General features: G+C 51.9%; 41 protein-coding genes, 1 tRNA gene, 1 rRNA gene and 1 riboswitch. Of the genes, 15 read left to right on the top strand and 28 right to left on the bottom strand.

Annotation, left to right across the window (positions count from 1 at the left end; translation table 11 throughout):
* The coding region (locus AAAH10_RS15545; RefSeq protein ID WP_343565228.1) for an aminomethyl transferase family protein at window positions 1–824 on the top strand (824 nt) is incomplete at its 5' end.
* Between the two features lie 36 nt (window positions 825–860).
* Here the strand turns inward: AAAH10_RS15545 and dsdA are convergent.
* A complete protein-coding gene (gene dsdA / locus AAAH10_RS15540; RefSeq protein WP_343565227.1) occupies window positions 861–2177 on the bottom strand; it encodes a D-serine ammonia-lyase in 1317 nt (438 codons plus the stop codon).
* Between the two features lie 345 nt (window positions 2178–2522).
* Between dsdA and AAAH10_RS15535 the strand changes: the two genes are divergently transcribed.
* The gene (locus AAAH10_RS15535; RefSeq protein WP_343565226.1) at window positions 2523–3842 is read left to right on the top strand and encodes a methyltransferase family protein; all 1320 of its coding nucleotides are present in this window, start codon (window positions 2523–2525) and stop codon (window positions 3840–3842) included.
* Between the two features lie 107 nt (window positions 3843–3949).
* Entirely contained in the window at window positions 3950–4915 is a 966-nt protein-coding gene (locus AAAH10_RS15530; RefSeq protein WP_343565225.1) for a serine hydrolase domain-containing protein, read from the top strand.
* 80 nt (window positions 4916–4995) lie between these two features.
* Here the strand turns inward: AAAH10_RS15530 and AAAH10_RS15525 are convergent, their stop codons facing one another.
* The 6 genes from AAAH10_RS15525 to AAAH10_RS15500 form a co-directional block, all read right to left on the bottom strand.
* Window positions 4996–6828 (bottom strand): BCCT family transporter, encoded by a 1833-nt coding sequence (locus AAAH10_RS15525; RefSeq protein WP_343565223.1) that lies wholly within the window; start codon window positions 6826–6828, stop codon window positions 4996–4998.
* A gap of 81 nt (window positions 6829–6909) precedes the next feature.
* On the bottom strand, window positions 6910–7920 hold the full coding sequence (locus tag AAAH10_RS15520; protein ID WP_343565222.1) for an Ldh family oxidoreductase: 1011 nt from the start codon (window positions 7918–7920) through the stop codon (window positions 6910–6912).
* Between the two features lie 11 nt (window positions 7921–7931).
* Entirely contained in the window at window positions 7932–8558 is a 627-nt protein-coding gene (locus tag AAAH10_RS15515) for a DUF3726 domain-containing protein (protein ID WP_343565221.1), read from the bottom strand.
* Window positions 8555–10231, bottom strand: coding sequence for a hypothetical protein (locus tag AAAH10_RS15510; RefSeq protein ID WP_343565220.1), 1677 nt, complete (start codon window positions 10229–10231; stop codon window positions 8555–8557). Before AAAH10_RS15510 ends, AAAH10_RS15515 begins: the two co-directional genes overlap by 4 nt.
* Window positions 10232–10239: 8 nt before the next feature.
* Window positions 10240–11214, bottom strand: a complete 975-nt coding sequence (locus AAAH10_RS15505) for a membrane dipeptidase (RefSeq protein WP_343565219.1) — start codon at window positions 11212–11214, stop codon at window positions 10240–10242.
* Window positions 11214–12659: an aldehyde dehydrogenase family protein gene (locus AAAH10_RS15500; RefSeq protein ID WP_343565218.1), complete on the bottom strand. Its 1446-nt coding sequence runs from the start codon at window positions 12657–12659 to the stop codon at window positions 11214–11216. Before AAAH10_RS15500 ends, AAAH10_RS15505 begins: the two co-directional genes overlap by 1 nt.
* Before the next feature lie 103 nt (window positions 12660–12762).
* On the opposite strand from AAAH10_RS15500, the gene AAAH10_RS15495 reads away from it, so the two are divergent.
* Window positions 12763–13659 (top strand): LysR family transcriptional regulator, encoded by an 897-nt coding sequence (locus tag AAAH10_RS15495; protein WP_343565217.1) that lies wholly within the window; start codon window positions 12763–12765, stop codon window positions 13657–13659.
* 226 nt (window positions 13660–13885) lie between these two features.
* Here the strand turns inward: AAAH10_RS15495 and AAAH10_RS15490 are convergent, their stop codons facing one another.
* The 4 genes from AAAH10_RS15490 to AAAH10_RS15475 form a co-directional block, all read right to left on the bottom strand.
* Window positions 13886–14314 carry a universal stress protein gene (locus AAAH10_RS15490; protein ID WP_343565216.1) on the bottom strand — a complete coding sequence of 143 codons (429 nt, stop codon included), beginning with the start codon at window positions 14312–14314 and terminating at the stop codon, window positions 13886–13888.
* 10 nt (window positions 14315–14324) lie between these two features.
* Window positions 14325–16958, bottom strand: a complete 2634-nt coding sequence (locus AAAH10_RS15485) for a TRAP transporter permease (RefSeq protein ID WP_343565215.1) — start codon at window positions 16956–16958, stop codon at window positions 14325–14327.
* Window positions 16959–17041: 83 nt separating this feature from the next.
* Entirely contained in the window at window positions 17042–18004 is a 963-nt protein-coding gene (locus AAAH10_RS15480; protein WP_343565214.1) for a TAXI family TRAP transporter solute-binding subunit, read from the bottom strand.
* Between the two features lie 39 nt (window positions 18005–18043).
* Window positions 18044–18910: a MurR/RpiR family transcriptional regulator gene (locus tag AAAH10_RS15475; RefSeq protein WP_343565212.1), complete on the bottom strand. Its 867-nt coding sequence runs from the start codon at window positions 18908–18910 to the stop codon at window positions 18044–18046.
* A gap of 106 nt (window positions 18911–19016) precedes the next feature.
* Here AAAH10_RS15475 and AAAH10_RS15470 point away from each other — a divergent pair, with 106 nt between their 5' ends.
* Window positions 19017–19859, top strand: coding sequence for a beta-keto acid cleavage family enzyme (locus AAAH10_RS15470; protein ID WP_343565210.1), 843 nt, complete (start codon window positions 19017–19019; stop codon window positions 19857–19859).
* Complete coding sequence (locus tag AAAH10_RS15465) at window positions 19856–21181, top strand: aspartate aminotransferase family protein (protein ID WP_343565208.1); 1326 nt, start codon at window positions 19856–19858, stop codon at window positions 21179–21181. Before AAAH10_RS15470 ends, AAAH10_RS15465 begins: the two co-directional genes overlap by 4 nt.
* A 557-nt stretch (window positions 21182–21738) precedes the next feature.
* Here AAAH10_RS15465 and AAAH10_RS15460 read toward each other — a convergent pair.
* Window positions 21739–22098 carry a hypothetical protein gene (locus AAAH10_RS15460; RefSeq protein WP_343565206.1) on the bottom strand — a complete coding sequence of 120 codons (360 nt, stop codon included), beginning with the start codon at window positions 22096–22098 and terminating at the stop codon, window positions 21739–21741.
* A gap of 254 nt (window positions 22099–22352) precedes the next feature.
* Here AAAH10_RS15460 and AAAH10_RS15455 point away from each other — a divergent pair, with 254 nt between their 5' ends.
* From AAAH10_RS15455 to AAAH10_RS15435, 5 genes are all read left to right on the top strand, one after another.
* Window positions 22353–22865 (top strand): hypothetical protein, encoded by a 513-nt coding sequence (locus tag AAAH10_RS15455; protein ID WP_343565204.1) that lies wholly within the window; start codon window positions 22353–22355, stop codon window positions 22863–22865.
* Window positions 22866–23389: 524 nt separating this feature from the next.
* Complete coding sequence (locus AAAH10_RS15450) at window positions 23390–24016, top strand: hypothetical protein (RefSeq protein ID WP_343565203.1); 627 nt, start codon at window positions 23390–23392, stop codon at window positions 24014–24016.
* A gap of 63 nt (window positions 24017–24079) precedes the next feature.
* Window positions 24080–24952: a substrate-binding periplasmic protein gene (locus AAAH10_RS15445; RefSeq protein WP_343565201.1), complete on the top strand. Its 873-nt coding sequence runs from the start codon at window positions 24080–24082 to the stop codon at window positions 24950–24952.
* A 60-nt stretch (window positions 24953–25012) separates the two neighbouring features.
* Window positions 25013–25831, top strand: a complete 819-nt coding sequence (locus AAAH10_RS15440; RefSeq protein WP_343565198.1) for a response regulator transcription factor — start codon at window positions 25013–25015, stop codon at window positions 25829–25831.
* 154 nt (window positions 25832–25985) lie between these two features.
* Window positions 25986–28295 (top strand): ATP-binding protein, encoded by a 2310-nt coding sequence (locus AAAH10_RS15435; protein ID WP_343565196.1) that lies wholly within the window; start codon window positions 25986–25988, stop codon window positions 28293–28295.
* 527 nt (window positions 28296–28822) lie between these two features.
* Here AAAH10_RS15435 and AAAH10_RS15430 read toward each other — a convergent pair.
* The 8 genes from AAAH10_RS15430 to AAAH10_RS15395 form a co-directional block, all read right to left on the bottom strand.
* A complete protein-coding gene (locus tag AAAH10_RS15430) occupies window positions 28823–34729 on the bottom strand; it encodes an Ig-like domain-containing protein (RefSeq protein WP_343565194.1) in 5907 nt (1968 codons plus the stop codon).
* Window positions 34730–34956: 227 nt separating this feature from the next.
* Window positions 34957–36654, bottom strand: coding sequence for an ATP-binding cassette domain-containing protein (locus AAAH10_RS15425; protein ID WP_343565192.1), 1698 nt, complete (start codon window positions 36652–36654; stop codon window positions 34957–34959).
* Between the two features lie 71 nt (window positions 36655–36725).
* Complete coding sequence (locus tag AAAH10_RS15420) at window positions 36726–38078, bottom strand: TolC family protein (protein ID WP_343565189.1); 1353 nt, start codon at window positions 38076–38078, stop codon at window positions 36726–36728.
* 149 nt (window positions 38079–38227) lie between these two features.
* The gene (locus AAAH10_RS15415) at window positions 38228–39961 is read right to left on the bottom strand and encodes a hypothetical protein (RefSeq protein WP_343565187.1); all 1734 of its coding nucleotides are present in this window, start codon (window positions 39959–39961) and stop codon (window positions 38228–38230) included.
* A 375-nt stretch (window positions 39962–40336) separates the two neighbouring features.
* A complete protein-coding gene (locus AAAH10_RS15410; protein ID WP_343565185.1) occupies window positions 40337–40876 on the bottom strand; it encodes a hypothetical protein in 540 nt (179 codons plus the stop codon).
* Window positions 40873–41460: a hypothetical protein gene (locus tag AAAH10_RS15405; RefSeq protein WP_343565183.1), complete on the bottom strand. Its 588-nt coding sequence runs from the start codon at window positions 41458–41460 to the stop codon at window positions 40873–40875. Before AAAH10_RS15405 ends, AAAH10_RS15410 begins: the two co-directional genes overlap by 4 nt.
* A gap of 13 nt (window positions 41461–41473) precedes the next feature.
* A complete protein-coding gene (locus tag AAAH10_RS15400; RefSeq protein WP_343565182.1) occupies window positions 41474–42727 on the bottom strand; it encodes an HlyD family type I secretion periplasmic adaptor subunit in 1254 nt (417 codons plus the stop codon).
* A 94-nt stretch (window positions 42728–42821) separates the two neighbouring features.
* Window positions 42822–43436, bottom strand: a complete 615-nt coding sequence (locus AAAH10_RS15395; protein WP_343565180.1) for a transglutaminase-like cysteine peptidase — start codon at window positions 43434–43436, stop codon at window positions 42822–42824.
* 1110 nt (window positions 43437–44546) lie between these two features.
* Between AAAH10_RS15395 and AAAH10_RS15390 the strand changes: the two genes are divergently transcribed.
* The 3 genes from AAAH10_RS15390 to AAAH10_RS15380 all read left to right on the top strand — a co-directional run bounded on the left by AAAH10_RS15390 (window position 44547) and on the right by AAAH10_RS15380 (window position 47525).
* Entirely contained in the window at window positions 44547–45056 is a 510-nt protein-coding gene (locus AAAH10_RS15390; protein ID WP_343565178.1) for a hypothetical protein, read from the top strand.
* Between the two features lie 566 nt (window positions 45057–45622).
* Window positions 45623–46501: a bile acid:sodium symporter family protein gene (locus AAAH10_RS15385; RefSeq protein ID WP_343565176.1), complete on the top strand. Its 879-nt coding sequence runs from the start codon at window positions 45623–45625 to the stop codon at window positions 46499–46501.
* A 532-nt stretch (window positions 46502–47033) separates the two neighbouring features.
* Window positions 47034–47525 (top strand): transglutaminase-like cysteine peptidase, encoded by a 492-nt coding sequence (locus tag AAAH10_RS15380; RefSeq protein ID WP_343565172.1) that lies wholly within the window; start codon window positions 47034–47036, stop codon window positions 47523–47525.
* Between the two features lie 93 nt (window positions 47526–47618).
* Here the strand turns inward: AAAH10_RS15380 and AAAH10_RS15375 are convergent, their stop codons facing one another.
* Genes AAAH10_RS15375 through AAAH10_RS15355 form a run of 5 tightly spaced genes read right to left on the bottom strand, consistent with a single transcriptional unit; the run spans window position 47619 to window position 52801 of the window.
* Complete coding sequence (locus tag AAAH10_RS15375; RefSeq protein ID WP_343565170.1) at window positions 47619–48407, bottom strand: ABC transporter ATP-binding protein; 789 nt, start codon at window positions 48405–48407, stop codon at window positions 47619–47621.
* Window positions 48407–49447, bottom strand: coding sequence for a FecCD family ABC transporter permease (locus tag AAAH10_RS15370; RefSeq protein ID WP_343565168.1), 1041 nt, complete (start codon window positions 49445–49447; stop codon window positions 48407–48409). The genes AAAH10_RS15375 and AAAH10_RS15370 overlap by 1 nt, the downstream gene beginning before the upstream one ends.
* Before the next feature lie 4 nt (window positions 49448–49451).
* Complete coding sequence (locus AAAH10_RS15365; RefSeq protein ID WP_343565165.1) at window positions 49452–50294, bottom strand: ABC transporter substrate-binding protein; 843 nt, start codon at window positions 50292–50294, stop codon at window positions 49452–49454.
* A gap of 14 nt (window positions 50295–50308) precedes the next feature.
* On the bottom strand, window positions 50309–50878 hold the full coding sequence (locus AAAH10_RS15360) for a DUF7676 family protein (protein ID WP_343565163.1): 570 nt from the start codon (window positions 50876–50878) through the stop codon (window positions 50309–50311).
* 18 nt (window positions 50879–50896) lie between these two features.
* On the bottom strand, window positions 50897–52801 hold the full coding sequence (locus tag AAAH10_RS15355) for a TonB-dependent receptor plug domain-containing protein (protein WP_343565161.1): 1905 nt from the start codon (window positions 52799–52801) through the stop codon (window positions 50897–50899).
* Between the two features lie 260 nt (window positions 52802–53061).
* Window positions 53062–53285: riboswitch (cobalamin riboswitch) on the bottom strand.
* Window positions 53286–53673: 388 nt separating this feature from the next.
* On the opposite strand from AAAH10_RS15355, the gene AAAH10_RS15350 reads away from it, so the two are divergent.
* Window positions 53674–54705, top strand: coding sequence for a DUF6925 family protein (locus tag AAAH10_RS15350; RefSeq protein ID WP_343565159.1), 1032 nt, complete (start codon window positions 53674–53676; stop codon window positions 54703–54705).
* Window positions 54706–54753: 48 nt separating this feature from the next.
* On the opposite strand, the gene AAAH10_RS15345 is transcribed toward AAAH10_RS15350, so the two are convergent.
* From AAAH10_RS15345 to rrf, 3 genes are all read right to left on the bottom strand, one after another.
* On the bottom strand, window positions 54754–55323 hold the full coding sequence (locus AAAH10_RS15345) for an AAA family ATPase (RefSeq protein WP_343565157.1): 570 nt from the start codon (window positions 55321–55323) through the stop codon (window positions 54754–54756).
* Window positions 55324–55619: 296 nt separating this feature from the next.
* Window positions 55620–55696: transfer RNA gene (locus AAAH10_RS15340), tRNA-Met, on the bottom strand.
* An 84-nt stretch (window positions 55697–55780) separates the two neighbouring features.
* Window positions 55781–55872: ribosomal RNA gene (gene rrf, locus AAAH10_RS15335) — 5S ribosomal RNA — on the bottom strand; the annotation flags it as partial.

Here is a 55872-nt window from a genome sequence, read left to right as displayed (position 1 = left end):
ATCTGACAGTCGCCTGTCTGTCAGACGATCACTTCATGCTCTTTGGCTCCGGCGCCATGCAGGAGGCGCACCGCCGCTGGTTCGAAAAGGACCTGCCTGCCGATGTCAGCTACACAAATGTCAGTGACGACTGGCACGGCATTGCGCTTTCTGGCCCCAGATCCCGCGAACTCCTTCAGCGGATCACCCGTGAGGATGTCTCGGCAGAAGCCTTCAGATTCAGGGACCTCCGCCAGACTTTTGTCGGGGATGTTCCGGTTATTCTCAACCGGATTTCCTTCTCCGGCGAACTGGGCTTCGAGATCTATTGCAGGCCCCAATATCTGCTTCGCCTGGCCCAGGCCATTGAGGACAATGGCGCAGACCTCGGCTATCGCTGGTATGGAGCCCGCGCCCTGATGTCCCTGCGTCTGGAGAAAAGCTGGGGTGTCTGGACAACGGATTTCCGCCCGGATTTTGATGCTGTCGAGTCCGGCATGGATGCCTTTATCAACTGGAAGAAGGATTTCGTCGGCAAGGAAGCCACCCTGCAACTGCGAGAGGAAGGCCCGAAACGCAAACTGGTCACCCTTGTCATTGATGTTGAGGGGATTGACGTCTCCAACGACGAAGCCATTCTGAACGACAGGGGTGAAGCCATCGGCTATGTTTCCTCCGGGGGCTATGCCCACCACGTGCAAAAATCCATGGCCATGGGCTATGTCGATATCGACAAGGCCCAGGCGGGCACAAAGCTGCGGGTTGAAATCCTTGGAAAAACCTGCACAGCCGAGGTGCTTGGCGCACCAATCTACGACGCCAATGGCGCAAACATGAGAGCCTGAGACAAAAAGGGGGGATCACTGCGATCCCCCTTTTTTTCATGACGACCCCAAAAGGTCCCGCCCCCTTTTCAGGAACAGCTGATACTCTTCATCCGGCACAAGCTGCCCGCCGGTTGCCCACATCACATGGGTGGCGTTCGTCAGCGTTTCTGAAGAAATCCCCTGCTCTCTCAGGTAAGCCTGCCCCTCCTGCGTTCCGGCAATTGCAGCAGGTCCGCCAATCGCCGAAGCAGCCGATGGTTCAAGCTGCAGGTTTTCACAGTCCCGGGCCAGTGCGAGCCAGCGAAAGAGATCATCGTCAGCGACCGTATAGACACCGCTCAGGATTGGCTCCATAACCCCGGCGACAAACTGGCTCATCTCGGCAACGGCCATGCCGTCTGCCTCTGTCCTGTTGGTCAGCCCCAGTTCATAGACATCCCGCACGCGATCCAGACCGGAAGCCATTTGCACCAGGGCACAAGGAGACTGAACAGGTTCAACAAAGAAACAGTGCACATGATTTCCAAAAAGGTTTCTGGCACCAAAGGTCACCCCTCCGGGTGCTCCGCCAATCCCGCATGGCAAATAAAGGAAAAGCGGGTGCTCGGCATCAACTGCAATTCCTCCCTGATTGAGCTGTTCCTTCAATTCAAGTGCGGCTGCGGAATAGCCGTAAAACAACAGTTCCGAGCGTTCATCATCAACAAAATAAATGGTCTCGTCATTGTCAGCCTGCTCCCGCGCCGAAGCAACAGCAGTTCCGTAATCAGCCTGATGCTGCACCACTTCAACACCATGGCGACGCAAGCGTTCGACCTTCCATGGCTTGGCATCCGAGGACATGTGAACAACCGCGCGGAACCCGAGCCCTCGTGCAGCCATGCCGACACTCAGACCCAGATTTCCCGTTGAGCCTACAGCAACTGTATAGTTTCCAAAAACATCCCGGATTTCTTTTGTCGCCAGCCTGATCCAGTCATCTGCAGCAGAAACCAGTCCCAGCTCCTGTGCCAGTGCGCGGCCGTGCATGAAGACTTCATAAATGCCTCCGCGTGCCTTGACTGAACCTGCGACCGGCAACGCATGATCCCCCTTGATAAAACCCCGCCCCCTGTTCCGGTGACCAAGAGCTTTCCAGAGATCAGGCACTTCAATCAAGGCTGAGCGAACTCGTCCTGCCGAGGCCTCAAGTTCCGGAAAGCATTTCACGAGCAAGGGGGCCATGGCAGACCAGTTGGCAATGGCCTGGCTCACTTTTTCACCAGACGCCAGTTCTGTCTCTGCAGAACCGGGTCTGCTGTCTTGCCGGGAGTTATTGATCCAGACAGCAGGTTCAAGAGCCTGCAGCCTGTCTTGCAATCTTTTTTCCATCGTTTGGTTCTTTGTGCCTGATCATCAAATGAAGCAGCCTTAACGCGCCTGCAGGAAAAAACCAAGCCGCTTTTCACCCGTTCGGCATCGCATCCGGAACGGGACAGAGTTTTGTGCAAGACCAATCTTGCGCAATCTCCCGCGAAGAGGTTTTAACCCTCCTGATCACAAAAAAACCTGCATACACAATCAGTAAAAACAGAAAACATCGCTAAAATTAAAAACAAAAAAACATCTACTCGAATGTAATCCTTACAGGTCACTTAATCTTTTCCTGATAAAAACGGCAAATCAAACAGTCCGGCACCCCGGAAGGGATAACTCGTCAATCAAGAGAAGCTTTAAATGTCTGTATTTCATCATTCAGAACAGCAAAACAAAGGAAAAACGCTGCTGCAACCGGTCGCGAAGGGCTCAACAGCAACAGCGCGACCCGGATCTGCTGTAAGCGAATTGACTGGCCTGATTGGCCTGATGGCCTTTTTTGCCTCCTTGTATCTTTGCAATATCTTCGAATTAAAGCCTTCTCTGGCCCTGCTGATGTTGCTTGTCGGCACTGCTTTGCCCATGATTGTATCAAGCTTTCTTGTCGACAGGGTCCACCTGAACAAACACTCTGCCCTTGATTACTCACTCTGCCATCCCTGGAGCAGGGTCATCCCGGTCACACTCACCAAGCTGATTGGGCTTGCTGCGACCTTTGCCGTAATCGCCCTGGCCTATTCAGTGTTCAGAAATTACCAGCACCCGGACTTTACAGCCTATTTCCATATCCTTGCTGTCCTTGCTCCTGCCATATGGATTGTTTCTCCGCTCTACATTGCCTTTACAACACGACACATGCAGAACCCCGAGGATGATCTCTGGCACTTTGGAAAACTGATTTTATGCGATTTCAAATCGGTCGACCCTGAAAAAATCAAAAACCACTGCCTGTCATGGCTGGTCAAAGCCTTTTTCCTCGCTTTCATGATTTCAATTTTCCCGAAAATACTGGGAGGCGTTCTCTACAGTCACTTTGATGACATTGACAGCACTCTGATTGTTTTCTTTCTGATTACCCTGAAGATCACCTTTCTTGTCGATGTCTGCTTTGGCTCAATCGGGTACATTTTCACACTGAAGATCTTTGATTCACATATTCGTTCCGCCAATCCGCATCTGTCGGCCTGGGTTGCAGCCCTGATCTGCTATCCTCCCTTTGCCATCATGGTTGCAAACGGCCCCCTGGATTACAAAAGCGGTTCCCGGGAATGGCTTGAATGGTTCGCCGGAGAACCCGTTATTCTGGCCATCTGGGGATCGCTCATTCTGGCTTTGGCACTCATCTATGCATGGGCAACGGTCGCCTTTGGCATCCGCTTTTCAAATCTGACCAACAGGGGCATTCTGACCAATGGCCCCTACCGCTTTGTCCGTCACCCGGCCTATCTGTCCAAAAATCTGCTGTGGTGGATGATTTTCATGCCATTTCTCTCCCAGTCAGGCCCTCTGGATGCCTTGCAGAACAGCCTTTTGCTTCTCGTTGTGAATGCAATTTATTTTGCGCGGGCCAGGACCGAGGAAAGACATCTCCTGACCGATCCGGATTACCGGGCCTACTCCGGATGGATCAGCGAAAACGGCCTTTTTGCCCGCCTGAAAAAATGGCGCCCTGCTGAATGACACTGAAACGGCCAACCACAATCATACTGTTTCTGACTTTGTGTCTGGCAATGACAACCGTTCTTTATCAAGGCAAACACAGCGCTGCAGAGTTGCAAGAAAATCTGTTGAACTTCGCTGACAAACACGGTTTGAGAGCAGGTGTCGTGGCCTATCGTCAGCAAAACAATAGCTCTCCTGCCCTGTTCAGCTTCGGTCATGACGGCAAGGCAAACGAAATCCCGGCAAGCTCCGAGTTGAAATTCAAACTTGCCAGCCTTTCAAAACCGGTTACAGCAGCACTGGTTCTGAAAGTTCTCGATGAAAGAAAAATGTCAACGGACACGCCTCTGGCCTCTCTTCTTCCGTCCGAACTGTTGCCTCTTGCCACCGAGGCGTCCGAAATCACTGTCCGCCAGCTTCTGCAGCACACAGCCGGTTTTGATACGCAGGAAAGTTTTGACCCCTTTTTCATGACAGAGGAAGAACTGGCCTCCAGAACCGAACACACAAAGCAGCCCGTCAAGAACTGTACCGACGTACTTCAGATCATGCGCGAAGTTCCCCTGCAATTTTCTCCGGGGACCGCCTATGCCTATTCCAATCTGGGATACTGCTATCTGGAAAAAATCATCGAAACAGCAACCGGTCTGCCTTATGAGCAGGCCGTCAGACAGTACCTTCCCGAAACGAAAGCCTTTACCCTGTCGGTTGACAACCAGACAATCGAGTACACCCTTTCCTTTCCGGAACGCGACTGGCTTGTCAGCAGACCACAGGTCATCTCTGCCGCAGGGGGTTGGATTTCAGACATATCATCCTACTGGGAATTTGCATCGACTGCCTTGAACCCGGCTGTTGCCACTCCACCTCCCTTCCCTCAATCCCGGAATTACTACGGGCTTGGGTGGCGTGTCTGGAAAAACGGCAACGAACAGCTTTTTACACATTTCGGAGCGATGCCGGATGTCTTTACCGTTGTGATCAGGGATCATTCCGGTCCGCTTGTTCTGGCCCTGTTTCTGGGGCGTCCCGGAAATCCCGACCAGGCCTTTGCCGAGTTTTATCAGCAGATGCTTCCTCTCCTCCCCTGACGATTTCACGAGAGCCGTTTTCCCGGGATTTACAGACAAAGAAAAAGGGCAGCTCACAAGAGCTGCCCTGAAGGTAAGGATCATTCTGCCGGTGCTGTGGAAGCAGCAGCCTTTGCCCTTAATCCGTCACGATAAAGCGCTTTGGCCAGAGCAACACACATCAGCCCCATGACCATCGTAAACGGCAGGGCTCCAATGATCATGGCACTCTTGAGAGCCTCCATCGGATCTGCTCCGCCGTTCGTCTTGCCGGCAATCAGCAGTGTGCCGATGACCAGTGTCAGGATAACACCCCAGACAATGCGGTGTTTGATCCCGGTGTGCTGTTCCCCTCCGGACATGATTGTGTTCATGACCAGAATACCGGAGTCCGCGGATGTCACCAGGAAGGTCAGGATCAGGACCACACACATCACAGTGATCACAGACAGGAACCCGCCAGACAGCATCTGCTCCAGGGTTACAAAGAGCTTCGCGGTATTGGATGCTCCGATAATCGCACCTTCAGCTGCGCCGGACAGCTCCAGATCAATCGCGGTCCCGCCAAGAATGGTCATCCAGGCGAAGCAAACCAGCGCAGGTGCAAAAACGCAACCGATGATGAATTCACGAACCGAACGTCCCTTGGAGATGCGGGCCAGGAACAGGCCGACAAAGGGAGAAAAGGCAATCCACCAGGCCCAATAGAAAGTCGTCCAGCCAGCCTGCCAGCCGAACTGGCGACCGGGTTCACCGGCAGCATAGGCCGCAACCAGAACATCTTCAGACAAAGCGGCTGCCTCGCCTTCAAGACCGGATTTGAACCCTGCAAAGGATCCCCATGCATTTGTTGCTCCACCACGCAGAGCCTCTGCAAAAGGTGCCGCTTCAGCAGGCAGGGAAGCCGCAAAGGCTTCAGCCGACTGGGGACCAAAGGCGCCAAAGCTGAGAGAAACATAGTGGAACAAGTAATCCGCCAGAGAAGAGGCATAGGTCGTCATTGCAAAAAGGAATGACCCGAAGATCACAAAGGTCAAAAGCAGAATGATCGACAGCACCAGATTCAGGTTGGACAGATATTTCACGCCCTTGCCAACACCGGATACCGCTGAGACAACAGACAGTCCCATGATCACCACCAGACCAACAATCAGTCCGACTGTTCCCGGCGCAGGTGTTTCACCATTCAGGTCCATCAGCCACTGCATGGAGGTAATGGCATAGAGGCCGTCAATAAACTGGGACACCCCGAAACCGATGGTTACAGAGACGCCGAGAATGGTGGCAACCACCCCCAGTACGTCAACAACATGCCCCAGAAATCCATTCATCAGGGGACCAAACAAAGGCGTCAGAGCCGTTCTGATGGTCAGGGGCATTCCACGTGTATAGGCATAATAGGCAAGCGACAGCCCTGTCACAACGTAGATCGACCAGGCATGAAAACCATAGTGAAGGAAAGTGTAACGATAACCGGCCTGGACACCCTCTTCCGTATTGGGTGTTACAGCACCGGCCAGGACCTCGGGATTGGACCCCCAAAGCCCCAGGGGCTCAGCTGTCGCGAAAACCATAAGTCCCACGCCAAGACCTGCACCAAACATCATGGAGAACCACGAAAAGGTCGAAAACTCGGGCTTTTCACCGGCAGGCCCCATGATCCGTTTCCCGGTTTGGGGAAGCAATGCGATGACCAGCAGGAAAAAGGAAAAAAAGCCAACAATGATGATATAGAAGGCATTGAAGTCTTCCAGAAGCCGCCAGTTCAGGCTCCCCAGAATACCGTTTGCATTCGCTGGCCAAACCAGTGCCCACAACACCAGCGCGACCATGATAAGCTTGCTGAGCAAAGCGATTTCAACGCTGTGCCCCTCGTAAAATCCACCTCCGGATTTACGGATCTGCAAGTCAGTAAAGGGCTGCTTTATTGACATGAGTTCATACTCCCTGTTCAACTGTTACCTTAAGTGCCGGGTTTGATTTTTTGACGTTTTTCCGGCTTTTATTGCGAAGCCTTACTTCAGAATGGCTTCGATCTTTTCAAGCGTTGCCGTGTTGACAGCAACGCCGTTCCCTTGCGCAAGAAGGCGTTTTGAACGGCGTCCATCACCGGGAAGATGTGCACCTTCCTGAGAATGAATGGCCTCCACCAGCGCAAGAATTCCATCAGAGAAGTTGCCTCCTGCCGTCGCAGCAGGATCAACAGCAATGAAAAACTGACCTGTTTTCGGCGGCCCGCCAGCCGTACCGGAAAACGGCGAGGCATGAATGCCGAGTGTTGCACCGGTCAATGCCGCCGCCATAATCTCTGTCAGCAAGGCAATGCCTACACCTTTGTACCCACCGGACGGAGCCATTGAGCCCTTCAGCCCTATATTTGGGTCTGTCGTGGGATTTCCGTCCGCATCAAGTGCCCAGCCAACCGGGATGGGTTTCCCTTCACGGGCATGCTTCATCACTTCACTTTTTGCGATTGTGCTTGCACTCTGGTCAATCAGCAGTGCCGGTTGGCCATCATCGCCGGGAACAGCAATGGAAAAGGGGTTCGTGCCCACAACAGGCTTTGCCCCGCCAGACGGTGCGATGGATGCCGGAGCATTGGTAAAGCCGAGACCGACCAGCCCGGCCTGCGCCAGACGGTAGGTGTGATAGCCCAAAACACCGCAATTGTAGCTGTTTTTGATCGCCAGAACGGCAACGCCCTGCTCTCTGGCCAGAGGAATCAGCTTTTCAAAGCCAAGATCAATCGCAGCATGGGCAAAACCCGTTGCCGCATCCACATTCAACACGCCCGGTTTTGGTTGAGACAGGACAGGCTCAGCCTTGCCGTCAACCTTGCCACACTGCACATGTTCACAATAGATCGGAATGTAGGCAAGGCCGTGGCTGGCCACACCATCAGCCTCGGTGGCTGCTGTGGCCTGTGCCAGCGGGCGGGCGTTCTCCTCTGAAGTTCCGGCGGCGACAAGTGCCTGAAATGAAAGGTCTTCAATTTCAGTCAGGGTCAGTGTTCTGGTTTCGATCATTGCATTGCCTCTTAATCATTGTCGGAAAGCCCGGCTCCTGCACCACGCAGACGGGATTCCTCCGTCGCAGGCGCATAGGTTCGCCGGGCAAAACTGTTCAGAAGATCCCAGCTTTCGGCACTGGGAGATGCCCTTGTACAAATTGCAGTTTCATCACCTGTGATATCACCGGCCGTGATGGTCACTTCCCCGGCCTTTTCAGGCAGCACCCCGGCGGCCCGGAGGCGCACCCCGTCCGTTGAAAAAACAGCATCCCCGCAGTTCACAACCAGACAGAGACGCAACCTGCGTGCAACACTGGCCACAAACGGAAGGATCAGCATTGGAACAGCAAGCTTTTGCATTGAGACCGGAAGCTCTCTCTGTGCAGAAAAATCAGACAGGGCAGCCCCGGCCAGCAAGGGACAGATTTTCCTTTGACTATTCCGATTGCTGCTCAAGTCCTGCGGGGCGTTCGGCAGCAAGTCATCAGCAAGGCCCTGCTCCAGCAGGACACACAGAGCGCCAACTCCATCCAGCCCGTGTGCACAAAGCCAGCGTGTTGCCTTGCCAGCCTCTTCTGACAGTCCCCAGCTATAACCTGCCCCGCGTGCAGCCCGTTTTGCCGTCGCCTCGACTTCATTCAGGGAATAGCTCATTGCGGCACCTCCGGATAAACCCAGAGATCTGCATTGTCTTCAGACAGTTCTTCGGGATAGGGTGCACCTGCATACATACAGATACGTACCCAGCGATCCGAGCGCGGATCAAAATGTGTCGCACCAAAAAACGACAACTTCGCCCTGAGCATGTCAATCGGAAGAACCGAGGCACTGATGGTATTGTCCCGGATCTCTCCATAGGGAGCATCCAGAATCATCCGGGCCCGACGGACCGTATGCCTGTGTTCAGGCTTCTGCAGCAGAAACTCTGCCACCAAACACTTGTCATCCCACTCCCGCAAATCTGCATAGGCTATGGCTGCATCACGCGCAGGCGCAAGGGGCTGCTCATAATCGGCAATGGGTTCTTCAAATCTCTCGCCAAGCCTTGGTTCCAGCTTTTCCTCGGAGACATACCAGGCACGCGCACAGTTTTCAGCAGCACTCCAGTCCAGTTCCAGAGCCCAGCCAAAATTGCTTTGAATGAGGGTTCTGAGCTCTGCAACCGTCATGGAACCGTCAATCACAAAGGCTTCTGAATTGCTGTCAGCCATACAGGCTGCATAGCCATCGACAAGATCGCCATAAGGTTCAAGCACCAGAGAAACGATCAGTTCCTGCCCTTCTTCCGAGAGTTCTTCAGAGGTCCAGCGGATCAGCTGATCCCAGGGAAAGGCCGTTTCCAGACTGTTTTGTTCCAGATATTCGGACACAAGTGCGATGTCGCGTTTCAGATCATGGAGCTTCCTGATCTGCACAGGATGTTCGGAATGCCAGGCCATAACAGAATGCCTGCTGCGCTCGAACAGCTCCCTGAAAAGAACGATTTGCTCCCCTGTTGCAGTTTCAACAGAACGAACAGCAGCAAGAGCTTCTTCCCGTGCCATGATCCAGTTGTTGAACAGGATCGGATGGTTCACGATAAAAGGAGCCATGCCCAATCCGGTGGAATTGCCAATCCCGAGTTTTCTGGCAATTTGAGGTTCAAGCCTGACAGCCTGTTCTCCGCCCTGAATTCTTGCCATGTATTCCACAAGGTCGCGCACAAAGCATCGCGTCAGATAAACCGACAGCATCTCCACCTGAAACGGGGCCTGCAGCTCTTCCCGATCGGCAATCAGCTCCCGGTCAGCCGCTCCGAACTTGCCGGAACCATAAACCGCTGTGGTTCGCATCAGATAGCCGACAGAAGCAATCTGTTCAGGGTCTGGTTGCTGCCCACAGGCCAGTCGGTCAACGACATGTTTCCACAGCCGAACCGAACGGTTGGCGCGTGAAAGGGACAGTTCCGTTTCCTGAACACGCCCCGCTTCCTGAAGTGGGACATTTCGAGACAATCTTTCAATATCCTGCCGCGCCGGAACGCCATCAAAGAGAGCAAAGGTCGCATCCCAGGCTTCTGCAATCACGCGGTCAGACCTTTTTTCCGGTGGCAGGTCATGGGCAAAGGCCACAAGAGAATAGACCCTTTCCGGTCCCTGCGCCGTGTAAACGGCATGCCCCACCCCCTCTTCACTGATCTCGAAGGCATTGCAGCTGAAGGTCCACTTTTCCCGAGCCATTCGACGGGTTAACACACGCATAAAGCTCAGGCGGCACTGATGCAGGGAACCAAGCCTGCCCAATCTCATAACAGTTGCAGGCTCCCGGCGTTCGATATGACGTGTCATGGCACTCATCACTTCTGCGGTCCAAAGTTTTCATCAAAGAAGCGATACCAGTTGCCTCCCATAATTCCGGCAACTTCATCCCTGCTCATCCCGACAGAGCGGAGACCGTCTTCGATATTTCCGAAATCGCGATTGTCACGGAACCATTCCGGCATTGGCGGAAAACCTGGGTTGCTTGCGGAACCTTCACCGTAATCGATTTCCTTGCTCCACCGCCCCACACGCATCCATTCGACAACGCTGTCAGGCTGGTCCTGACAGAGATCGGAGCCAATGCCCAAATGCTCAACGCCGTATTTCTCTGCGGTTCTGGCAATCATTTCGCAGAAGCTCTGCAGCGAGCAATCCGTTTTGTCCTTCAGATGGTGCGGATAGAGTGAAAAGCCGAGCATTCCGCCATTTTCTGTAACAGCCTGAATGACGGCATCCCTCTTGTTGCGCAAGGCAGGCGACCAGGCATGGGGATTGGCATGGGTTATTGCGATCGGACGATCGGAAATCTCGGCCGCCTCAATCGTGGAACGATCCGCAGAATGGCTCATGTCCACGACCAGGCCAACGCGGTTCATTTCCCTGATCACCTGTCGCCCCATCCGGGTAATGCCGGTGTCCTCTGTCTCGTAACATCCCGTCGCCAGAAGGGACTGGTTGTTGTAGGTCAGCTGCATGAAACGGGCACCAAGCGTGTGGACAATCTCGACCAGCCCGATATCGTCCTCAATCGGCGAAGGATTCTGAAACCCGAAGAAGACAGCGGTGCGTCCTGTTTCGCGAGCTCTGTCAATATCGCTGGCCCACTGCCCCTTCATGATCAGATCCGGATAAAGCTCGAACCAGCGGTTCCACTTTTCGAAGTTCAGAACAGTTTCCCGAAAGTTCTCATGATAGGAGATGGTGACATGGATCGCATCCACGCCCCCTTCTCTCAACTGCCGGAAAATCCTTTCCGACCAGTTGGCATATTGCAGGCCATCAATACGCATTACTTCGGCACTCCGGCGCTGATATAGGCTGTTTTGACTGTGGTGTAGAACTCTGCTGCAGCCTTGCCCTGCTCACGCGGGCCGTAGGAACTGTCACCACGACCACCGAAGGGGACGTGATAGTCCGTACCGGCCGTTGGCAGGTTGATGGTCACAACGCCTGTCCGTGCATTGCGCCGGAAATGATTGGCCCGTGCCAGACTTTGCGTCACGATACCGGATGTCAGGCCAAAGTTGGTGTCATTCACGACAGTCAGAGCCTCGTCATAACTGCCAACCCTGATCACCGACGTCAGAGGAGCAAACATCTCCTCGCGATTGATGCGCATGTCATTGTTTGTGTTCAGAAACACCCCCGGAGACATGTAAAAACCGTCGTGCGGCATTTCCAGACGCACACCACCGCAGGCCAGTTCTGCGCCTTCCGATTTGCCAAGCTCGACATAAGCCAGGTTTTCCTGAAGCTGCTGCTTGCTGACAACAGGGCCAATCTGCGTTCCGGCCTCAAGGGCATGGCCGACTTTCATGGCCTTGGTCCCCTTGATCAGCTTCTCGACAAAACTGTCATGTACGGCTTCATGAACAACCAGACGGGATGAGGCCGTACATTTTTGACCTGTACCACCGAAGGCTCCACCCAGTGCAAGCGTAACAGCGAGATCCAGATCCGCATCGTCCATAACAGCGAGTGCATTCTTGGAGCCCATTTCCATCTGCACCTTTGTCAGGTTCTGAATGGCAGAAGCCGCAATCCCCTTGCCAACCGGAACAGAACCGGTAAAGGAAATGGCATTGACCTTCGGGCTCTCGACAAGCCGTTGACCGATTGTGCTCCCTGCCCCCATAACCAGCGAGAAAAGACCTTTCGGAATATCCTGACGATTGATGATTTCTGTCAGGGCAACAGCAGAAGCCGGCGTCATGTTGGCAGGTTTCCAGACCACCGCGTTGCCATAGCAAAGCGCGGGAGCAATCTTCCAGGACGCCGTTGCAGTCGGGAAGTTCCACGGGCTGATAATGGCCACAGTTCCAACCGGTTCGCGGCGAACATCAATTTCAATACCATCACGGACAGAGTCCGCATTTTCGCCAATCTGACGCAGGCATTCGGCAGCATAGTAGGTGAAAAACTGTCCCGCGCGGTAAACCTCGCCCTTGCCTTCGGCAACCGGTTTGCCTTCCTCCCGGGAAAGAAGCGTACCCAGCTCTTCTGCACGGGACATCAGTTCGTTACCGATATTCATCAGAACAGCCTGCTTGCGCTCCAGACCATAATTTGCCCACTCTGCCTGGGCCACACGAGCCTGATCCAGCGTGGCTTCCAACTGGTCTGCGGATGCCTGGGCAAACATACCGATCAAATCGGTCAGATCAGAAGGGTTACGGTTCTCAATCTCGCTTTCACCTGCCAGCCACTCGCCGGCAACAAGGTTCAGTTGGGTCACAATCGGCTCCAAATCCAGTCATAGAGTTTGGATCAGGATGGACTTCCCGCTAAACATCAGTCAAACTCAATTAACTTAATCAAACTTCAGAAAAACTGAAATTATGGCCATCAAGATTGAAATGCTTCGATATTTTTGCACCGTCGCACAGACAGGCAATCTGGCGGAAGCTGCAGACCGTTTGGGCAGAACACAGTCAGCCGTTTCAATGACACTGAAACAGCTGGAAAACCATCTCGGCAAAAAGCTCTTCGAACATGAAAGAAAAAACCAGCTTTCGCCCCTGGGTGAACAGATCTTTGAACTGGCCCTGAAACAGGTAAGGCAGTTCGATCAAACCATCCAGAATATAGAGGCTGCTGCCGAAGCAGGGCATGGTTTTATCCGGATTGTTTCGGTCCCGTCTGTCGCCGCCCTTCTGTTCCCGTCTGTTCTGGAGCACATGACGCAAAGTTATCCGGGTTTGAAAGTCGAACTTCGGGACACAGATACGCAACAGGTGCTCGATGCACTGTCCGAGGGCAAGGCCGACATTGGTATTGCCTCCGGTTGTCATCCCCTGAACGGGGTCAGAACCATTCCCCTGTTTCAGGATCATTTTGGCCTTGTCTGTTCAGCCAGTCATCCCCTGATAACACAAAGCGAGCTGCCATCAATTTCTGACGTTATCCCGGAAAGCTTTGTGCGCAATGCCCTTTGCAATCTTATAAAAACTCCCGATTTCCTGAACATCATCGAAAACGCGAACGTGACGATCCACAACACCCATTCCCTTATTACGATGGTTCGAACCGGAAACTGGACGACAGTGCTCCCGCAAATGGTTGCCCGTTTCATTCCTGAAACCACGGCATTTCGTCCCATTTCAGACTTGCCTGACAAACGGGAAGTCTACCTCTATATCAGGGAAAGATCGCGCTTTAAGGACATTACCGAGGAGTGCTGCAATTTCATCCTCCAACAGAAGCTGACCAAAACCCCGCACACAAATTCAACTTAATCTTATGCTTTATTTTTTTCGTCTATCAATTTAAAAATCAACAATTTTTACAAAATTACAAAACTGAATTGCAGGCCCTCTGACAGGAGGACCTCTCCTGAAATCCTTCCTGTTCCACAAACGAAAGCCCCTGCCAACCGGGGACAGGGGCTTTCGTATTTCAGTCAGTCGCCAGTCCATTCAGCGCCTGAACAGAACCGTTTCCGGCAACCGTTCACACGCTTTTTCAATCCCGTACAACAAGGACAGACTGCTTGGCATGACGGGCAATACGTGCCGCGTTCGGACCGATCAGATAGTCTTTCAGCTGGGATTTATGAGCCCCGACAACGATCAGATCGACCCCCAGTTGAGAAGCCTCCTTGATGATCTGTTCGTAAACCGTCCCCTGATCAATTGAAAAGCTGACACCATCCAGCTCTCCAAAGCGTTCCTGGCTCCACTCAAGAAGGGCAGACCGGGCTTCATCAAGCATTTGCCTGTTGTGATCCTTCGTAAAGAAGGACCCAACAACTGCCATCCCGAAATCCGGAACAACATTCATGACATGCAGCTTTGCACCCATGGCCTTTGCAAGCTCAAGCGCTTCTTCTGCAGGCCGCTCTGCCCCCTGCGGGTCATTGAGATCAACGGCAAGAAGAATAGTTTTGGACATCTTCTGCTCCCTAGAATGCTGGTTGGGTTGCACGGCGACGCTGAATCAGCATCAGGCCAATCATCAACAGGAAAGCCGGCAGGAAAAAGACTTCCTTGGGCAGGCGGTCATTCTCGACCTGCACAAGGCTGATCTCGACCGGGCTGTCGCCATAGAAATCGTATTCATTCCCCAGGGCCTCGAAATGCGGTGTTCCCGGGAACGGTTCCTCCAGCAACAGCTGCTCGCCTTCCGGAAGGACAGTCAGCCCCTGATCAGACAGGGCGGTTTCACCATTTCCGGCAACCGCAGGAACAACGACTGTTGTCGTCCTCAGGTCCCCTGTATCGAAGTCGGGCCCGGATACAATCAGGCGAATGTCATTCCCCGTTTCCTGGGTTCCCATCAATTCAATGGCTGCCGGTCCGGTTGCAGAGGCATATTTCTCGGAAACGCTGTCCAGGAAAAAGTCCGGCCGGAACAGCATGAAGGCAATAAAGAGAAGCAGTGCGCTTTCCCACTTCCGGGACTTTGCAATGAAATATCCCTGTGTTGCCGCTGCAAACAGCAACATCGCCACCAGTGCCACGAAAAAGACGACCACAGCCTTGAGAGGCCCGACATCGATCAAAAGCAGGTCCGTATTGAAGATGAAAAGGAACGGCAAAAGCGCAGTCCTGATATCATAACCGAAACCCTGAACACCTGTCTTGATCGGATCTCCCCGTGATATCGCAGCAGCAGCATAGGCCGCCAGACCGACAGGTGGAGTATCATCCGCAAGAATGCCGAAATAGAAGACAAACATGTGAACCGCAATCAGCGGCACAACCAGTCCGGACTGGGCACCGACAGTCACAATGACAGGTGCCATCAAGGAACTGACAACAATATAGTTGGCTGTTGTCGGCAGCCCCATTCCCAGAATAAGGCTCAGCAGAGCCACCAGGACAAGCAGGACCATCAGGTTGCCACCGGAAATAATCTCGATCACCTGACCAATCACCTGATGCGCGCCGGTCAGACTGATGGTACCGACAATAATGCCAGCCGCGCCGGTTGCAACACCGATCCCGATCATGTTGCGTGCGCCCATGATCAGCCCCTGAACAAAGTCGTTCCAGCCTTTTCGCGTTTCCGCCAGCACATCATGCTTGCGGAAAAAGGCCTTCAGAGGACGGTGTGTCAGGGCGATAATAATCATGAAGATCGTGGCCCAGAAAGCTGACAGGGCCGGTGAAAGTCTCTCCAGGCTTTCAGTCCGAACCATCAGGTTCCAGACCAGGATCAGGATTGGCAGCGCGTAATAGGCTCCCCCCAGAAGCGTTGGGGTCAGGCGAGGAGCCTGTGGCACAGGCGCATTCGGATCATCGACCTCGATATCCGGATAGCGTGCAGCCACCGCAACCAGCACCAGATAAAGCGCAGCAACAATCGCCAGTGCAGCATAGATACTGTCACCCATCACCGGGTCCAGTGCAGCCCTGACTCCGATCATCAGGAATGTTGCCAGACCAAGGAAAATAAAGCCGGACAGGAACAGGATCAAAATCATCAGGACGTTGATCTTGCGCCCCTGTTTTTCAAGGCCTTTGAGGCCCATTTTCAGGCTTTCCAGATGCACAATGTAAAGCAGCGCGATGTAGGAAATAACCGCAGGCAGGAAAGCATGTTTGACAACATCAATGTAGGGAATGTTGACATACTCCACCATCAGGAAGGCCGCAGCCCCCATCACTGGTGGTGTCAGCTGTCCGTTGGTTGAGGAGGCAACCTCGACAGCACCGGCTTTTTCTGCCGGAAAACCGATCCGCTTCATAAGCGGGATCGTGAAGGTTCCCGTGGTGACAGTGTTTGCAATCGAAGACCCTGAGATCATCCCGGTCATCATGGAAGAGAGAACAGAAGCCTTAGCCGGACCGCCCCGCAAGGCTCCCAGCAAGGCAATGGCAACCTTGATAAACCAGTTGCCGCCTCCTGCCCTGTCAAGCAGGGCTCCAAAAAGCACAAAGAGAAAAATCATGGTGGTTGAAACACCAAGCGCCACACCGAAAACACCTTCGGTTTGCATCCAGTAGTGTCCCAGAGCCTTGGTCAGGGAAGCCCCGCCATAGTTTGTGATCTCCCGCACCCACTCGGAATTCCCGCCAAAGAACGCAAAGAGCACAAAAGTACTTGCGATAATGACAAGCGGCAAACCGAGCGAGCGGTAAACACTGATCAGCAGAACCACCATTCCTGTCGCGGATACAGCAATATCGGTTGGTGACCAGAGACCAGGCCGGTCAGCAATTTCATAACGGAAAACAATAAGATAAAGGCAGGCCCCTACACCGAGTACCAGCAATCCCCAGTCATAGAAGGGAATGCGATCACGCGGGCAGGATTTCAGCAGGGGAAAGGCCATCGTGGCCAGAACGATCGCAAAAGCCAGGTGCACAAAACGCGCCTGAGCCACAATATTGGCAAAGTCCGAAAACCCGGTCAGCTGTGCCAGCACACCGGGCAGTTTTGAAGCAATATAAAGCTGGAAAATCGACCATATGATACAGGTCGCAATAATAATTCGTCCTTGAAGTCCTGCCGGATTACGCGCTCCCGTGTCTGCTTCAGCAACCATCGCATCTGCAGCGGCAGCACCATCATTCTGATGTTCTCGCGTCATTGGCTCCCCCATTCCTCATTGAAAGAGAGTGTGCCCCTTTCTTTCGGGGCACACTCCTGATCAGGTTCCTGCAAAGAGGTCGCTTATTTCAGACCCAGTTCCTTGTAGGCCTTTTCTGCACCGGGGTGCAGAGGAGCACTCAGGCCGTCCTGAACCATTTCAGCGGGGTTCAGGTTTGCAAAGGCAGGGTGCAGCTTGCGGAAGTCCTCGATGTTTTCCATCACGGATTTCGCAACAACATAGACCACATCATCAGAGATCTTTGCAGAGGTCACGAAAGTCGCACCAACACCGAAAGTCTGTGTGTCACCGTCTGTGCCCTTGTACATGCCACCCGGAATAACCGCGGTACGATAGAACGGATTGTCGTTTACCAGCTTGTCGATTTCCGGACCGGAAACAGAAACCAGTTTCGCATCACAGGTTGTGGTTGCTTCCTTGATCGCAGCTGCCGGGTGTCCAATGGTGTAAATCATGGCATCGATATTGCCGTCACAAAGCTGCTTGGCCATTTCAGAGCCCTTGTACTCGGTTGCGAGTGCAAAGTCATCCATGCCGAGACCGAAAGCATCCATGACAACTTCCATGGTTGCGCGCTGACCGGAACCCGGGTTGCCGACATTGACGCGCTTGCCTTTCAGGCCTGCGAAATCGGTGATTCCGCTGTCACCGCGAACCAGCAGTGTGAAAGGCTCCGGGTGCACAGAGAAGACAGCACGAACATCCGGGAAGGGATTGTCTGCAAACTTGGATGTCCCGTTGTAGGCATGATACTGCCAGTCAGACTGGGCCACACCGAATTCCAGCTCACCCGCCTTGATCGTGTTGATGTTGTACACGGAACCACCAGTGGATTCCACGGCACAGCGAATACCGTGTTCCTTGCGGTCCTTGTTCACCAGACGACAGATCGCACCACCTGTCGGGTAGTACACACCGGTCACACCACCTGTACCGATAGAAATGAACTCCTCTGCAGAAGCCATGTCGGTTACCATAACCGATGCCACAAGCGCCGCACCGGCAAGTTTCAATTTAGAAATCATATTAATCTCCCTATATGCCTTTCAACATTATATTTGAGGTCAATCTGCCCAGAAATCTCCCAGGCGTTTATTTCGGGCTTCCACGTCCCGAATTCGGATGTTGGCTTCGTCTCCAGACTGAGCCACCAGCATCGCAATCATTGTCTCAATCAGCGCCACAGTCGCAACATATGACGAAAAGAACTGCGGGCTATCTGATTGCACAATAAAGGAAAAATTACCATAGCGATTTGTCGGACAAACATGACTGTCCGTTATGACTATAACCTGCGCCCCTGCCTCTCTTGCCAGCTCGGCCGCAATGACGGCACGGCGGGCATAAGGTGTTTTTGTTACAATTAACAATACATCTTCATCTGTCAAATCCGCAACCGAACTTCCCAGCGAGGATCCCATTCGGCCTGCCAGTGTCCAGTTTGTGCTGAAATACTGGGCCAGATAAGCCATGTATTCGACCACTCCGGTCGAGCTGAAGGCCCCGAAAAGCACAACATTGCGTGCCCCGGACAGAGCATCAACAGCAGCCTTGAGGCGCAGGGGATCAACTTTACTCACCACGTCGGAAATATTGCGGACGCAGGCAGAGGCATGACGTTCCAGCATGTTGACAGAGGCACTGGGGTCTTCCATGAGACGCTGAGCCCTGTCGGACAGGGAAAGACCCTGATCTCCAAGCGCAGTTCGGCAAAGTTCCCGTAACTCTTCATAGCTTGAAAAACCGAGACTCCGCGCCAGACGGGAGAAGGTTGCCGGAGACAGGTGACTGGCCGCAGAAACGGAACGCAGAGACCGTGTCGCAATTTCCAGCTGGTTTGCGACAACATAATCGGCTGCTTCTTTCAGCTTGGCGCTTAACTCCGCATAGGAACCGGAGATGCGATCCTCAATTCGTACGTCAGATTTCAAGAAACTCTCCCTTGACACAAATATTTCATTCGTCTTATCTGAAGTCAACAGTTGAAACATATGTTTCATAGCCATCCCGATTGTCTCGAAAAACAGGGCAACAGTCATGAGCTGCGCAACACACAACAGTTCCAGTTCCCTTGTTCCCGGGTCGGAACAGAGCCGCCCCATGCGAATTACCGTTGCCCCGAACGGAGCCAGACGTCAGCGGGAGCATCATCCCGAACTCCCTGTAACACTTGATGAAATCGTCAACTGTGCAGAGCGCTGTTACCACGCAGGCGCAGATGAGATACACCTGCATGTGCGGGATGAAAAGGGACAGCATTCCCTCTGTCCGGAACGATACAGACGCACAATAGCTGCGATCAGTGATCGGGTTCCGGCCATGGATATACAGATCACAACAGAAGCAGCAGGTCTCTACAGCGTTGAGGAACAGTTCGCGCTTCTCAGGGAATTACGCCCCGGATCAGCAAGCATTGCCGTTCGCGAAACCCTGCGCCAGCCAGAACTGGTCAAACCGCTTTATGACTTTGCGGCAAAAGCCGGGATAAACGTTCAGCATATCCTCTACAATCCGGGAGATCTGGAACAGCTGCGCCTGCTGATTGAACGGGAAGACATTCCCGGCCACATGCGCGACGTTCTTCTGGTTTTCGGCAGCTATACACCACCTGTCCCGGCTCAGGCCCGGGAAGTTGCCCCGTTTGTTGATGCACTTGGAGGAGAGTTCCCGAACTGGACCCTCTGCGCCTTTGGACAAAACGAGAATGCTGTTGCAGCAGAGGCCATCCGTTTGGGCGGCAACATTCGTATCGGATTTGAAAACAACATTCAGAGCCCTGATGGCTCCCCGGCAAAAGACAACGCTGAAAACATTGCCCTGGCCGTAACAACAGCCCGAAAACTCGCACGCCCCCTGCTTCAAGAGGTCCATCCGTCATGAGCCACATTTTTCCACGCCATACAAAAAAGCTGCCGCCTGTTGTCTCGCATGGTGAAGGTGTCTTCCTCCATGACCGTTCGGGCAAAAGGTACTTTGACGGATCGGGCGGTGCAGCTGTCTCCTGTCTCGGGCACTCTGACCAGGCCGTCACAGAGGCCATCAAGGCACAGCTGGATCATCTGGCCTTTGCACACACAGGTTTTTTTACATCCGAACCTGCAGAAGCCCTCGCCCGAAAGCTGATTACACATGCACCGGGTCAACTGGATCGTGTCTATCTGGTCTCCGGCGGTTCCGAAGCCATGGAAAGCGCGCTGAAACTCGCACGGCAATATTTTCTTGAAATCGGTCAGCCCGAACGCCGTCATGTTATTGCACGGCGACAGAGCTATCACGGCAACACCCTGGGCGCCCTGGCCACAGGTGGAAACCAGTGGCGCCGTGATCCCTTCGAACCCCTGCTGGTTGAAACCCATCATATCTCGCCCTGCTATGCCTATCGCGGACAGCAGGAAAACGAGAGCGAACATGACTATGGCCAGCGCGTTGCAAACGAGTTGGAAGAACGTATCCTTTTGCTCGGGCCGGAAAATGTTATGGCCTTCGTTGCTGAAACCGTTGTCGGTGCAACAGCAGGAGCGGTCACCGCAGTTCCGGGCTACTTCAAACGCGTCCGCGAAATCTGTGATACGCACGGTGTCCTTCTGATACTGGATGAGGTCATGTGCGGGATGGGGCGCACAGGAACACTCTTTGCCTGTGAACAGGAAGAGGTTTCTCCGGATATCTGCGCCATTGCCAAGGGACTAGGGGCCGGATACCAGCCCATCGGCGCCATGCTCTGCACGAAGGAGATCTACAACGCCATTGAGGACGGCAGTGGCAGCTTTCAGCACGGCCACACCTATCTGGGGCATCCAACCGCAGCGGCGGCAGCACTGGCTGTCCTGACACGCCTGACAGATGATGGAGTGGCAAAACGTGTTACTCCCATGGGCAAACTGCTGCAAAGCGAACTGAACCATGCCTTCGGACAACATCCCCATATTGGTGATATCCGTGGGCGCGGTTTGTTTCTGGGATTGGAAATTGTCGCGGACAAGGACACAAAAACCCCCTTCCCGCGCGAACAAAAGACAGCAGAAACCCTGAAAGCTGCTGCTTTTGAGGCTGGTCTGATCTGCTATCCCATGAACGGCACCATTGATGGCAAGGACGGAACCCACATCCTGTTGGCCCCTCCTTTCATTATGGAAGAGCAGCACATTGCCCTGATCATTGACGGTCTCTCAACAGCACTTTCCGGCATCAGGAGCAACTGAGCAAGCCTGCCCTGCGCAACTGCACGGACAGATCACCAGAACTTCGCTTCCCTCAACAGGAGAATTCCCTTTTCCGGAAAACCTGCTCTCAAACGGGCAGATGTCATGCCCCTGTCCGTCTGGCGACAGCGGCTGGAAGAACACACAGTTGAGCATTATGACGAAGCCTCCTGACTGCCGCCACCACACCATTCGGATTGCTCTTCTTGTACTCTTCATTGCCTGTTCATATTGTTCACCTGTTGCAATGGATGACAGGCTGCAGAAATACTGAAATCAGCCCCCTGAATTGAAATCAAAAACATTCAAAAAGAAATCAGGTTGAAACTGAAAATCGGGATCATGGCTCTGTTGCGTTATGGCTTGAGGCTGCTTGTTGTCATGGTTTTGGCCTCGACGCAACGATACCCTGTAGCATTCGCCTACAGAGATGACACAGGGCTGGCCCGCACAAAACACCCAGCCCTGTGTCCTTGCATTTTACAGGATCAGCCTTTGCTTGCGTGCTTTCAGGAAACCATTTTTAAACGTGTTGCCTTGGTTTACTGAACGCCCAGTCATCTTTCCAATTTTGTTGTCATTGAGTCACCAGAGGCGTTCTCCTTTTCAGGACTGTTTCGAAACAAGCCAAACAATAACAACCGTCGACCCTTCCTGACGCGTGATGCAAGAACCACGGCACAACAAAGCCGAACATGGAAATTGTAATTCATCGCCATCACCTGAAATTGCCCGGCAGTCAAAGCACTGATTTGAGTAATTGTCGGGTAACCAAAAGCTGAAATCTTCACTCTGCGGGCTTGAGAGACTGTCACTCTCCGGTCTGCCTGATAAGGAAGGCAGGATTGATTCCAGACACCTGCAATCCTGAAGGCTTCCCCGTCGAAACTTGGCCGCTTCTTTTTTGTGCGTCTCATCTCAATCTCCCATGGGATGCAAGGGAAGCGGCTTCTTTCGCTCCGACAAGGATTTGCAACGACGACACCATTCGAATTGATTTCACCCAGACTGTTTTGATCCGGTCCGCTTTCGTATTGCTCCCTGCCTTGAAAAGCCTCAGCCCCCGTCAGAATCAGGTCTGTCCTTCACAATTTACCAGGCCCCCCGAACCGGCGACCTGCCTCTTTTCCATCCGGCGCGGAACATTCTCTTGCAACAGGACGATACAGACATGCGTTTGAACTGGAGCTCTCTGGATAAAAAACCGAAAGACGGAGAACCTGTCCTCTTCTGCTTCTCTGCAAGAAACAGAAAATATCAGCTTTTCGAATTCATCCGCATCGGGCACTACAGGGAAAAAAATCAAAGCTTTCTCGACACGGAAGGTATAGAGCGAACCGGACACACCCAGGAAAGGGTCACACACTGGGCAAAGCTGCAATTGCGCAGCAGGAAACGGGGACGTGATCCGGACAGTGAAGGAAACCACAGATGCTGGCTCTCCTTCCTTGCCGGCCTCACCTTTGGAGGAATTCTGACCACATTTGTGCTGTGGCATCAGATCGACAATCGCTATGCCATGGGCTTCAACGCAGGAGAAATCAAGGGCAACAGCGATGTGATCGCCTTTATGAAAGACCATCTCAATGCCAACCCTCTCTCTGCGAAATATTATGACTACAAGAACTATCACATCGAAGCCGTAAAGCTGAAAAACATCGAGACTTTCAGGATAGAGGAATAGCGCCGTGAACCCTGGCGAAAGGCAAAAACTGGCCCTGCTGCCCGATTCCATCCCGGAAAACCGCGAAAGAATCGATTTTGAGATGCATTTGCAAGGATAACCGCACAGGGGATTTTTTTCTCACCACCCCCGTTTCAACATTATTTCCGAGCATTTTCCTCGGACAAATGAAAAACGTCACAAATACTATTATAGGAAAACTGAAAACGCTCAAATGCAACTTCATACATTTAAAATACACATAAAAATAGTGATAAATTTGTGATTAACTCTCCCTTATATAAGAGTAGTATTTTTTCTACTTTAAAATGATGAAAGAGAATTCATATAAATACTTCGCCAAAACAAAATTGTAATAAAAAATATTTAATTGCAACAAAAATGAAATCTTCGGAAATTTATAGAAATAATTTGTAGCCATTAAGTAGGTGACAAAACCGTAAACACTGTTTACTGAAATCTTACAGAAACATTTTATAATAATATTGCGGGCAACAGTTCTATTAATATTAAGGTTTCTCGTTATGAGCACAAATCTTGAATCAGACGAAGTAAACATTCCCGCAAGCAGGGTCGCACAGGCCCTGATTAATGAAGTCCCTTCCGATGTTGTTCCTGACACCGCAACACAAGAAAAAATTGAAAAATCAATTGAAACCCATCTTCCGGACAGTGACTTTTCCCAAACATCCATCCCGGCCATTCTGGAACAGCTGCTGCAGAACCAGCCATTTCTTGAAGAACTCGAAAGTGCCGGAATTTATCGTAAAAGTTTACACGACGCGATCAACAGCCTGAAAGAGGGTGAAGCCTCACCTGAACCGCTGGTTGCAGCCTTGATGCCCGCTCCTGCCCAGTCCACCCACTCAGTTGAAACACACTTCGACACAGCGAGTGAACGACAGTTACCCGCGCAAGAGAGACAGGCGACGGAAAGCGCGAGCGAGATGCTGTCACTGGATGATCTTCTTGAAGACGACAATCAGGACAGCGGCCTCCTTGCTGATTTTCTGAAGGAGACACCTCCTCCCGCTCCCGGGATGACGGGAAATACAGCATCCCTGTCCAACACCGGCGCTCCACAAAGCTGGGTTGATATTCTGAACGATCCCGAAAACCAAAGCCTGGAACTGATCATCAAAAGCCAATAAGCGAAAAAAGAAAGCCAAAGCAAAACTATAAAAAATCATGCGCTTTGATGCAGAGAGACTGCCATGACGTTCAACGATAAAAAAACACAGCAGATACGCCTTGCCTTTTTCAGCCTGTTACTGGTCCTCTTCCCCGCAATCAGCTGGGGAGATCATAACAGCTGTGGAACACTCAAGGTGGGATGGGTGGAAACACCTCCCTATCAAATGACCCGCAATGACCTCTCCATTTATGACACAAAAAATGAACGGCCACTCCCGACAGGAAGTGATATCGACCTCGCCAAACGCTACCTTGGTGCACTCGGCTGTAATCTTGTCTATGTGAAACAGCCCTGGCCCCGCCTGCTCAGGAATATGGAGCATGGAAAGATTGATCTGTTGCTGGGCGTTCCCTACATCAAGAGCTACACAGATTTTGCCGTGTTCAGCACGCCTTACAGAGAGGAAGACATTCAGCTCTTTACCCTGTCAGACAATCCCCTCTCTGACGATATGAAAAATCTTGAGAGCATTCTGGAGCAGGGTTTCAGACTGGGGGTCATGGGATACTATTTCTATGGCGACAAGTTTCAGAAACTGCGTGCTGAACCCCGCTATCAGGACCACATCCACGAATTCACCTTTGGTAAGGAGAACTACCAGATGCTGCTTGCCAATCGTCTGGATGGATACCTGATGGACAAGGCAGCCGGCATGTGCAAGATCGAGGAAATCGCCTCCGCGGGTGTTGCTGTCCAGAGCCTGGATCTCGGCATTACCTTTCCTGTGCACATGATGTTCTCAAAAGACAGCCTGTCACCAGCCCTGCTCCAGAAACTGGACCGCCTCATTAAGCGTGACACACCGCGCAGTGGCAAAAGCGGTAACGGGGACAGGCTTGAAGACCAGACCGAAAGCGCCACTCTGGTCGAACAGCCACCCTCCAGCATGTAATGCCCATTCTCATTCAAAACCGGAATAACAGTAAACTGAGCAAAAGGGATACAGAATAGTATGCTCATAAATAACAACAAACTGACGCAAGCCGAAAATACAAGAGAGACTTTTGATGGCAAAAACGTCACCCCCAGCAAGAACTTCGAAACAAAAACGCCAGTCAGTGAGACCATCCTGCTAATTGATGATGATCCTGACTTCCTCGACACCCTGTCCTTTTTGCTGACCAATTCCGGGTACAGGGTGCGTACAGCGTCTGATGGCACCTCCATGTACAGGGAACTCAAAAGGGATCAACCCAATCTGGTGATCCTTGATGTTGGTCTGGGGCTGGAAAGCGGCTTCGAGTTGACCAACAGGCTCAGAAAGGAAAGCCAGATTCCCATTATCATCCTGTCTGCCAAAAACGAGGAAGCCAGCCGCGTGATCGGCCTTGAACTGGGGGCTGATGACTACATCAACAAGCCCTACAGCACCGCTGAACTCCTCGCGCGCATCAAGTCTGTCTTGCGCCGCTCCGAACAAAATAACCAGTCCAGCAAGGATTCCGCCTATTTCAACGGGCTGATCTGTGATTGCTATGCCAAGGAGCTGTGGACCCAGGAAAGCAGGGAAAGGATCAACCTGACAAGCGGTGAGTTCATTCTGCTGGAGATCTTCCTGAACAGTCCCAATCAGGTCCTGAGCCGCGAGCGCATTCTGGATCTGTCCGGAAAGGAAAATGTCTATGACAGAAGCATTGATGTGCAGTTGCTCAGGATGAAAAGAAAAATCAAGGACAAAGGCATCAGCACGGATTTCATCAAGCCCATTCGCTCAATCGGATACATTTTTTCCGCCAAGATAAAATGGTCCAAAGGCATAGAAATACACTGAGGCCCAGGTCAAAGCACCATCAGTCCCCGTTCAGCAAGAAACAGCCTGATTCAACATCATCAAGTGTACGCTTTTGCTTACATCAACAATCACAGGCTGGCTACAAAGCACTACCGTTTCATCCGTCGGTTTCTGATCGTCGGAACCGACTCAAATGAGTCCCATCACTGACTGGAAGCCAAACGTGTTCAGTTTCTTTTCAAACAAGTCCATTGCCAGCAAACTTGTCCTGTTCAGTTTGCTCTTTGGCACCCTCGTCTCCCTCCTTTTGTCCCTGCAACAGTTTTTTAGGGAATACCACGACAGCTTTGCCACAATAGACAAGAACATCGAGCTGACCCGGGATATCTACTCCACAATGATCAGCGAGCACCTGTGGCAGCTTGATGCGCACGGTCTGGAAAAGATGCTCACGGATTTGCTGAACATCGAAAACTTCAAGCACCTTGCGATCGTCGTCAACGACCAGACCTATCTGGAGGTCGGCACCAGAGAGGACACGGGCACCTTTATCGAAAAGACGGTCCCCCTTCGATATGGCACCAACGAAATTCTGGGGAATATCGTCATTGCCATCGACAAAACCGAAGTGCGCCATCAGATCTACAGCAACTTCATCCCCATCCTGATTTCCAACATTATACAGACCAACATCATCGTCCTCTTCATGATCATGTTGTTCTACAAGACCGTTCTGAAGCATCTCATCCGGATTTCCAACTACATTGAATACATGAAGGGGGACCTGAACCAGCCTTTCCTCAAGCTGGTCCGCAAAAAGAGGTTTTACAAGGACAAGGACGAAATGGATGTGCTGGTTGACTCGATCAACTCCATGAAGGCCAGCCTCAAATCGACAATGGACAAGCAGCGAACCAGTGAACAGCGGCTGCAGTCTTTGATTGACGTCATTCCCGATATTGTCCTGTTCAGTGATGCCAACGGTCGCATCCTGTCCTGCAACTACAGGGTCGAACAGCTGCTCAACAAAAAGCGCTCCCAGATTATCGGCATGCATCTGAGCACCCTCATGCCGGCAAAACGCGCGGAGTTCTATCTCGCGGCCCAGAAAAAAGTCCTGTCCAAGGGCAAGAAACACAAGTTTGAGATCGAAGAGTTTTTTATCACCAGCGGTCATCAGGAACTGCTGGAAGTGATCAACGCCCCCATGTTTTCTCCTGACAACAAGGTCATCGGGATCGTCAGTGTCGGACGTGACATTACAGAGCGCAAGCAGCAGGAAGAGCAGATCAGGCACTCTTCGAAGATGGAGGCCATCGGCGAGCTTGCGGGCGGAATTGCCCATGATTTCAATAATATACTTGCCATTGTTCTCGGAAACCTTGAAATCATTGAACAGATGGTGCCTCAAAACGAGACGGTCCTGTCGCGTATAAAAATTGCCCAGAAAGGCGGGGCGCGCGGTGTTGATATTGCCCAGAAACTTCTGGAGGTCTCGAAATATGATGACGAGGGAATTGGCATCGTTTCCATCAATCCCCTGATCCGCAAGCTTGAAGATCTGATCTCCACATCCCTGACAAGTTCGATTGACATCAGGATCGCACTTGAAGACGAGCTCTGGTCCGTCGCCGTGAACCCCGGCGATTTCGAAGACGCCCTGATCAATCTTGTTCTGAATGCACGCGACGCCATGCCCAATGGCGGCTGCCTCACAATCCGGACGTCAAATGAAACCCTTGATCTGGGATCCTATTCACCCTGTGATTTTGTTGTTGTGTCTGTCAGTGACGACGGAATGGGAATGACCCAGGAAGAACAGCAGAAAATCTTTACCCCCTATTTCACGACGAAATCGAAGGATTCCGGCACGGGGCTCGGCCTCACCATGGTCAAAAACTTCATTAAAAATGCGAACGGCTATATCAATGTTGCCTCCGAAAAGGGGAACGGCTCAACCTTTTCCCTCTATCTGCCTCGCAACAGAAAAACAAAACAGAAATCCCAAAGGCTTGAACACAATCAGACTTTTGCTCACCCGGACAATGCCTATCGTGAAACCGTTCTGATTGTTGACGATGAAGAGTTTCTGCGCGACATCGCCATCTCCTTTTTCAATGATCTGGGCTACAAAACACTGACTGCTGAAAACGGGCAACAGGCGCTGGAGCTTCTGAGACAGGGAAAACATGCCGATTTGCTGTTCAGTGATGTTGTCATGCCCGGCGGGATCGACGGTTTCCAGCTGGCCAAAATCGTTCACAGCGAGTTTCCAACCGTTCAGGTTCTCCTGACAACCGGATACACACGCAAGCTCATCGAGATTTACAGGACGGACGACAGCTATATGAAAAACCTGGCACGGAAGGTCTTGAAGAAGCCTTACAGCAAGCATGATCTCTACAATAGCCTGCAGGACCTGAAAAGCAAGCCCGCCATCTACTTCGCCAACCCCGGGAAGACAGACAGCCGCAATGCAGAGATCAACAACAGCAACAGTTGAACAGCAGCGCAGCAGGTCACAAGCAATCCCGACAGCACACAATTGAGAGCGTCAGGGATCAGGAGGCAAGCCTCATAAGCGACGAACGGCGGACGTAGCGACAGATTTTACGGACAGAAACACTTCATTCACCGCGATCGGACGTGGCGCGCTTCAGCCCTGTATTATGTCTTTCAATACGGGTAAGAATCTTCCCTCCGACCCCATGATCATAAGAACAGGGATCATCTCGGAGTTTGGGAAACATGAGCTGTTTGGTCCTGGGCTGTCTACAAGATCGCCCCTGCTCTGGCCAGCAGGCAGTTGGCAGTTGGCAGTTGGCAGTTGGCAGTTGGCAGTTGGCAGTTGGCAGTTGGCAGTTGGCAGTTGGCAGTTGGCAGTTGGCAGTTGGCAGTTGGCAGTTGGCAGTTAAAACCAAGCTTTTTTCTCCTGTCATTGCAAAGAAAAAAGTCATCAATAACAAAAAACGAGGCCGGAGAACATTCACTCCCCGGCCTCGCTTTTTCCGTCTGTGTCAGCAACCCGGATCAGGCCGCATTTCCGGTATAATCAAGCGTCATACTTTCATCGATCTGATTGCCATAATCATCCTCAACCTGCATGATCATCGTCAGATCGGTTTGCTCCAGAATATCCGCCATATCGGCCAAATCCGCCTGCCATTTCCCGTTTTCTTTAACCGGAACCTCAAACGCCTGCCCAAGGAGCTGACCGTTATCCAGTCTGACAAAAAGCAACTTCAGGCTGGTGCCGGGTTCAGCAGTACCACTAAGAACAGGCGTGAGGCTGTCTGTTATGATTTCCTGTCCTCCGCCCGCGGCTTGCGTGGCACCATCGACCCCCAGGTCAGCCATTGTCGATTTGTACTCAACGGTTTCCTGGGTCTCCTTATAGTTCCCGTAGCGGTCTGTCAGGCCCATCCTGAGTGTATAGTGACCATCCTCGATGCTTTCACTTTCTGTAAGCCCCAGAAGCGCCTTGAGGTTGAACTTCCAGCTGTCTCCGTCCATCGTGCCGTTTTCACCAACAGGAAGCGGCACCGCAACACCATCCTTGAAGAGCCCCAGAAGACTGACGGTCGTCCCTTCTTCCATTGCCATTTCAAAGTTGTGGATTGCCGAGTTGACCGACTTGTCCTGAATGGTTCCATGCTCGACAGTCGTGTCGATTACGAACTTGCCGATGTCACTGTAACTTTCATTATTGGCCGGATCCGTTGATTTGGCCCGGTATTCATATTCACCATCCTCGGCCAGAATATCACTGCTCATGTCCCAGCGACCGTTTTCATCAGCAACTGTATCGTCGAATGTTTGCCATTCGGTCTCGCCTTTCCGTCTGACCTGCACTTCAATCCTGGATCTCGGTTCAGCGGTTCCTCCGAACTCGACGGTCCGTGTCCGCAACGCGTCATCTCCATCCGGTGTCGTCTGGGTGCTGTTGGTAATCTCCGGTGCCGGGTCCTGTGGCGCAGTCGTATCAATGGTGAAAGTCGCACGGGCAGAAAGATCGGACTCGTTGCCATAAGCATCCGTGACAACCATGCTCAGACTCTGCATACCTTCCGACAGGGGAAGTTGAATGTTCCCCGGCAGATTAAAGTAATAATCTGTCTGGCCAGGCTTGGTGACGATTGGCCCCTGATAAATAATTTCATCCCCATTCTTCACGACCACATGGTTTACCGCTCCCGGCAAGAGCCCGACAAGCTTGAGGACTGGTTTGTTTGTCCCATAATAGTACTGCCCCATGTATTGAACAGGATTGACCAGATAAATATCACCTGGCGGAATATCACGCTCAAGGAGATCCAGTTCCAGAACTGTCGGTTCGGAATCATTGCCTGCAGTATCCTGACTGATGACATAGAAATCGTGCCGACCATAGTCCTCCAGACGTTGGGCAGGCTCCAGCTCCCAAAAGCCCTTTTCATCAGCCCTTACCGTTCCGATCAACTTTCCTCCATTGGCAGGATCACCATCATAAACACGAACCTCGGCACCCGGCTCGGTGGTTCCTTTCAGATAAGGCGTCATATCATTCGAAACGCTGGTTTCCTCACTGCCAACGTAGTGAGCTGCCTCCGGTGCATCCGGCTTGACATTGTCCACCTTGAAATCAAAGCTGCCGTCTTCCGTATTGCCTGCAACATCCCTTGCAGTGTATTCAAGCCGGTAATTGCCATCCGGCAGATCCTGATCGTAGGCACCGCCGGCCCAGAAATCCAGTTTGTCCGGATCAATGATGTTCTTCAGTTCGGCAAGAACATTGCCATTTTCATCAAGCAGTCGAACCGATGTGAGCGTGACCTTTTCCCCGCCATGGAAATCAAAGGTCGGACGCTGTGAAGCTGTTTCCTCATTGGAAACGCCTGTTTTGGTGTCCTCGTCGAAGAGAGGGTTCGGCATTTCGACCACAGAGTCATAGGTCACCTCCACAGCTTGCTTCTGGGAGACGTTTCCGTATTTGTCCTGATAGCTGACCTCGTAGGGAACCTTTTTGTTGCTGTCCAGGGTCGAGAAATCAAGGCCCATACGCCAGGACCCGTCGGCATTCAAGACAAGAACGCCCCCCGGATCATCAGAGGTCACCCGTACCGGCTTGCCAGTCAGGGGATCAATATAATCCACAATCACCTTCGTGATATTGTCGGGATCAGTTTGTCCTCGTAACGCCGGAGTTTCATGATTGACGATCCAGTCCGCATCTTCCTGATCCCCGACAAACAGCTTGATGTCAGTCGGAACTTCGGGCGGCGCTTCACTGTAGCTCAAGAATGTTCGCGGACTTTCATCAGACTTGTTCCCCGCTGTATCGATATAACGCGTCCCGATTTCGTAATCCCCGGGTTCCAGTGCGGCCGGCGGAGAATGTTTCCAGCTTCCATCTGCCTTGCGCGGCACAATGGCAGAGTAAACAGCTTTTCCATCGGTATCATAGAGTACCACTTCCACATCATAACCTGCAGGAACATCCGTTCCCTTGAAGCTGAACTGCCCCTCATTGGTGTAAACCGCTTCGCCATCGTTATAGGCTGGCGGAATCTCTTCCGGCGGTGTCGTGTCAATTTCCATGTCAAGGGTGGAGGTGGGCGAACGGTTCCCGGCTGCATCCCTGGAATAGGCATCAACCTTGTAATTGTTTTCCGGCAGATCACTGTAGCGATGCTTCCATGTCCCGTCACGGCCTACCGGGATAATCTGCTGTTCACCAACAATTCCGTTCTCGTCACGCAGCGTCAGGTAAACTGTCGAGTTTGGCTCTGATGTTCCTTCTACCAGGGGAGACTGGTTAGAGGTGATGGCATCCTCGCTGGAACGCCCCGTATCGGAATCCTCACTAACACGCAGTGTCGGTGGCTCCGTGTCATAATCCAGCTTGACCCGGACCCTGTCATCAGAACTGTTGCCCGCAGTATCGGTTACTCTTTGAACAACGACATAATCGCCTGCCGGAAAGGTTGCAGGATCACCACTCGGATTGAAGCGATAACTCCAGGTTCGATCGTCGTTCAGGGGAACCTGATTGCGCAGAATTTCCTGAACGGTCCCGTCATCCATCCTGCGCAGGACAATCAACTCAACGGTCGAGCCTTCCTCGACAGCCGCACTGCTGAAAAGAGCCGTCTGGCTCCCCATCGCAAACTCGGTCAGATCCTCATCGTTTGTCAGGAGAACCGGTGTTTCAGGATCCTGTGTATCCACTTCGACAATATGCGTTTCGGAAACCTCGTTCCCCGCAGCATCCGTCGACTTGACAGTAATGGAGTACTTTCCATCCGGCAGGCTCTTGTCAAAAGCAACCTGCCTGACCCCGCCCTCGTTTTCCTCACTGAGCCTGAAGCCTGTGACAAGCTGACCGTTGCTGTCATAAACGGTAACCTCAATCTTGCTCTTCGGTTCGGCAAAAACCTCCAGAACCGGCTTGTTGTCATTGGTAATAAAGTCACCCTTGACGCCGCTGTCACTCTCTTCACTCAAGCGCCAGTCCAGCTTCGAAACAGTATCAACCTCAAGGATTTGTGTCTTCTGAACATTGTTTCCTGCGACATCTGTCGATGTCATGACAACGGTGTACTGTCCATCTGCCAGTTCGGAAACGGTAACCAGACGGGCCCCGCTTGCATCAACAGTCTCCCCGATGGTGACACCGCTCACTGGATTGCCGTTCTCATCAAGGATCTTCAGGTCAAACTGGCTGCCCGGTTCCACTGTCAGCTCAAGCTGGGGTGTTGTGTCATTGGTGATGAAATCCCCTTTCACACCACTGTCACTCTCCTCTGTCAGCTTCAGGGATACATCGGTATCGCGATCGATCTCGATGTCCCGTTCAACTTCCGTAACGTTACCGGCCTTGTCTGTGGCCGTAACGGAAATCTGATAGTTACCGGTCTTGATGTCATCAAGTCGGAAATTGAACCGCCCGTTCCCGTCTACCGGAGCAGAAAACGCATAAACGATCTCTCCCGAGGCATCTGTGACCACAATCCTTACGACAGAGCCCGGCGTCGCCTCCCCGTCAAAGGCAGGGCTTTTGACATTGGTGATATAGTCTCCCTTGACCCCGCTGTCACTCGGTTCCTGTATCTGCCAGACCAGATCCGGATCAACCGTATCGACCGTGAAGGGCATGGTCGTTTCCGAAGAGCTGTTTCCGGCCTGATCCACCGCGGTTGCGGCCAGGGTATAACCCCCGTCAGGAAGCTCACCGTTATACCCTTGCGCAAACTTTTGCGGATCAGGTTCCAGTGCCCAGTTCCCGTCAGCGTCCGCTTCCACCTGATCGCTGTAAACAACATTCCCGTCCGCGTCCCTGACCTCAACGTTTACAAGGGCAAAGCTCTCGCTCTTGCCTGTAAACTCAGGCGCTTTCTCCGATGTATAGCTCGGGTCCAGCCCGCGGGACTGCTCCCCCAGTTCCAGTGAAAGTGACGGATCTGACCGGTCAAGGGCATACTCGTATTCAAAGGTACGGACGTTGCCCGCGATATCGACAACAGTCGCCGCGATCTTGCCGTCTGCATCCGCGATGTCCTTGAGGGAAAGCCGGGCTGTGCCCTTGCCTTCCTTGTCCAGTGTGACCTTGATTTCCTCGGCACCATCCTTCGCGAATTCCGGACGCAGAAGGATAATGGCACCCGGTTCCCCTTTCAGGCTCACATCGAACTCTGTTGCATTTGTGTTCAGGCCATTTCTGGCGTCATCAAATGTAAACTCGGGTCTTTCAATGCTGTTGTCACGAACAACGGACATGCTGGCTTCAGGCTCTTCTGTTTTCGCAGACTTTCGCAGCACAGCAACGTTGTACAGGCCTTCGTCCTCGAAGAGAGGCGCTCCGTTGGCTCCTGTGAGTCCACTGGTATCAAACTCCCAGGTGTTGTCACTTTTCGCGACTGCTGTCCCGACTTCCTTGCCATCCACAAAGATCCGGATAACCTCGCCGCTTTCCGCTTCACCACGGAACTTTATGGCCCTGGAACTGGTGATGTTGTCACGTGCGCTTGTGTCTGACTCCTCGGCCAGTTCAACGGACACAGGAACAAAGGCCGGCTCCGGCTCCTCTGGCGGCTCCACGAATTCCTCGGGCGAGGTGTCATCCTCGGTCGTGGTATCCAGGAAGAGACGCACAGGTTCAGGCTCAACCGAACCCGGGTCATCAATGCCGTCAACGTTTTCAGCCGGATTGGGCAGGTTGCCCAGCTGCTCAACCGAGTTGGCTGTTTTGCGCACGGCAGTGTCCTTGTCCAGTTCTTGCCGGCTTCTGGCATCTTCGCGCACTTCGGCAGCCTGTTTGTATTCCTCGGCAACGACCTCCAGAATTTCCTGGACTTCCTTCTGGGTCTGCTCCTTGATCTCTTCGGCTTCCTGTCGGGCTTCCTGAGCTTCCCGTTCAGCCTGTTCCTTCAGCTCTTCAGCTTCCCTTTTTGCTTCCTCGATCTCCTGCTGGGTTTGTTCCCTGATCTCTTCAGCCTGCTGCTTGACCTGTTCGATCTCTTTCCTGGCCTGATCCCTGAGTTCCTCGGCCTCTTTCCGGATCAGCTCCTTTTCCTGCTGGATTTCCTGATCATCCAGAAGAACCACGGGCTTCACATAGATATTCTGTCGACTGATCTCGTCCCACTGTTCCCTGGGCATGTTCTGCAGATCATTGAGGGTCAGGGTTTCCCCGTTGGCCTTGACAATCTTGAAGTCCCCGACAGAGGAATCAATCGCACTCTGCATGCCGAAGAGGGCAAAGGTCACAGTCGTCTCACTGCCGTCATCCTCCAGAACTGTCAGTTGACCATCGGTTCCGACAATTTCAAAGGACAGCCTGCCCGCATCGGGATCACCGCCCAGCCGAATACCGCCGTTCTTTGAGGGAATGAGCACAAGGTGTTCACCTGCCTCGACAGGAGACAATTCAGGAGTGTAAACCGTTGTTGTTTCAGACATGTTTGCTGTTCCTGCTGCTATTCAAAGAGACCAGATACCAGCCCTCTGCCTTTCAGCAGTTCTCAAAGATGCCCGCCTTCCCTGAAAACCCGGGAGACCATCAACGATCAGGCGAAACATCAAAGGCTGGTTAACAAAAAGTAAAACCAGCCTTCTCAGACCATATTAGAATGTCCTGAAAATTTCAGAACTCGCCCAATTAATTACAAACAATAACAAAAGCATACTCAGGAGGCCTTGCTCATTAACACCTTGCTGCTTTTGATCTTTCCCCCTTCAATACGCACAACACGATCCGCCAGCTTGATGAATTCGGGGTCATGGCTTGAAAAGATCACTGTTTTGCCGAGGTCCTTTGAACTCAGAATTGACATCAGTTCCATGCGGGCCTCTGTATGCAGACCGTTTGTCGGCTCATCCATCAGAAGAATCTCGGGATTTTGGTAAAACAGTCGCGCAATGGAGAGGGCCTGCCGCTGCCCGACAGAGAAATTGCGTCCTCCGCCGTCGACTGGCGCCTGTATTCCCGCCGCACTCCCGGTTACAAAATCACAAAAGCGGTATTTCCCCAGATGAGACAGGATCCTGTCGGGTGATGCAGAATGCTTTCCAAAGGCGAAGTTCGTCTCGATTGTTCCCCTGAAGAGGACGGGATGCTGCAACTGCAGCCCCAGATACCCCAGAAAGGATGTCGGATTGATCTGCGTATGAGGAACAGTGTCATAGAGGATCTGTCCCTCTGACGGCAGGATCAGGCCTGCAATCAGTTTCAGCAGTGTCGATTTTCCACAACCGCTTGCCCCGACAATCGCAATTTTTTCCCCCGGATTGATTTCCAGATCCAGATCCCTGAAAACATACACACTGTCATAGTCCAGACTCACCTTCTTCAAAACGATGTGCCCGTTAAAGTTTGACAGAAGCATATTGCGCGGAGCTTCAAGACTCCTGCCCTCCAGATTCTGCACATAGCCCTTCAGAACCCTGCGACTTTCATGGTAGCGCCCGATCACGTTAAAGAGATTGAGCATTCCACCCAGATTGCCGAGAAAGCGCCCGGACAAAATCATCGCGGCAAACAGCGAACCGGCCGAAATGCTTTCCGTTGTGATGGCAATAAAGCCCCCCATCAGAATTGCAACGGTCTGGGCCTGTCCGCAAACACTGACAAATGTGCTGAACAGGGTGCTGTATTTCCGCAGGTCCGACTGTCTCTCCTGCACAAAGTCACCCTGTCGGGCATAACCTTCCTCAGGAGCATACCAGCCATTGAGAATGATCTGATCCAGATTGTTGATGTCCTCGGCAAACCGCGTCCTCCGTTCGGATGAAACAGCCACAAGATCCTGATTGCAGCGCCGGGTTTTCCAGGAGATCACCAGAGCAGCAACAAGGAGAATCACAAGAACAGTGACCGGGATCAGAACAATGTAACCGGCAATCAGGGCAATGGCAGCCAGATAGATCACCGAGGCCCAGAGATCGACAAAGGGGAGGACAAAGGAGGCATGAGAGACGGCATGGAGGTCTGCAACCTTTTGTGGCAGCTCATTCAGGGACGTCTTGTTGCCCCTGATTGAAGCAGCCAGAACACACCATTTCCGGATATAAAGGTCCGTTGTCCTGTCCGCCTTCTTTCCGACTTCCAAAGCCTGTTTTTCGACAAGAATGCAACGGGCCCAGCGCATGATCAGGTCAAAAAACACTGCGACCGAGGCACCAACAGTCAGGGTGATGGCAGACGCCAGGGCTGCGTTCGGTAAAACCAGATCAAAATAAAGACTGATAAAAACAGGCCCGACCAGAGCCAGCAAATGGACGAAAACAGTCGAGAGAACGAGCGGTAACAGCCCTTTGCCTACAGCCTTGAAAGAGCGGGGCAGCAACTGCCCCAGCTCCTTTTGGCGGTCTTTCTTGTTAAACATGGGTACCCTTCCTGCAACAACGCACTTTTCACCCTTCAATAAACCGTCAGTTCAACGCACCAGTCCCGACTTTAAAGATCAGAGCGCAAGGCCTTGATCTGGTAGATGGCATTCAGGGCATCGAAATAGGCCGCCACATTCTGGTTGGCCGTGGCGAACCATTCCCCTGCACTGGTGACGAGGTTGAAGATTTCAGAACTGGTTTTTGTCGAGAAATCAATTTGCTGCAGTTCAAGAAGCCCCTGGGCCTCCACACAGGCTTCACGGGAATACTTGCTTTCGGACAAGGCTGTCTTGTATCCGCTGAACACTCTTCTGGCTTCGATATCGAGGGCAAGCCTTTGCTGATCGACACGGGCAATGGCAACCTTCTGACCAGCCTGGCTGGCAGCAATGTTCTTTCTGGTTCTCCGGCCATCCCACAGATTCAGGGCCACATTGACCTGTGCGGTATGCTCTGTCTTGGTGCCGCCTCTTCTTCTGTGGTTTCGGGTGGAGGAAAGATCAAGGGTCACCTCGGGATAGAGGTTCCACTCTTCTGACTCCGTCTCCAGTATGGCTGTCTGCAGATCTTCCTTCAAACGTTTCAAAGTGACGTTTTCATCCAGAATGACCGACACCAGATCGTCCTCGCCATAGTCCGAGAATTCCTGCAAATCAACTCCCGGCACTTCCAGATCCCCTGCTTCAATCGACAGTGACCCGAGTGTTTTTTCAAGAACAACAATGCTCTCGAGGAACTGCTGGTTCAACGTCAGGTAATCGGTTTCACTGCGTTTGATTGCAACCTCAAGCCTTTGGTTCTGGACACTGGAAACAGCGCCGGCATCATACTGTTGCCCGACAATGTTCTGGAACCGGTTCAAAAGCTCCAGATACTCTGCGGAAACACGGCGCAACTCCCTGAGTCTGAGGACCTCCAGATAGAGAACGGCAACATTCAAAGCTGTGATCTGGCGAGAATTTTCTGATTCCAGACGTCCGGAATCCACACCGGAAAGCGCCAGCTCACGCTGGGTCTGAAGCTTCCAGAAATTCAAATCCTGCTGCAGGGAAATCCCGTATTGCGTCTTGTTTTCCGTCGCAGAAGCCGAACGCAGGCCAAGTGCTGGTTTCAGGCTCTGATTGAACTGGGCGTCCAGACTTGGATGCCAGTTGTTTTCAACCGCCTCATAGAGAAACTGCAATCTGTTCAGGTTTTCGAGGCTGACGCGATAGGACGGGGCGTAGGCAATCCCCTGCTCCATGGCCTTGTCGATGCCAAGAGCAGCAACTTCTGTCCCAGAAATGCGGCCGACCACCTTGCAACTGGGATAATCGCTCCCCACCGCAAGCGGCTCTACAACAAAGCCGTCCGCACCAACCTGCTGTGCAGTGATCACATCAAGCCTGTGTTGCAAGTCATTCGGTTGACTTTCAGACACCGGGGACCCGTTGATGTTTTGAGATTGAACGCCCGGCTGGTTTCCGGGGATTTGCAGTTCTGACGATACAGCTCCAGTGGCATAGAGAAAAATGGGGAGCGCTCGCATGAAAACAGATAAAGATTTCATTTCTAGACCCTTTAAATTGCCTATTGCTTTTCAAAAATTCTGGAGATCATGGAGTAGAGACCCTTTTTGCCTCCGCGCATGGGCTGCGGCTCTGCGGCCTCCTTCACACTTTCCCTTTCATCGTTTGCAACACGCTCTCTCAGGGTTTCCTGTTCCTCCAGACGCGTAACTGCAGCTTTCAGGGTGCTGTTTCCAAGCAGATTTTCATGACTTTGCTTCTGCACTTCCAAAAGCGAGGCATTGATCTGCTGAAGATTGGCTTCCAGTTTTGGAAAGTGATTGAACCCGCTGTTCAGAATGTCCTGCAGAAGTACACCGACCCCGTAGAGTTCCTTGAAGAGGTCGTCACTTCTGTCAGCAGGGATCGTCTGCTCAATCCGGGTAACGTTGGATCGCAATTCATTCAGGGAGACGAGAACCTGTTTCTGGGCTTCCCCCATCTCGCTGTGGTTTTTGGCATAGCCTTCCATGACCTCGTTGATTTTCGGAACCAGCTCGTCAATTTTTGAATGAATATCCGAAAATTCCTGCCGGGTGGTTTCCCTGAAGCTCCCCAGCATCTCGTCGGATACGGACTTCACAGTCCGCAGGGCCTCTTCTGCCGTGGTCTCAATGGACGACAGCGCACCACCAAGTTTTTCCACCATGAAAACAACAAGCTGGGAATTCTTGTTCAGGGCTTCATTGATGCCATCTTCATGCTTGAGAAGTGCCTGGGTGTTCGCTTCGACAGAGTTGGCAATGGCCACGCTGATCTCGGAACAGGCTCCGGTCAGTTCGCGCGTGGACTGAAGCGTCAACTGCGTATTTTCCCTGAAGTACTCTTCCGTCCTGCGCTGGCTTTCCTTTGCCTCAAACGCAGTCTGTCTCAGCAGTTCAAGCTGTTCCTTCCGTGCTGCGACCAGATCGCCGATCGACGTCAGAACCGCGCCCCTGAAATCAGTCATGGTCTTCTGCAGTTCATCACTGACAGTCAGCAGGTTGTGTGCTGCAACAGCAGAGGAATCTTCCAGAATCATGTTCAGCTCTTCGGAAAGATGCCGAACCTTTGCAACACTGGAACTGCTGTTTTTCTGGTAAAGAAGAACAAGAACACCGGAGAGCAGACTGGTGGTTACACCGTAAAGCGAGGTGTGAAAGGCAACACCCATCCCGCTGATCGCCCTGGGAAGACCCGCCATCATTTCACTAATGATATCGGTGGCCCCGCCGTCAATGTTCAATCCGCCCAGAAGGGATGAAAGAGCTGAGACCGTTGCACTCAGCCCGAGAAAGGTTCCGATCAATCCCAGCGTGACCATCGCGGCAGGCAAAAACCTGAGAACCGTCTCCGCAGAACCATAGGCATACCCAAGGCTGACCTCGAAATCCTCAAGCGAGAACTTCTCTCCGGACCGGAATCTGCTGCAGAAATGCCCCAGATCACCGGAACCGCCAAAGATTGCCCGTTCCAGAAAGGATCGTCGTTCGGCCCCCTGTCCCTTGCCGGCAGAATCAAGGGTGCTCTGAATTTTTGCCGTCCAGTAACTCTCACTCAGCAAGCCCCAAAACGTCACAGCGCAGGCTGCGAAGAAGAGAAAGGCAATGGGCCCGTTGATCTCCGGAGAACTTAAAAAATATTCCAGGACCAGATCCCAGGAGAGATAAATCCCGTAGGCAACGAAACTCAAAAACACAAAATAAAGCAGCAACCAGAAAACACTTCCGACGAAGCTGCCAACTTTTTTTACTACTGTTCTATTGCTGTCTGTCATTGAGTCATAAACCTTTTCACCACTTTTATCTGCGGGCACAAAACCCGCGGCGAATAGGCCAGAAAACGACTTCTTCAGAATTTCAAAAAAGCTACAAACAGTTACAGTGAAAGTTATTGTTCCAGAATAGAATTCGCACCGGAACAGACCCTCCGGCATCCGGAATGATTTCAGGTTTCGTTTCCGAAAAACAAACAGAAATTACAGCTGTTCCGTGCCGGGGAAAGACCTCTCCGAACAAGTCACCCATCCCCATGAATTTCATGCAGAATTCCGACATTTACTCCCTGACGCGTGACCAGATGCCTTCAGACACAGATGACAGGAAAAGCCCCTCGAAAAAATGTCCGGGGGCTTTCTCTGTGTCTTTCCCGATCAATCCTGGAAAAGCTCTTCTGTCTGTTTTTCCTCGATTTCCGGAGTCAGACGATAGATGAATTCATTGCGATTGAAATCACCGATCAGAATCTTCGGTTTGTCAGAAAGTTGCCGGATTCCCAACTCCTGCATCACCTGCAAGAGAACCTGTTGTCCGCTGTGCAGGGCCATCAGCCCCTCTCCGGATGCATCAGCACTGTCGATCAGCATATCCAGAACATAGCGCCGGTCTCTGTCAATAACGCTTAACAGGTGTTGTCGAACTGTTTCTGTAAACTGGCTCTGGTTCTCGAACTCTGTCAGGGTCTTGATTTCAATCACACCGCTGTTCTGAACAGAAACACCAAAATTTTTCTCGTTGTTCAGATCAAGTTCCACAGAGGAACTGGCGAAAACCGATGCCAGGATAATGCCCGTAATCGGGGCAAGAACAGCAAGCAGCAGGAGAACGGTTCCGACGGCCCCAACAATGAGACCAATAAAGGTTGGCCAGATTCCCTCGCCATTGTCTGTCGGATCAGAATGCTTGTACCTCATCGCTGCTGCACCGCCCCCAGTGTGATCACAATGTCATGCTGTTCATCAGCACTTTTTCCGATTTCGAAAGAGTCCACTCCTCCGCTCTCTTTCAGCTTTTCCTCAAGCTTGTAGGCAAAGGCAAAAACCTTCTGGTATCCCAGCTTTTCGACGATCCGTTCAGAATAACTGAAACGGAGGCGAGCTGTCCCTTCAAGACCTTTGACCTCCAGCGCAGCCTTCAGAAGATTTTCAAGATTGTATTCCCGCAGAGCGCCTTCAATGTTATCGACATAGAAGGCAAACCGGTTTTGTCCCTGTGCAATGGGAACAAAAACAACAGGGGACTGTTCTTCCTGATTGGGAAGAAGCTGCAGTGTGATCTCGCTGAGTGACTGCCTGTTCACGTCCTCCAGAACTTCGGAAATACCGTCAACCAGCAAAATCAGTTCCGATTTGTCCTTTTTTCTGAGTTCATCGGCCAGAACGAGAACAAAGAAAACCGTTACAACGATAATGACAAGATAAACAGCCATCAGGCCGTCCACAAAGGGCGCCCAGGGTATCTCGGCGGTTCTTTTAACTTTCCTGTTGTTCAGCAACATGCAACTTTCCCCTTCAGCTTCTCATGGGTTCCCTGAGGACTTCGTCAGCCCCCTTGATAAAAGGCCGCATCAAATAATCCAGGACAGACCGACGCCCCACATCGAAACGAACCTCGACCTGCATTCCCGGATACAGGTCGTATTCCAGCCCTTCGGCAGGAGCGTCTGCAATTTCGACCTGAACCTTGAAATAGAATGTCCTGTCCACTTCATCGAAAACGGCATCCGCGCCGATCTTCGCAACTTCACCGCTCAATGGCTGAAGTGAAAAACTCTGGCTGTTTGACGGGACAATACGGCTTTCCATGCCAACCCAGACGAGATCCCGATCCCGCACATCCAGATTGGCCTCAACAAGAATTTTTTTGTATCTGGGAATGATTTCAATCAGTTCCTGATTGGCCCTGACAGCGGCTCCCTCGGTCTCGACAAAGATCTTGTGAACAACGCCTGATGCATTTGTTTTCAAATCCTGCCGGGAGGAACGCTCACTGTTGATTTTCAGCTCTGTGATCTTTTCCTTGCGCTCCAGCCAGGCTTCATCCAGTTCCTGCTGGACTTCGGCCTGATACTTGTTTTTCTCATAGGAAATCTGGGCCACCGCCTCATTCAGTTGCCCTTCTTCCTCTTCCATTTTGCGTTTGGTCTCATTCAGCTTGTTGCCGAGCTGCACAAGATTGATTTCACCCTCGACCACATCAAACTGCGCGGCCACTCCGACCTTTTCCAGCTCTCGCATCTTGTCCTGCTTGAGCGTGCTGAGAGACAGTTCCTTTTCCAGAAAGCGGATTTCCTTTTTGAGCCTCTCAACCCCTTTGATCTTCAGGTTTTTTCTTTCTTCCAGCACATTCATTTTGCCCTGAAAGGCCAGGAAGCGCTTTTTATAAAGCGTGTTCTCCCGTTCAAAATCCGATGGCATGATCCCTTCTGCCAAAAAGGGTTCTCCCGCGATTTCAGCTTCCAGTCGTCTGATTTGCGCATCCAACTCGTCAATCCTTGTTGCGAGTTTCTCCGTCTCCTCGGCAATGGACAAATTCTTGATTTCCAGCACCACATCACCAGCAGAAACAACATCACCCACAGCAACATTGATTTTCTTCAGAACCCCGCCTTCCTTGTGAGACAGGACCCGTTTGCTGATTTCCGAAATCACGACCCCCTTTGAGGGGACGACACTGATCATTTCAAACGCATAGGCCCAGGCACCAAACGCGGTAATCAAAAGAGGAACAGCCAGCAAAATCAGACAGGAGGAAGATGGTTTCATTGAAATCGACTTCTCAAAAAATAAACGCGCTCAGAACAGACCGCCCGGACAATGGGTGCCCCGAAGGTCAGGGCTTTGGAAATACTGCGCTGCGCTAGTTGACAATTGTTTCGAAAAAATCGCCCTGCTTGTGGCTTTCGATCGCAAGCCAGAAATATGGCAAGCGGTTCCAGGCCCGGATATGATCAAATCGGTTGTCCAGAACCAGATCCGCTTCCCGGGCGTGGAACACCAGCACAGCATGGTCCTCGCCATTCTCTGTCTGACACAGGGCAATCGAGAAACTGTTGCGGCGAAAGCTTCCGTCCGACAAAAGACTGTCCAGCTTGTTGATGGCGTAATCCTCGCAATCCCCCTCCTGAGCGGACAGGCCCCAGACATCCCCGTTTTTGTCCTTCCTGTATTTCATCCCGGAATTGATGGAGGCATTCAGAGCAACAAGACCGGCCTTTACATCTCCCTCAAACCCGACACGCTGAACTCCGGCCCCGCGAGGTTTGAGGTCTTCCCGTTCATCCATGAATTTGCGGTAGGATTCCGGCGGTGGCACCCTGAACCCCCTGACCATGAAACTGTCACGATCAGACGGCCAGCCACGCCTCTTGCGGGACTGGAGAGGGGATTGCGATGCAACTGCCTCACCTGCACATACAAGAGACAACCCGCCCCCGAAAAGGTATCTTGTAAAGAACGCCCGTCTTTCAATCATTTCAGGATTACCCTCCGCCTCAGTAAACCGACCCGGATTGATCCCAAATAAAAACCACCATCCGATTTCAAAAACCGCAAAATCGATGACAATTGACTTCCAAAAATCCCCTAAAAGCTTCAGTTGATTTCTATTTTGTCAGTCAACCTGACTGAAAAGCTCATTCAGAAACCCGCAAAAACCGGAAGGGCAACACAGAAAGTCAACCAGGACCAAAGGCAAACAACACTGCAGGCCTGCTCTTCCTCCCGGTTCATCCCGTGTTCTCCGATTGACTGCATTCCCATGCGCCCCGCGACCAGAGAGTCCGAAGCAACAATCCAGATACCCCTCAAGAATCAAGGCCATCGAGCTTTCCTGTGTGCTCAAAAAACAAAGGGGAAGTGCAGGAATGTCAAACACTTCCCTTCTCTTTGTCCTTCGGATGATTGCCTTTTCGGGTTTGCCCATCTCAGGAATGTTCATGATGGCCGGAGAAAGGTCTCTGTTTTCGGAACTATCTGTTACACGACAGTTTCATTTCGGAAGCCTTTTACTGCCGGGAACCTCGTACTCTGCCTTCCAGCACATCCGGACGAAGCTGGTGCTGTGCCCCGGAACCGCCATGCTGCCAGACATTCAAATCATCAGAAGATCAGGAGGAAACGACCAAATATCGCTGCAACGCCAGTGTCTTCAGACTGATCAGGAAGGGGCATCAAAACCTCCTGCCTGACTTGTCCCACAAATTTCGCGGCAAAGAGCGAGGCATTCAGCCTTGAGCCCCGCAGTTCCCTCCTTATGACAACAGCTTTATCAGCCATTGACTGTACAGGAGGCAAACTCTTTTCAATGACGTCATGAATTTCAACAAGACACGGTAAAAAAAGAAATTTTTATCACGGGCAGAACAGGTTCGTTCAGATAGAGAAGAACAGCTCAACCCAGACGCAAGCCCCGAAATGAAAGGCTCTTCAGTGCAGCCAGAAACAGTTTGAAGTCAGGAATCCTGTTTCACGAAATCGTGCCGAAATCACTACAACCGTATGCAAACAGCAGCAGCGATATCTTTCAGGAGATATCCAAATCCCCGGAACCGGCTTAGTTCCCTCAAACCTGAAGGCCTACAAGATGCTCACCCCGTCAAACCCGACTGAATACGGTTCACTTGCAACCAGAATCACAAAAATCATTCTGCGCCTGACCCGCAAGGACCTTTCCACAAACATCCTGCAACAACAAAGTCTGGAAGGAGCCGTTCAGGATGTCATTCAACACACAGACATCACCAGAGTGCATATCGTAGACATCATTGAAGCCATCCTGAGCGACAGTCTTGTTGTTGAAGAATTCAGGGATATCGGTATCTCTCCCCGCGAACTCTTTCAGGTTCTGCAAAATTTACGGAATACCGGCCCGGCCCTGAAAGGCTCCCCTGTTCAGGACAACAGAGAGAACTCAACAGATTGGCAACCACCCCGCCAGCCAGAACCTGCGGAGCACTGGTCTGCAGGAGAACAGCCCGGCTCTCGCAAAGTTCCCTTCACATCACCGCTCTTTCCGGCCAGTCACATCACAAAGAACAAAACAGCCCACAACGACAACATCAGGGTCCTGTTCCCTCGGAACAAACTGAAATAACCTGCCCGCCTCCGACAGGTCATCCCGGCACTCTTATTCTATGGATACACTGTCAGGACCTTTCCTTTGCAGAGAGAGCGCTTTGTGCGAACCACAAGGCAGTCTACCTTTTCCAGTTCGGCCTCTGTCCTGCTCGCAAGAGCGAAGTGAGGCTGAAATTCCTATCTATTTCCCTGTTAAAAAGACACGACGCCCAAAACACGTCCCGGGCTTTTCCTTACGGGATACTTCATCAGCAGCGATCTGCCCTCTGTTCATCAGGATCAATACTTCGGGAAAAACGTCAGTTTGCCTTTCCCGCGATCGCCAACAAATGAAACCATTTGCAATCAACGATGTCATCAAGGCTCGTTCATTTTCGGAGCATAGTCTTTCACAGAGTTCGACCACACGCCGGACTTGAGTCATGTTACGTTGAAAATAAGACAGTTTTGTTCTGAAACCCGCTCCGGAACAGGAATGTCAAAGCAACATTAAAATCCCTGTCTGCTTTATCGGGTTTCAGACGCCGCCTCCCCAAACCCAGTGGATCAGACGACAGGCCTTTGAAACAGACTGGATTTCTGATGAACATCGTTACAGACATTTTTCTCCCCCTGATTCTGGCTTTTATGATGTTTACACTGGGTCTCGATCTGAAGTTATCGGACTTTTCCAGACTGCTGAAACGTCCGCGCGACATGACGGTCGGACTTGGGCTCCAGCTCATTGCACTGCCACTGGTGGGTTATTTCCTCGCCTCCTTCTGGTCAACGTCACCTGAAATTGCCATGGGTCTGATGCTGATCGCAATCGCCCCGGGCGGAGTGACCTCCAACTATCTGACAGCCCTTGCACGCGGCGACGTTGCCCTCTCCATTTCGCTTACAGCAACAACCTCCATTCTGGCCCCCCTGACAATACCGATCGTCCTGTCCTTGTCCTATCAGACAATCACGGGAGAACAGTTCAATAGCGAATTTTCACTGCTTTATGTAACCATCAGCGCCTTTTTGATCGTGACAGTACCGGTTTTTCTGGGAATGACGGTCCGACATTTCGCAGTCAACTTTGCCGACGCGGCAAAAAATCCTCTGCACAAACTGTCATCTCTTTTCTTCCTGCTGGTTCTTGCAGGTGCCATTGCAAAGGAGCGGGACAACATCGCAGCATATTTTGCCGAAGCCGGCCTGATCACACTGGCTCTGAACCTGATCATGATGACATTGGCTTTCTCTTGCGCAAGGCTCCTTGGCAGTGGTCGGAAACAAGAAGTTTCCCTTGCCATCGAATGTGGTCTGCAAAATGGTACCCTGGCAATAGCTCTGGGGGCCTTGCTGTTTGAAGACGGACGTTACCTGATACCTGCAGCAACCTACAGCCTCATTATGTTCGCTTCTGCTCTTGCTTTTATCGCGATCACCAGACGGCAGGACCAACAGCAGGACAATCTGTCCGGGCTTTAACAAAAAACGGGTTCAATCCTCTGTCCGGATCAGTCGAAGCAAGGAACATTCTTTTCATGCACACCCCTCTGTCATTTCTTCCACTCCTTGCCCGATCACGGCAGGACAAAGCTCTCCGAGCTGACATTCTTTCCTGCCAGCAGAAAAAGGATACCGTTTGATATTCCATTCGCCCGAGGCCTGTGTCACATGCTATCCGGGCTGGTTTTCCTTTTTTGTATCAACATCAGTTCTCTTCTGGCCCGATATAATCTTCTGCTGACTGCTATTATCAATAGATCGCCTTGCTTGCTTTTTCACAGCCCATCTCCCCTGATCATATCAAGTTCGACAATCATTTTCCGATGAACATTACAGAAGAAAAAATACAACAAGCCCTCTGCAAGATCTGAAGCGCCGTTCTACTTTTTTCTTAATCTTGCAACTCGGGGATGATATTTTGTTTGTGCGTTGAAGAGAAACAGATCAAGAGACATTCAAATTAAAAGGACAGTGGAACTGATTGGGTACAGACATCAAACGGAGACATGGAATGTACCTGAAAACACCGTTCAAATTTATAGCTCCACGTGCATGGAAAGACCTGATTCAACGTGAAAAGTGGCTTATCGGTGGAACACTGAAGCGCGTCTCCTATGAAGAATGGCACTCTGCCATCAAGGAAACCTTTCACACTGTCAAACACAGCTTTCGTTATGTTGCTGACCCGAAAGGGCCATGGGGACTGACCCACCCGGAAGACGGATCCCTGACCGGGCGTCCCGTTCTGCGCGGCGATTGTGACGGCTTCGTTCTGGAAGTCTTTCGCAAACTGGTCGATCAGGACCTGCCTGTTGAAGCCCTGCGCTGGGTAATCGGAAAAACAGAACAGGGTGGTCACATGATTGGAATTGTCGAAACAGATCAGCTTTCCCTGGTCATAGATTTTAATCAGGATAGCCCTGTCTCTCTGGACGAGCTGGATTATTGCCAGCTGAGATTTGCATCAAACCCGTCCGGACAATGGTTTCTGGCCACAACCTGACAGTATCAGCCGGGGAAGAGTCTCTAGAATGAACAAACAGCCACAGGGATAACAAATCACTTCACCGGTATCCGGACCATCCTCAAAACGTCCTCAAGCCTGCTTCGAAGAGCAAAGAGACCAGGGAAGAGACAGAAAATCGCCATCCACTTCCGTGTTAAAAGGTACAATATCAAAAACACGCCCCAGATTTTCAGTATTCAGAATGTTGCGGGGCGCTCCATCAGCTACGATTTTCCCTCTGTTCATGAGGATGAGACGATCGCAATAACGTGCTGCCAGAGGCAGATCGTGCAAGACAGTGCAAACCAGATAACCCTTGCGAGCCAAATCACGAAGGATCGTCATGACCTGCAGCTGATGAAAGGGATCAAGAGCAGCGACCGGTTCATCTGCCAGAATTGTTCGCGCTTCAGTTGCCAGAACCCTGGCCAGAGCAGCGCGTGCCCGCTCGCCACCGGAAAGCCTGTTAAAGGGCTGATCGGCCAAATGCTCCAGAGACAGTTCACTGATTGACTTCCGTATGGCAACCTTGTCCTGCTCATCCAGTGAACGCAGGAAGCCGCCATGCGGTAACCTGCCCAGTTCCACCATTTTGGCTACCGTAATCGGCCAGTGCACCTCGTGTCCCTGGGGCAAATAGGCCAGCTCCCTTGCCAGACTTCGGGGTTTCCAGTCTGCAAGGTTTATCCCCTTGAACAAAACAGATCCCTCATAGTCTTTTTCGAGACCTGAAAGCGTTTTAAGCAAGGTTGTCTTTCCGGCACCGTTTGGCCCGATCAGGCCAACCAGCTTGCCAGCCGTTACAGAAACAGACACATCATCAAGAAGTGTCTTGTCCTTTTTCCGAAGGCTCAGGCCTTTTGTTTCAAGGGCAATCATCACAGCATCTCCCTTCTGTATCGGACCAGCAGCCAGAAGAAGAACGGCGCACCAACGAGGGCTGTCAGAACACCGAGTTTGAGTTCCGGCCCCGGCGGCATCAGACGGACAGCAATATCCGCCAGCAACAGCAGACAGGCGCCTCCAATTCCGGCTGGCACCAGCAATGCCCTTGGCTGAAAACCAACAAGCGGACGGAGGATATGGGGAACAACAAGACCGATAAAGCCAATGGCCCCTGTCACAGAAACAGCCGCGCCAACGCATAGAGCACACCCCAGAATGATCCGGGCCCGAATGTTCGGGACGTTGAAACCGAGATTGGTGGCGCTTTCCTCACCAAGACAAAGGGCATCCACACCGCGCCCTGCCCCCAGCAAAAGCAACCAGCCCGTTATCATGAGAGGTAAGGCAATCCAGACGTGGGTGAAGGTTCGATCTGCAACAGACCCCATCATCCAGAACAGAATTTCAAGAGTGGCAAAGGGGCTGGGTGCAAGGCTCAAAGCCAGAGACGTCATGGCAACGGCAAGGGAACTCAGAGCAACTCCGGCAAGAATGAACCCGGTCGTACCCGGCTTCTTTCCTGTCAGGATATACAGTCCGACCAATCCCAGCAGAGCCCCCGCCACTCCCCCTGCTGTCAGCGCAAGGTTTGAGTACTCTGCAAGACTGAAGTAGAGGACAACAACAGCGCCAAGAGAAGCCGTACTCGAAGTTCCGATAATCCCCGGATCAGCAAGTGGATTGCGGAAAAGGCCCTGCAACACAGCCCCCGACAAGCCAAGAGACAGACCGGTCATAACAGCCAGAAGTGTACGGGGCAGACGTACCTCGACCAGAATAAGCCTGTTTGTTTCTCCAAAGACATCAGGATCCAGATACAGGAAGTCCCATGGCAGGCTGTCAACAAGCGGTCCGCCAACCCTTCCCAGAGACAGGGAAAAGAAAAACAGCCCTGCCAGAACACCGAGAAGCGCGAGACTCAATACTCCGGAGACCGTTCTTTCACTCATTCGGGAAACGGGCAAAACACTCATCGTCTCACTCCTCACGCTCAATACGTTTGCGAATGGCTCGGGAAGTCTCAAAAAGCCGAGGCGTGGCACAGATCAGTTCGCTTCGGGTTAAATCCATTCGCAAGGCCGGAAGCCGACTGGCTGTCAAAGCAGGATGGTGGAGCAACTGCGTTGCCATGGCTGGCATTGCTTTACCACTTCTTTGAAAGACAATCAGATCGGGATCACTCCGCAGAAGTCCTTCCACAGACAAATACCCCCAGCTTCCAATTCCGAGTTCATCCGCAACATTCTTCAGGCCGGCTTCCGCAATCGCCGTATCTCCGAGACTTGGAGGGCCTGCTGTCGTGCCACTGGCGCCATAGAGGATCACCCTCCTGTCCAGTGAGTCAGGTTTCGGTCTCTCCAGAATGGCTTCAATGATCTGCCTTCCACGCAAGGGACGGCCAATTGCATCCGCCACCTTCTGAATATTCGCGATCATGTCCTCCAGACTTCTGGCCGGATCCAGAACAAGCACGTTTTTTCCCTGTTCTTCCAGAAGGGCAACGGTGTATCGGCTTGTATAACGTCCGGCCAGAACCAGATCAGGCTCCATCGGCAGGATTTGTTCAATCAGGCCGTGATTGACATCATGGTTCTGTGCTTCCTCCCAATAGGCAGAGATAGAACGGTCCCGTGCCAGAAAGGAAACGGACCGGATCTCGGCAGGATCACCAAGCATCAACAGCAACTGGTCCGTACAGAGATTGATGGAAACAATTCCGCCCCTTGCACGTTCGGGTTCACCCTGTCCGGCTCTGGCCGCCAAGGCCGCTGCCATACAAAAGGCAAAAACTGCAAAGGTGATGCTGGAAAGAAGTTTCATCAGCAAGTCAGCTCCTAAAAGAAACCTGTGGCTTTGTGATCCGTATCATCAAGCTCACGTCCCAGATATCTCCGGCCAATGTCTTCCCACATGGCCAGTTTTGTCCAGTCGGGAAACTCGGCCATCGTGTCTTCATTCGTCATGAAAGGATTGGCAAAGAAGATTGTCATCACCTGCTCCCCTTTCCCGTTGAAAAGCTGCAGACTCCAGCTCGTTGCGCCGCCTTCCCTGTTCAGACGCCGGATGATTTCTGCGCGGGATACCCTGCGCGCTTCATTCAAGACGTGATCCATGGAACGCCCATCCATTCCCCTGACCTGACCGATACAGAGATGGAAATGGGTGCCGCCAAAATGGACAGTCAGATAACCGTTTGAAAGCGAGATCGTTTTCGGTTTGCACGGACAGCGAAATTCATAGGCAACACCTTCAATAACCGGCCCGAAAACAATGTCTTCCCAATAGTTTTCAAAGACATCCCTTAAAAGCTCAAGCAGGTAACCCTCCCCAGTGGGGAGGGTATAGACTTCTGAAAGACGTCCGCTTGAACTTTCCACAATGTCCGGAAGGATCACAGAAGTCATCCTGCATAGCTCCTGCACTCAGAAATCAACCCGGACACCGGCAAACCCCGAAACCCCCGGAGTTCCGTAACCGAAAACTTCTTCATAATCCTCGTTCAGCAGATTTTCACCACGTGCAAACAACTGCACATTCTCATGAATGTCATAGGTTGCATTGACGTTTACGAGTGTATAGCTGTCCAGTCCCACGATGCTTCTGGCAAATGTTGGTGAAAACCGGGTGTCCTTTTGATCACCGTTGTAATCAATCCCCAGATTGACGTTTGCCCGATCTTCCAGAAAACGATAATTCACGTTCAGACTGGCAATATGCCGTGGTCGCCTGACCTGTTCTGTCCCATCCGCGGTTTCCGCGTTGGTGTAGGTGTAGCTGGCAATCAGGTTCAAATTGTCCAGAACTTCAGCATCTGCACTGACCTCAATCCCCTGTGCAGGAGAGGTTCCGCTCAGATTCACAGCAGTATTGCCCGAGCCTGTAATCAGGTTTGTCACACGGGAATTGAAATAGGTGAGATCGACAACAAGTCGGTCTTCGAAAAAGCCTTGTTCAACACCAAAGTCCCAGCTTTTGCTTTTCTCCGGTTCAAGATCGGGATTGCCAACAAAGGTTCCCGTGAAACCGAACAGCTCTGTCAAACTGGGATTTTTAACACCTGTGCCGTAGCTGCTGTGAAAACGCGTGCCTGTCTCGCGAAGGTTATAGGCCGCCGTTACACGGTAAGTCATTTCATCTTCAAAATTGTCACTGTCATCAAAACGGCCACTCAGGGACAAATGCAAATCGTCAAAGAGGCTCAGATTGTATTCTCCAGCAATGCTGTTGGTCTTGATATCAACCTCATTGGCCATCGAGGAAGTCTGAATTGTGTCCTTCTCGTGCTCCAGCAACAGGGTTGCGGCATGCTCTGCATCCGGGATACTCTCTGTTTCAAAGCGGTAGGTTGTTTCATAATCCAGCTTGAGCTTGTCGCCTTCGGAGGTAAAGGAGGTCGCATTGTTGCTTCGGTTTTTGCTGTCAACATCGGAAACAGCAACACTCGCACGGTGGGACCAGGCCCCTCCAAACAGATCATAGGCGACATTGGCACGACCATAACGCTGGTAAACGGTCGCATCGTTATCCAGATCAGTCAGTGACGACACATTGAAAATCGATCCGTCAGTTTCAAGAAACGAACGGGTGTAACGCCCTGTAAAATCAATATCGAGGTTCTCAATCGGTGTAACGCCGAAAGAAACATTCCCCTGTGAAATCGTATGCCCGTCATTTTCAGGATTACCATCATCTTCATCGGCATGGGATATACCATTGGTCGAAAAGCGGGATGCATCAAAAGCAAAGCGATAGCGCTCTCCTCCACCGCTGAAACCGGCATTCAGATCATGCGTTGCAAAGCTGCCGGCACTGGCGCTCGCAAAACCTCTGAAACCCTTTTGCCCCTTTTTCGTGATGATATTGATCACACCGCCGATGGCATCACTCCCCCACAGGGCACTTTGTGACCCTCTGAGAACCTCAATACGTTCAATGTTGTCCACCAGCAAGGAACCAAAATCAAACTCGGATCCCGCAGCAGGGTTGTTTACTTCGACACCATCAATCACCACAAGGGTCTGATTGGCTTCAGCACCACGGATACGAATCTGCGTAAAAGCCCCAAAGGAACCGGTTCTGTTTACAGCAAGCCCCGGAACATCCCTGAGAATATCAGAAACATAACGGTCTCCACGCCTTTCAATTTCTTCAGCAGTGATGACAGTCACAGCACTTCCGACTTCACTGGCTTTAAGCTCGATCCGGCTCGCAGAAACGACAATCTCTTCCAGTTCCTCAATTTCTTCTGATTGTGTTTGCCCTTCCTGTGCCAAAGCAGCAGAAACAATTGTTGCCATGGCAATTGCAAGCCAGGACGCAGTTGTCATGATTTTTCCAGAATGTGTAATGAACATAACTCTACCCTTGCCGCCAGACAGGCAGCACCGTTCTGCCGCTTTCAACAGGGCAAAGCCGCCAAAAACCCGGACAATCAGGTGTTCAGACACGACAACAGCCCTGCCAGACGGCAGTTGTTAAACATTTTCAGGATTGGGAGAGTGGATGGTTTGATACTCTGACCCAATCGCAGCAACACGATGTGCGTCACTGCGACGAATCGCAGTCATACCCGCTCACCCGGCAGATACAGAGTTGACGCGTTTGGGCAGGTCTTCTGGCTCGCGGGTCAAAACTCATCCCGGCCTTCCCGGACTTTCATCCAGTGGCCATAATTCCGGGCTTATTGCTCGCCGCTCACAGTTGCGGGGACAGCTACGGATCAGGATCCCTGTTGGGCAATTCCCTACCGTATTCCCTTTTAATCCCGAGAATCCATCTCACTCACGGGAACCACAAACATGCACGCATAGATAAAATGTGACGAAAAAAAGTCAATTCCCTTTTTTGCATCACGCGCAACAATCTCGCGATTTCACAAGAGAAAACACTGAATATTTTTATTTATTATCAGTGACTTAATGAATTTCATTGCTTTCCTTTCAAAATTCACAGCAAGCCGAAATCAGGGATATTGCTCCAAATCACAAATCTCTTTTCCAAAATAAAAATCAACATTAACAGCCAATGAGAGTTGTCATCGCCCGCAGTCCTGTTTTAACGTTCATCCAAGGGAACCTGGATGGTGGCGTCCCCAATCTCCTTGATCAGGAAGTCCGTTGAGTGCGCAATGCGCTGTCGGGACAATATTCCTGATTCTGCCACCAACAGCGCCTTTGCGGCCTCTAACAGGTTTCAAAAAATGACAGATACCGTCGCTCAAAAGATGCTCACAGATCTTGTCGGGCTCCTTCACGAAAATCTTGAAAACCCCGATACCAGCTGGAGTATCGGCTCGTTCGGAGCCATCGGCGAATACCACATTGATCCTGCAGAAAACAGAGAGGTTGTGCTCACCGAAACGGGGGGGGCCTCTGTAACAGATCGCGGTGGCCTGTCCGTCTCTCTTCCCGCCCGGGTCCACTTCGAACCCTATGAAATTCTGAGCAGCAGACGCGAGTTCTGGCTACAGGGCGGCAATTTCTGTATTCCGGCTGAAAACTGCACGGTCCATCAACGCTCTGTCCTGAGCGAGCTTGGTCCTGACCGGAGCGCTCTGCGTTCCTGTGACCGGGAAGCCGTGCTCTTTGATATGGGACTGAAACAGAGGAACATTGATGTCTGTATCCGAACTGCAGATCCGGAGCTAATTGCACTGCTGCGTTCAAACTGTGGCAAATCCCTGTTTGAAGCAGGCAACCCGGCAATGTCGGCCATCAAGATGCAAAGCCCCCACAGAGTGTTCCTGTCCGATTTGGGACGCGTTGAGGTTTACCAGCACATCGGCTCAACAGAACGCAACATTGCCACTCCACTCGGGCCTCACACCCACATCCTGCCCAAGCTGCTCAAAAACAGCAGAACCCATTCAGCCAATACTCCCATACCGGATGATTTCTATCCGGCTCTGTCCATGTATCCGGTCAACCCGATGCTGGACAACAAAGGCAATCCCCGTGGCTTTGACAGCAAGGACTATCAGAATTTTCAAGTGATGTGGAACCGGTTTGGCGACGGGGAACTTACCCGTTTCAAACAGACCGTTCATAACGCCATTCAACGCGGACACACTCCGGAAAACTTCTCTGCAGACAGCCGCAGGAAAAGAGTCATCACCAGAGTAACCATAAGACAGCTGCTCGCCAGCGGGATTGTAAATCCAACACTTCAGGACTGGCAAAACCACTTCGAACCCGGAGACGAGAACACCTCCTCGGATCATCACGGCCACTGATCCCGGGGCACTGATTTCCGCAGGACACGATGCGGCAAGACCGACCTCTCAGGCTTGCCGGATCACCCATTCAAGACGCGTCTCAACCGTGACAAGATCATCCGGCACCATCAGGAGTTTATCTGCCGGTATTCTTCGTTTTACCAGACCTTCCAGCAATCCCTGATAGTGCAGCTGTATCCACTTGTTCGCGGAACGATAACCGTCGCTCTCCAGCTCTATCGCTCCCCAGGGCAGCACAATAACCTTCCCGAAATACCCAAGATCACGTTCAACACGCCCTGCAAGCTCTTCCGACAAGATCTGTTCATGAGCGAAACCGTAGTAAAACCAGAAGGCAAGATAATCGACAGGGCTACGATCCGCGACAAAACCACCGTAATCCTTACAGGCCTGTCTGACTTCATCCAGAGCCTCATCATAAAGCTCCAGCAAAAGATCCAGATGCTCATGCCTGGAAAGGCTGTGAGGATTGAGCCCCTGTTCCAGCCTGCGCCTGAACCCCTCCTCGAGATAGGGCACATCAAAGACATCTGCCAATGCTCTTGCCAGCGTTGTCTTGCCTGTCCCGGCACTCCCTGACAGAGACCACCTCGGTTTTTTGCTTTTCTCACGCATTGGAAGACAATTGCCCTGTCAGAATAATAGAGGTTTGATGAAAAAAGAAACTATCTCACAAATCGCTCCAGAGCTTTAAAGCTATTCATATCACAAAACAATAAATTATCTGGGAATTGGAGCCCCCTTCTTCGGGTTGCAAGACTACAGTTTCATATTTTCCGGGTTTGTGCTCTCTCAAATTATCGTACCCTGCTTGAACTTTTGTTTTTTTTGCTGGACGCTGCCACGGCGTTTCCTCTTACCTCCACACAAAAAAAAGCCCCACCGTTTTCGCGATGGGGCTTTCTTTGATTTGGTTGCGGGGGCAGGATTTGAACCTGCGACCTTCAGGTTATGAGCCTGACGAGCTACCGGGCTGCTCCACCCCGCGTTGAGGTGATGTGTTGTTTTGTACAAATAAAAAGAGGGCCTTTTTTTGAGGCCCTTTTTTGTTGTGTGTTCCTGTGATTGAAAGACCTGGCGACGACCGACTCTCCCACGCCTTAAGACGCAGTACCATGGGCGCTGAAGGATTTCACGGCCGAGTTCGGGATGGGATCGGGTGTT

Source organism: Carbonatibacter coralli (genome assembly GCF_039592655.1).
Classification (GTDB): domain Bacteria; phylum Pseudomonadota; class Alphaproteobacteria; order Kiloniellales; family Kiloniellaceae; genus Carbonatibacter; species Carbonatibacter coralli.
The sequence above is the reverse complement of the archived record's forward strand: the minus strand, read 5'-3'. Positions and strand labels throughout refer to the sequence as shown.

Bases quoted from the DNA above. Each gene is read 5' to 3' on its own strand.
- dsdA (WP_343565227.1), bottom strand. From the start codon at position 2,177: ATGGAAAAAAGATTGCAAGACAGGCTGCAGGCTCTTGAACCTGCTGTC.
- AAAH10_RS15535 (WP_343565226.1), top strand. From the start codon at position 2,523: ATGTCTGTATTTCATCATTCAGAACAGCAAAACAAAGGAAAAACGCTG.
- AAAH10_RS15525 (WP_343565223.1), bottom strand. From the start codon at position 6,828: ATGTCAATAAAGCAGCCCTTTACTGACTTGCAGATCCGTAAATCCGGA.
- AAAH10_RS15520 (WP_343565222.1), bottom strand. From the start codon at position 7,920: ATGATCGAAACCAGAACACTGACCCTGACTGAAATTGAAGACCTTTCA.
- AAAH10_RS15515 (WP_343565221.1), bottom strand. From the start codon at position 8,558: ATGAGCTATTCCCTGAATGAAGTCGAGGCGACGGCAAAACGGGCTGCA.
- AAAH10_RS15510 (WP_343565220.1), bottom strand. From the start codon at position 10,231: ATGACACGTCATATCGAACGCCGGGAGCCTGCAACTGTTATGAGATTG.
- AAAH10_RS15505 (WP_343565219.1), bottom strand. From the start codon at position 11,214: ATGCGTATTGATGGCCTGCAATATGCCAACTGGTCGGAAAGGATTTTC.
- AAAH10_RS15495 (WP_343565217.1), top strand. From the start codon at position 12,763: ATGGCCATCAAGATTGAAATGCTTCGATATTTTTGCACCGTCGCACAG.
- AAAH10_RS15490 (WP_343565216.1), bottom strand. From the start codon at position 14,314: ATGTCCAAAACTATTCTTCTTGCCGTTGATCTCAATGACCCGCAGGGG.
- AAAH10_RS15485 (WP_343565215.1), bottom strand. From the start codon at position 16,958: ATGACGCGAGAACATCAGAATGATGGTGCTGCCGCTGCAGATGCGATG.
- AAAH10_RS15480 (WP_343565214.1), bottom strand. From the start codon at position 18,004: ATGATTTCTAAATTGAAACTTGCCGGTGCGGCGCTTGTGGCATCGGTT.
- AAAH10_RS15470 (WP_343565210.1), top strand. From the start codon at position 19,017: ATGAGCTGCGCAACACACAACAGTTCCAGTTCCCTTGTTCCCGGGTCG.
- AAAH10_RS15465 (WP_343565208.1), top strand. From the start codon at position 19,856: ATGAGCCACATTTTTCCACGCCATACAAAAAAGCTGCCGCCTGTTGTC.
- AAAH10_RS15460 (WP_343565206.1), bottom strand. From the start codon at position 22,098: ATGAGACGCACAAAAAAGAAGCGGCCAAGTTTCGACGGGGAAGCCTTC.
- AAAH10_RS15455 (WP_343565204.1), top strand. From the start codon at position 22,353: ATGCGTTTGAACTGGAGCTCTCTGGATAAAAAACCGAAAGACGGAGAA.
- AAAH10_RS15450 (WP_343565203.1), top strand. From the start codon at position 23,390: ATGAGCACAAATCTTGAATCAGACGAAGTAAACATTCCCGCAAGCAGG.
- AAAH10_RS15445 (WP_343565201.1), top strand. From the start codon at position 24,080: ATGACGTTCAACGATAAAAAAACACAGCAGATACGCCTTGCCTTTTTC.
- AAAH10_RS15440 (WP_343565198.1), top strand. From the start codon at position 25,013: ATGCTCATAAATAACAACAAACTGACGCAAGCCGAAAATACAAGAGAG.
- AAAH10_RS15435 (WP_343565196.1), top strand. From the start codon at position 25,986: ATGAGTCCCATCACTGACTGGAAGCCAAACGTGTTCAGTTTCTTTTCA.
- AAAH10_RS15430 (WP_343565194.1), bottom strand. From the start codon at position 34,729: ATGTCTGAAACAACAACGGTTTACACTCCTGAATTGTCTCCTGTCGAG.
- AAAH10_RS15425 (WP_343565192.1), bottom strand. From the start codon at position 36,654: ATGTTTAACAAGAAAGACCGCCAAAAGGAGCTGGGGCAGTTGCTGCCC.
- AAAH10_RS15415 (WP_343565187.1), bottom strand. From the start codon at position 39,961: ATGACAGACAGCAATAGAACAGTAGTAAAAAAAGTTGGCAGCTTCGTC.
- AAAH10_RS15410 (WP_343565185.1), bottom strand. From the start codon at position 40,876: ATGAGGTACAAGCATTCTGATCCGACAGACAATGGCGAGGGAATCTGG.
- AAAH10_RS15405 (WP_343565183.1), bottom strand. From the start codon at position 41,460: ATGTTGCTGAACAACAGGAAAGTTAAAAGAACCGCCGAGATACCCTGG.
- AAAH10_RS15400 (WP_343565182.1), bottom strand. From the start codon at position 42,727: ATGAAACCATCTTCCTCCTGTCTGATTTTGCTGGCTGTTCCTCTTTTG.
- AAAH10_RS15395 (WP_343565180.1), bottom strand. From the start codon at position 43,436: ATGATTGAAAGACGGGCGTTCTTTACAAGATACCTTTTCGGGGGCGGG.
- AAAH10_RS15390 (WP_343565178.1), top strand. From the start codon at position 44,547: ATGCTCACCCCGTCAAACCCGACTGAATACGGTTCACTTGCAACCAGA.
- AAAH10_RS15385 (WP_343565176.1), top strand. From the start codon at position 45,623: ATGAACATCGTTACAGACATTTTTCTCCCCCTGATTCTGGCTTTTATG.
- AAAH10_RS15380 (WP_343565172.1), top strand. From the start codon at position 47,034: ATGTACCTGAAAACACCGTTCAAATTTATAGCTCCACGTGCATGGAAA.
- AAAH10_RS15375 (WP_343565170.1), bottom strand. From the start codon at position 48,407: ATGATTGCCCTTGAAACAAAAGGCCTGAGCCTTCGGAAAAAGGACAAG.
- AAAH10_RS15370 (WP_343565168.1), bottom strand. From the start codon at position 49,447: ATGAGTGTTTTGCCCGTTTCCCGAATGAGTGAAAGAACGGTCTCCGGA.
- AAAH10_RS15365 (WP_343565165.1), bottom strand. From the start codon at position 50,294: ATGAAACTTCTTTCCAGCATCACCTTTGCAGTTTTTGCCTTTTGTATG.
- AAAH10_RS15360 (WP_343565163.1), bottom strand. From the start codon at position 50,878: ATGACTTCTGTGATCCTTCCGGACATTGTGGAAAGTTCAAGCGGACGT.
- AAAH10_RS15355 (WP_343565161.1), bottom strand. From the start codon at position 52,801: ATGACAACTGCGTCCTGGCTTGCAATTGCCATGGCAACAATTGTTTCT.
- AAAH10_RS15350 (WP_343565159.1), top strand. From the start codon at position 53,674: ATGACAGATACCGTCGCTCAAAAGATGCTCACAGATCTTGTCGGGCTC.
- AAAH10_RS15345 (WP_343565157.1), bottom strand. From the start codon at position 55,323: ATGCGTGAGAAAAGCAAAAAACCGAGGTGGTCTCTGTCAGGGAGTGCC.